The sequence below is a fragment of the Photobacterium sp. BZF1 genome, assembly GCF_014349205.1.
GTDB lineage: Bacteria > Pseudomonadota > Gammaproteobacteria > Enterobacterales > Vibrionaceae > Photobacterium.
In genome coordinates this window covers 1-57,671 of the sequence record NZ_JACSOF010000018.1, presented here as the reverse complement: position 1 = coordinate 57,671, position 57,671 = coordinate 1, and the positions used below count along the sequence as shown (strand labels likewise).

Annotated in this window: 61 protein-coding genes (1 of these 61 running past the window's edge); 34 read left to right on the top strand and 27 right to left on the bottom strand. The window is 44.4% G+C overall.

Annotated elements, in window-relative coordinates:
- The 9 genes from BIZ37_RS06030 to BIZ37_RS05990 form a co-directional block, all read left to right on the top strand.
- Positions 1-118: the end of a hypothetical protein gene (locus BIZ37_RS06030; protein ID WP_187460725.1), read on the top strand. Its footprint begins 971 nt before the window's first position; 118 of the gene's 1,089 nt are visible here — the last part of the coding sequence; its start codon lies beyond the left edge, outside the window; it ends in the stop codon at positions 116-118.
- A gap of 411 nt (positions 119-529) precedes the next feature.
- Positions 530-2,113, top strand: a complete 1,584-nt coding sequence (locus tag BIZ37_RS06025) for a cytochrome ubiquinol oxidase subunit I (RefSeq protein ID WP_187460724.1) — start codon at positions 530-532, stop codon at positions 2,111-2,113.
- Positions 2,114-2,126: 13 nt separating this feature from the next.
- Positions 2,127-3,263 (top strand): cytochrome d ubiquinol oxidase subunit II, encoded by a 1,137-nt coding sequence (gene cydB / locus BIZ37_RS06020; protein WP_187460723.1) that lies wholly within the window; start codon positions 2,127-2,129, stop codon positions 3,261-3,263.
- Between the two features lie 12 nt (positions 3,264-3,275).
- Positions 3,276-3,380, top strand: a complete 105-nt coding sequence (locus tag BIZ37_RS06015; protein ID WP_187460722.1) for a cytochrome bd oxidase small subunit, CydX/CbdX family — start codon at positions 3,276-3,278, stop codon at positions 3,378-3,380.
- A gap of 330 nt (positions 3,381-3,710) precedes the next feature.
- Complete coding sequence (locus BIZ37_RS06010; RefSeq protein WP_187460721.1) at positions 3,711-4,667, top strand: MBL fold metallo-hydrolase; 957 nt, start codon at positions 3,711-3,713, stop codon at positions 4,665-4,667.
- Positions 4,657-4,983, top strand: a complete 327-nt coding sequence (locus tag BIZ37_RS06005; RefSeq protein WP_187460720.1) for a hypothetical protein — start codon at positions 4,657-4,659, stop codon at positions 4,981-4,983. Before BIZ37_RS06010 ends, BIZ37_RS06005 begins: the two co-directional genes overlap by 11 nt.
- A complete protein-coding gene (locus BIZ37_RS06000; protein ID WP_187460719.1) occupies positions 4,971-5,870 on the top strand; it encodes a DUF692 domain-containing protein in 900 nt (299 codons plus the stop codon). Before BIZ37_RS06005 ends, BIZ37_RS06000 begins: the two co-directional genes overlap by 13 nt.
- Entirely contained in the window at positions 5,854-6,540 is a 687-nt protein-coding gene (locus BIZ37_RS05995) for a putative DNA-binding domain-containing protein (protein WP_187460718.1), read from the top strand. The genes BIZ37_RS06000 and BIZ37_RS05995 overlap by 17 nt, the downstream gene beginning before the upstream one ends.
- 47 nt (positions 6,541-6,587) lie before the next feature.
- Positions 6,588-7,175: a DoxX family protein gene (locus BIZ37_RS05990; RefSeq protein ID WP_107297887.1), complete on the top strand. Its 588-nt coding sequence runs from the start codon at positions 6,588-6,590 to the stop codon at positions 7,173-7,175.
- 81 nt (positions 7,176-7,256) lie between these two features.
- Here the strand turns inward: BIZ37_RS05990 and BIZ37_RS05985 are convergent, their stop codons facing one another.
- A complete protein-coding gene (locus BIZ37_RS05985) occupies positions 7,257-7,898 on the bottom strand; it encodes a TetR family transcriptional regulator C-terminal domain-containing protein (RefSeq protein WP_187460717.1) in 642 nt (213 codons plus the stop codon).
- 244 nt (positions 7,899-8,142) lie between these two features.
- Here BIZ37_RS05985 and BIZ37_RS05980 point away from each other — a divergent pair, with 244 nt between their 5' ends.
- From BIZ37_RS05980 to BIZ37_RS05955, 6 genes are all read left to right on the top strand, one after another.
- Positions 8,143-8,628 (top strand): 2-oxo-4-hydroxy-4-carboxy-5-ureidoimidazoline decarboxylase, encoded by a 486-nt coding sequence (locus BIZ37_RS05980; RefSeq protein ID WP_187460716.1) that lies wholly within the window; start codon positions 8,143-8,145, stop codon positions 8,626-8,628.
- Positions 8,625-8,948 carry a hydroxyisourate hydrolase gene (gene uraH / locus BIZ37_RS05975; RefSeq protein ID WP_187460715.1) on the top strand — a complete coding sequence of 108 codons (324 nt, stop codon included), beginning with the start codon at positions 8,625-8,627 and terminating at the stop codon, positions 8,946-8,948. Before BIZ37_RS05980 ends, uraH begins: the two co-directional genes overlap by 4 nt.
- Positions 8,949-9,012: 64 nt before the next feature.
- Positions 9,013-10,245 (top strand): urate hydroxylase PuuD, encoded by a 1,233-nt coding sequence (locus BIZ37_RS05970; protein ID WP_187460714.1) that lies wholly within the window; start codon positions 9,013-9,015, stop codon positions 10,243-10,245.
- A gap of 42 nt (positions 10,246-10,287) precedes the next feature.
- Complete coding sequence (locus BIZ37_RS05965; protein ID WP_187460713.1) at positions 10,288-11,697, top strand: uracil-xanthine permease family protein; 1,410 nt, start codon at positions 10,288-10,290, stop codon at positions 11,695-11,697.
- A gap of 223 nt (positions 11,698-11,920) precedes the next feature.
- The gene (locus BIZ37_RS05960) at positions 11,921-13,189 is read left to right on the top strand and encodes an NADH:flavin oxidoreductase/NADH oxidase family protein (protein ID WP_187460712.1); all 1,269 of its coding nucleotides are present in this window, start codon (positions 11,921-11,923) and stop codon (positions 13,187-13,189) included.
- 161 nt (positions 13,190-13,350) lie between these two features.
- Positions 13,351-14,238 carry a regulatory protein RecX gene (locus BIZ37_RS05955; protein WP_187460711.1) on the top strand — a complete coding sequence of 296 codons (888 nt, stop codon included), beginning with the start codon at positions 13,351-13,353 and terminating at the stop codon, positions 14,236-14,238.
- Between the two features lie 87 nt (positions 14,239-14,325).
- On the opposite strand, the gene BIZ37_RS05950 is transcribed toward BIZ37_RS05955, so the two are convergent.
- The 3 genes from BIZ37_RS05950 to BIZ37_RS05940 form a co-directional block, all read right to left on the bottom strand.
- Complete coding sequence (locus BIZ37_RS05950) at positions 14,326-14,631, bottom strand: nuclear transport factor 2 family protein (RefSeq protein WP_187460710.1); 306 nt, start codon at positions 14,629-14,631, stop codon at positions 14,326-14,328.
- Positions 14,632-14,747: 116 nt separating this feature from the next.
- A complete protein-coding gene (locus tag BIZ37_RS05945; protein ID WP_187460709.1) occupies positions 14,748-15,674 on the bottom strand; it encodes a sodium-dependent bicarbonate transport family permease in 927 nt (308 codons plus the stop codon).
- A gap of 3 nt (positions 15,675-15,677) precedes the next feature.
- The gene (locus BIZ37_RS05940) at positions 15,678-15,923 is read right to left on the bottom strand and encodes a hypothetical protein (RefSeq protein ID WP_187460708.1); all 246 of its coding nucleotides are present in this window, start codon (positions 15,921-15,923) and stop codon (positions 15,678-15,680) included.
- Between the two features lie 112 nt (positions 15,924-16,035).
- On the opposite strand from BIZ37_RS05940, the gene BIZ37_RS05935 reads away from it, so the two are divergent.
- The 5 genes from BIZ37_RS05935 (at position 16,036) to BIZ37_RS05915 (ending at position 20,834) form a co-directional block, all read left to right on the top strand.
- On the top strand, positions 16,036-16,968 hold the full coding sequence (locus BIZ37_RS05935) for a LysR family transcriptional regulator (protein ID WP_187460707.1): 933 nt from the start codon (positions 16,036-16,038) through the stop codon (positions 16,966-16,968).
- Positions 16,969-17,117: 149 nt separating this feature from the next.
- Positions 17,118-17,834, top strand: a complete 717-nt coding sequence (locus tag BIZ37_RS05930) for an SGNH/GDSL hydrolase family protein (protein WP_187460706.1) — start codon at positions 17,118-17,120, stop codon at positions 17,832-17,834.
- Between the two features lie 555 nt (positions 17,835-18,389).
- Entirely contained in the window at positions 18,390-19,223 is an 834-nt protein-coding gene (locus BIZ37_RS05925) for a DUF3100 domain-containing protein (RefSeq protein WP_187460705.1), read from the top strand.
- Positions 19,207-19,656, top strand: coding sequence for a hypothetical protein (locus tag BIZ37_RS05920; RefSeq protein WP_107297873.1), 450 nt, complete (start codon positions 19,207-19,209; stop codon positions 19,654-19,656). Before BIZ37_RS05925 ends, BIZ37_RS05920 begins: the two co-directional genes overlap by 17 nt.
- Positions 19,656-20,834 (top strand): M20 family metallopeptidase, encoded by a 1,179-nt coding sequence (locus BIZ37_RS05915; protein WP_187460704.1) that lies wholly within the window; start codon positions 19,656-19,658, stop codon positions 20,832-20,834. The genes BIZ37_RS05920 and BIZ37_RS05915 overlap by 1 nt, the downstream gene beginning before the upstream one ends.
- Before the next feature lie 76 nt (positions 20,835-20,910).
- On the opposite strand, the gene BIZ37_RS05910 is transcribed toward BIZ37_RS05915, so the two are convergent.
- From BIZ37_RS05910 to BIZ37_RS05900, 3 genes are all read right to left on the bottom strand, one after another.
- Positions 20,911-22,191, bottom strand: coding sequence for a TRAP transporter large permease (locus tag BIZ37_RS05910; RefSeq protein ID WP_222939597.1), 1,281 nt, complete (start codon positions 22,189-22,191; stop codon positions 20,911-20,913).
- A 49-nt stretch (positions 22,192-22,240) separates the two neighbouring features.
- Positions 22,241-22,714, bottom strand: coding sequence for a TRAP transporter small permease (locus tag BIZ37_RS05905; protein ID WP_187460702.1), 474 nt, complete (start codon positions 22,712-22,714; stop codon positions 22,241-22,243).
- Positions 22,715-22,853: 139 nt separating this feature from the next.
- Complete coding sequence (locus BIZ37_RS05900; RefSeq protein ID WP_187460701.1) at positions 22,854-23,825, bottom strand: DctP family TRAP transporter solute-binding subunit; 972 nt, start codon at positions 23,823-23,825, stop codon at positions 22,854-22,856.
- A 405-nt stretch (positions 23,826-24,230) separates the two neighbouring features.
- Here BIZ37_RS05900 and BIZ37_RS05895 point away from each other — a divergent pair, with 405 nt between their 5' ends.
- From BIZ37_RS05895 to BIZ37_RS05880, 4 genes are all read left to right on the top strand, one after another.
- Positions 24,231-25,256 (top strand): LacI family DNA-binding transcriptional regulator, encoded by a 1,026-nt coding sequence (locus tag BIZ37_RS05895; RefSeq protein WP_187460700.1) that lies wholly within the window; start codon positions 24,231-24,233, stop codon positions 25,254-25,256.
- A gap of 132 nt (positions 25,257-25,388) precedes the next feature.
- Entirely contained in the window at positions 25,389-26,858 is a 1,470-nt protein-coding gene (gene nhaC / locus BIZ37_RS05890; RefSeq protein WP_187460699.1) for a Na+/H+ antiporter NhaC, read from the top strand.
- A gap of 9 nt (positions 26,859-26,867) precedes the next feature.
- On the top strand, positions 26,868-28,040 hold the full coding sequence (locus BIZ37_RS05885) for a MalY/PatB family protein (protein ID WP_187460698.1): 1,173 nt from the start codon (positions 26,868-26,870) through the stop codon (positions 28,038-28,040).
- Between the two features lie 297 nt (positions 28,041-28,337).
- Complete coding sequence (locus BIZ37_RS05880) at positions 28,338-29,645, top strand: YjiH family protein (protein ID WP_187460697.1); 1,308 nt, start codon at positions 28,338-28,340, stop codon at positions 29,643-29,645.
- Between the two features lie 40 nt (positions 29,646-29,685).
- Here the strand turns inward: BIZ37_RS05880 and BIZ37_RS05875 are convergent, their stop codons facing one another.
- From BIZ37_RS05875 to BIZ37_RS05865, 3 genes are all read right to left on the bottom strand, one after another.
- Positions 29,686-30,390, bottom strand: coding sequence for an SDR family NAD(P)-dependent oxidoreductase (locus BIZ37_RS05875; RefSeq protein WP_187460696.1), 705 nt, complete (start codon positions 30,388-30,390; stop codon positions 29,686-29,688).
- A 95-nt stretch (positions 30,391-30,485) separates the two neighbouring features.
- Positions 30,486-30,668, bottom strand: a complete 183-nt coding sequence (locus BIZ37_RS05870; RefSeq protein WP_187460695.1) for a hypothetical protein — start codon at positions 30,666-30,668, stop codon at positions 30,486-30,488.
- A gap of 178 nt (positions 30,669-30,846) precedes the next feature.
- Positions 30,847-32,331, bottom strand: coding sequence for a phospholipase D family protein (locus BIZ37_RS05865; RefSeq protein ID WP_187460694.1), 1,485 nt, complete (start codon positions 32,329-32,331; stop codon positions 30,847-30,849).
- A gap of 183 nt (positions 32,332-32,514) precedes the next feature.
- On the opposite strand from BIZ37_RS05865, the gene BIZ37_RS05860 reads away from it, so the two are divergent.
- From BIZ37_RS05860 to BIZ37_RS05835, 6 genes are all read left to right on the top strand, one after another.
- Complete coding sequence (locus BIZ37_RS05860) at positions 32,515-32,727, top strand: DUF1656 domain-containing protein (RefSeq protein WP_187460693.1); 213 nt, start codon at positions 32,515-32,517, stop codon at positions 32,725-32,727.
- A 14-nt stretch (positions 32,728-32,741) separates the two neighbouring features.
- Positions 32,742-33,614, top strand: coding sequence for an HlyD family secretion protein (locus BIZ37_RS05855; RefSeq protein ID WP_187460692.1), 873 nt, complete (start codon positions 32,742-32,744; stop codon positions 33,612-33,614).
- Positions 33,614-35,059, top strand: coding sequence for an FUSC family protein (locus tag BIZ37_RS05850; RefSeq protein ID WP_187460691.1), 1,446 nt, complete (start codon positions 33,614-33,616; stop codon positions 35,057-35,059). Before BIZ37_RS05855 ends, BIZ37_RS05850 begins: the two co-directional genes overlap by 1 nt.
- Before the next feature lie 149 nt (positions 35,060-35,208).
- On the top strand, positions 35,209-36,420 hold the full coding sequence (gene gltS / locus BIZ37_RS05845) for a sodium/glutamate symporter (protein ID WP_187460690.1): 1,212 nt from the start codon (positions 35,209-35,211) through the stop codon (positions 36,418-36,420).
- 205 nt (positions 36,421-36,625) lie between these two features.
- Positions 36,626-36,757, top strand: a complete 132-nt coding sequence (locus tag BIZ37_RS30395) for a YrhK family protein (RefSeq protein ID WP_370577311.1) — start codon at positions 36,626-36,628, stop codon at positions 36,755-36,757.
- A 368-nt stretch (positions 36,758-37,125) separates the two neighbouring features.
- Positions 37,126-37,434, top strand: coding sequence for a hypothetical protein (locus BIZ37_RS05835; RefSeq protein ID WP_187460689.1), 309 nt, complete (start codon positions 37,126-37,128; stop codon positions 37,432-37,434).
- A gap of 77 nt (positions 37,435-37,511) precedes the next feature.
- Here BIZ37_RS05835 and BIZ37_RS05830 read toward each other — a convergent pair whose 3' ends face one another.
- Positions 37,512-39,176, bottom strand: coding sequence for a hypothetical protein (locus tag BIZ37_RS05830; RefSeq protein ID WP_255526683.1), 1,665 nt, complete (start codon positions 39,174-39,176; stop codon positions 37,512-37,514).
- A gap of 465 nt (positions 39,177-39,641) precedes the next feature.
- Between BIZ37_RS05830 and BIZ37_RS05825 the strand changes: the two genes are divergently transcribed.
- The gene (locus tag BIZ37_RS05825; protein WP_187460688.1) at positions 39,642-40,529 is read left to right on the top strand and encodes a LysR family transcriptional regulator; all 888 of its coding nucleotides are present in this window, start codon (positions 39,642-39,644) and stop codon (positions 40,527-40,529) included.
- Positions 40,530-40,750: 221 nt separating this feature from the next.
- On the opposite strand, the gene BIZ37_RS05820 is transcribed toward BIZ37_RS05825, so the two are convergent.
- Entirely contained in the window at positions 40,751-42,985 is a 2,235-nt protein-coding gene (locus BIZ37_RS05820) for a patatin-like phospholipase family protein (RefSeq protein WP_187460687.1), read from the bottom strand.
- Between the two features lie 279 nt (positions 42,986-43,264).
- On the opposite strand from BIZ37_RS05820, the gene BIZ37_RS05815 reads away from it, so the two are divergent.
- Entirely contained in the window at positions 43,265-43,573 is a 309-nt protein-coding gene (locus BIZ37_RS05815) for a hypothetical protein (protein ID WP_187460686.1), read from the top strand.
- A 49-nt stretch (positions 43,574-43,622) separates the two neighbouring features.
- Here BIZ37_RS05815 and BIZ37_RS05810 read toward each other — a convergent pair whose 3' ends face one another.
- A complete protein-coding gene (locus BIZ37_RS05810; RefSeq protein WP_187460685.1) occupies positions 43,623-44,156 on the bottom strand; it encodes an autotransporter outer membrane beta-barrel domain-containing protein in 534 nt (177 codons plus the stop codon).
- Between the two features lie 79 nt (positions 44,157-44,235).
- Entirely contained in the window at positions 44,236-44,619 is a 384-nt protein-coding gene (locus BIZ37_RS05805; protein WP_187460684.1) for a hypothetical protein, read from the bottom strand.
- 477 nt (positions 44,620-45,096) lie between these two features.
- On the opposite strand from BIZ37_RS05805, the gene BIZ37_RS05795 reads away from it, so the two are divergent.
- Positions 45,097-46,365, top strand: a complete 1,269-nt coding sequence (locus tag BIZ37_RS05795; RefSeq protein WP_187460682.1) for a sodium:proton antiporter — start codon at positions 45,097-45,099, stop codon at positions 46,363-46,365.
- A 47-nt stretch (positions 46,366-46,412) separates the two neighbouring features.
- Here the strand turns inward: BIZ37_RS05795 and BIZ37_RS05790 are convergent, their stop codons facing one another.
- Entirely contained in the window at positions 46,413-47,309 is an 897-nt protein-coding gene (locus BIZ37_RS05790) for a LysR family transcriptional regulator (protein ID WP_187460681.1), read from the bottom strand.
- Between the two features lie 267 nt (positions 47,310-47,576).
- Here BIZ37_RS05790 and BIZ37_RS05785 point away from each other — a divergent pair, with 267 nt between their 5' ends.
- Complete coding sequence (locus BIZ37_RS05785; protein ID WP_187460680.1) at positions 47,577-48,008, top strand: hypothetical protein; 432 nt, start codon at positions 47,577-47,579, stop codon at positions 48,006-48,008.
- Positions 48,009-48,075: 67 nt separating this feature from the next.
- Here the strand turns inward: BIZ37_RS05785 and BIZ37_RS05780 are convergent, their stop codons facing one another.
- The 12 genes from BIZ37_RS05780 to BIZ37_RS05725 form a co-directional block, all read right to left on the bottom strand.
- Positions 48,076-48,999 (bottom strand): LysR family transcriptional regulator, encoded by a 924-nt coding sequence (locus BIZ37_RS05780; protein WP_187460679.1) that lies wholly within the window; start codon positions 48,997-48,999, stop codon positions 48,076-48,078.
- A gap of 148 nt (positions 49,000-49,147) precedes the next feature.
- Entirely contained in the window at positions 49,148-49,921 is a 774-nt protein-coding gene (locus tag BIZ37_RS05775; RefSeq protein WP_187460678.1) for a hypothetical protein, read from the bottom strand.
- A gap of 17 nt (positions 49,922-49,938) precedes the next feature.
- Positions 49,939-50,346 (bottom strand): glycine zipper family protein, encoded by a 408-nt coding sequence (locus BIZ37_RS05770; protein ID WP_187460677.1) that lies wholly within the window; start codon positions 50,344-50,346, stop codon positions 49,939-49,941.
- A gap of 153 nt (positions 50,347-50,499) precedes the next feature.
- Positions 50,500-50,943, bottom strand: coding sequence for a F0F1 ATP synthase subunit epsilon (locus BIZ37_RS05765; RefSeq protein ID WP_187460676.1), 444 nt, complete (start codon positions 50,941-50,943; stop codon positions 50,500-50,502).
- Between the two features lie 17 nt (positions 50,944-50,960).
- Positions 50,961-52,346: a F0F1 ATP synthase subunit beta gene (atpD, locus tag BIZ37_RS05760; protein WP_187460675.1), complete on the bottom strand. Its 1,386-nt coding sequence runs from the start codon at positions 52,344-52,346 to the stop codon at positions 50,961-50,963.
- A gap of 21 nt (positions 52,347-52,367) precedes the next feature.
- Positions 52,368-53,243 (bottom strand): F0F1 ATP synthase subunit gamma, encoded by an 876-nt coding sequence (gene atpG / locus BIZ37_RS05755; RefSeq protein WP_187460674.1) that lies wholly within the window; start codon positions 53,241-53,243, stop codon positions 52,368-52,370.
- 15 nt (positions 53,244-53,258) lie between these two features.
- Positions 53,259-54,800 carry a F0F1 ATP synthase subunit alpha gene (atpA, locus tag BIZ37_RS05750; RefSeq protein ID WP_187460673.1) on the bottom strand — a complete coding sequence of 514 codons (1,542 nt, stop codon included), beginning with the start codon at positions 54,798-54,800 and terminating at the stop codon, positions 53,259-53,261.
- 12 nt (positions 54,801-54,812) lie between these two features.
- Entirely contained in the window at positions 54,813-55,346 is a 534-nt protein-coding gene (locus BIZ37_RS05745; RefSeq protein WP_187460672.1) for a F0F1 ATP synthase subunit delta, read from the bottom strand.
- A 12-nt stretch (positions 55,347-55,358) separates the two neighbouring features.
- Positions 55,359-55,829 (bottom strand): F0F1 ATP synthase subunit B, encoded by a 471-nt coding sequence (locus BIZ37_RS05740; protein WP_187460671.1) that lies wholly within the window; start codon positions 55,827-55,829, stop codon positions 55,359-55,361.
- A 37-nt stretch (positions 55,830-55,866) separates the two neighbouring features.
- Entirely contained in the window at positions 55,867-56,106 is a 240-nt protein-coding gene (atpE, locus tag BIZ37_RS05735) for a F0F1 ATP synthase subunit C (RefSeq protein ID WP_237156928.1), read from the bottom strand.
- Between the two features lie 40 nt (positions 56,107-56,146).
- Positions 56,147-56,914 carry a F0F1 ATP synthase subunit A gene (gene atpB, locus BIZ37_RS05730; protein ID WP_187460670.1) on the bottom strand — a complete coding sequence of 256 codons (768 nt, stop codon included), beginning with the start codon at positions 56,912-56,914 and terminating at the stop codon, positions 56,147-56,149.
- Positions 56,915-56,935: 21 nt separating this feature from the next.
- Complete coding sequence (locus tag BIZ37_RS05725) at positions 56,936-57,325, bottom strand: ATP synthase subunit I (RefSeq protein ID WP_187460669.1); 390 nt, start codon at positions 57,323-57,325, stop codon at positions 56,936-56,938.
- Between the last annotated feature and the right edge of the window lie 346 nt (positions 57,326-57,671).

Sequence of the window (57,671 nt, the reverse complement as noted above, 5' to 3'; positions counted from 1 at the left end):
ATATGGAAACCTAGGTGATGTACAAATTGAAGGCATCGCGTTTGAACATGGTATCAAAAACAACGGTGCACCAGAGTACCCATACCACCTATTACCAACAAAGCCGAGTTATCCGTAGCTCGCCTGCTGGGACTTTAAAACGTTGATTAATATGAAAGCGACCGTTATGGTCGCTTTCGACAACAAATTGTCTGCTATCAACATTCGATTAATCACTTGCCAACGACATACTCTGACTCAAAGCTAAAATGATCCAATAAGGAGTCAGATATGTCAGCTCATCCATTTCGCCCCCTAGGCAAAAAGACCTTACCAGCAATCAATAGCTTCTGTGAATATATCGAACCTAAACAATGATTCATTCAGTCATTGTTAAGAGGTACTTAACCCGTGATTATATATGTTTGACTACCCTTAACTCTGTACCAGCATTACCATTCTCCCCGCTCTATGTGTTGCTCGACCCGATAGAGAATATCCAAGAAATATAAAGAAATATTCCGTCAATCAGCCTGACGGGGAGGAAATCATGCTCAACGAAGTAGCCGAACTATCACGGATACAGTTCGCCACGACGGCGCTGTACCATTTTATTTTCGTGCCCTTAACCATAGGGCTAGTCGTATTGCTGGCAATCATGGAAACCATGTATGTCATTACAGGCCAGCAAATATATAAAGACATGACAAAGTTCTGGGGCAAGTTATTCGGGATTAACTTTGCGATTGGTGTTGCTACTGGCCTCACCATGGAATTCCAGTTCGGGACAAACTGGTCTTTCTACTCCCACTATGTTGGGGATATCTTTGGTGCGCCCCTGGCCATCGAAGCGCTTATTGCATTTTTCCTCGAATCAACTCTAGTCGGCCTGTTCTTTTTTGGTTGGGACCGACTTTCAAAACGCCAGCACCTTGCCATCACTTGGTTGACGGCACTGGGTTCGAACTTTTCCGGCCTGTGGATTTTGATGGCTAACGGCTGGATGCAGAATCCGGTCGGCGCACAGTTCAATTTTGAAACCATGCGCATGGAAATGACCGACTTTGTCGAAGTCGTTTTCAACCCAGTCACTCAGGTTAAATTCTTGCACACCGTCGCCGGCGGTTACACCACTGGCGCTATGTTTGTTATGGCCATCAGTGCCTTCTACCTGCTAAAACGCCGAGATATCACCTTTGCTCGCCGCTCATTTGCAGTGGCTGCAGCATTCGGACTTACCGCTATTCTGGGTACATTGCTACTAGGTGATGAGTCTGGTTACGAACTCGGTGACGTACAGCAAGTCAAACTGGCAGCGATTGAGGCCGAATGGCATACCGAAGAAGCGCCTGCATCCTTCACGCTATTTGGCTTCCCTAACCAAGAAACCAAGGAAACCGACTACGCCATTAAGATCCCTTACCTTATGGGCATCATTGCAACCCGCTCGTTGGATGAACAAGTCATGGGTATCGATGACTTGATGAAGCAAAACGAGGCTAGGATCCGCAATGGTATGGTTGCCTATGGCCTGCTGGAAAAACTGCGTAGCGGATTCCACACCGAAGACGATGTCCAAGCCTTCAACGAAGTGAAAAAAGATCTCGGTTATGGGTTACTGCTGAAGTCTTACACCAACTCTGTGGTCGATGCGACCGAAGCACAGATCAAGCAAGCAACCGAAGACACTATCCCGCAAGTTGCACCGCTATTCTGGAGCTTCAGGATTATGGTTGGTTGCGGCATGCTAATGGTTATGCTGTTTGCCTTGGCCACATGGTATAGCTGCCGTAAATCCCTACCGCAGAAACGATGGTTGCTCAAGTTGGCCCTTATCTCGATGCCACTGCCATGGATTGCGAGCCAAGCGGGGTGGATTGTCGCTGAATACGGCCGTCAACCTTGGGCTGTGGGTGAAGTACTACCGGTGAATATGGCAGCCTCCCAGCTTGAACCGGGTCAAATCATGCTATCTATCGCCATGGTCTACGTGCTGTACACCCTATTCCTGATCATTGAATCATTCCTAATGGTCCGCTACTCCAAACTTGGGCCAAGTGCTCTCAAAACAGGTCGTTACCACTTTGAGAACCAGCCCGAAGACCGAGCGCTGACTTCAGCAACTAGCCACTAAGGAATGTTATATTATGATTGATTACGAAACACTGCGATGCCTCGCCTGGGTAATAATTGGCCTGTTGCTTATTGGCTTCGCTGTCACAGATGGCTTTGATATGGGGGTCAGTATTCTGCTCCCTGTCCTAGGGAAAAATGAAACCGATCGCCGCATCATGATCAACTCCGTCGGCCCTCACTGGGACGGTAACCAAGTTTGGTTGGTTACCGCTGGCGGTGCTATCTTCGCCGTATGGCCTCTGGTCTACGCGGTCTCTTTCTCTGGGTTTTATTTCGCGATGCTTCTTGCCCTGGCATCGTTATGGCTACGCTCGCTAGGCTTCGATTACCGCTCAAAAATCGATAGTCCAGTCTGGCGAGATGTCTGCGACAAGGCCTTAGTTGCCGGTGGTTTGATTCCGACTATCATTTTTGGCGTCGCCTTCGGTAACCTGATGCAAGGTATTCCATTTGTATTGAATGACCTGCTGATGACCAGCTACAAAGGCAGCTTCTGGGGACTACTGAATCCATTTGCCCTGCTATGTGGTTTACTTAGCCTCAGCATGATTCTGACCCAAGGCACAACATGGCTGCAAATGAAAACCACCGGCTCGCTACATACTAGAGCCTGTGCATTGAGTGAGTTGTCGGCCATTGTCACAGCAGCACTCTATGTCATCGCAGGGATTTGGGCTTACAACCTAGACGGTTACCAAATTACCAGTGCGATAGCCACAGATGCAGCAGCTAACCCACTGAACAAAGAGGTTATCACTGTAGCGCACGGCTTGTTCCAGAACTTCAACCACTATCCGGTTCTTTGGATCATTCCGGCACTGGCAGTGATTGCACCGATCTTTACAGCGCTATCAGCGAAAAAACAAAAAGACGGTACCGCTTTTGCGATGTCGAGCATAACGGTGACCAGTATCATACTGACTGCGGGTATCGCACTATTCCCGTTCATCATTCCATCGAGTATCAACCCATCTCACAGCCTGACAATATGGGATGCAACCTCGAGTGAAAAGACGCTGGGAATTGTTGCATTGATATCAGTCATCATGGTGCCTGTCATTCTCGGCTACACCTTGTGGTGCTATCGCAAGATGTTCGGCCGTATTGACAAGAGTTATATCGAAGAGAATAAAACAACTTTGTATTAAGGAGCATCTATTATGTGGTATGCAGCCTGGGTTATTGGTTTGGCTTTCGCCAGCTACATCGGAATTAAAAATGGATTCCGCATGGAGCGCAATGAGCAAAACTGGAAAAAAGACTAATACTGTAAGAAGTATGAGTGCCAACATATTGTGAATTATCTCTCTATAAATAACACTCCGTAATATTTAATAGAGATAACATTCACACGAAATAAAAACTCGCTTTTGGCGAGTTTTTATTTTTCAGCCAACAGAAAATCATATCGGTATTAGCAAACTCAATGAATGTGAAACAGATTAAGCAGGTGTTAACCATCAATTAAACACAATCAAATATACATAACCTTCCCTATCTCTTATCTTAGTCACACACTTTGACCGACATCAATAAAACGATCTTTTTCGCAGTAATTAAGTCAAAGTTAATATTGAACGACAAAGGTAAGCGCTATGAAATTTACATTAAAAACACTACTTGTTGCGACTGGGTTAACACTTGCTTCAAGTTTCTCTTACGCAATTCCCCTCAAACCTGTTGATACTGATTATACCCTACAACTACTTGGCTCTGGCGGCCCGATTACCGATGATGTCCGTGCTTCTTCTGGTGAAGTCATTTGGTGGAAAGGTAAATCCAAAATCCTTATCGATGCCGGTGCAGGCGTTTACCTACGTTTCGGACAATCAGGTTCACGCATGGAAGAACTCGACTTCTTGGGTGTTACCCACTTCCATACTGACCATGTGACTGACCTACCAGCACTACTAAAAGGCGGTTACTTCTTCAATCGCTCTTCTACCCTTGCTATTGCTGGTCCTACTGGCGAAGGGGCTTTCCCTAGCTTGACCAAATACATGGACGCCCAGTTCAATCATGACTCTGGCGCATACGCTTACCTCAACGGTATTTATGACGGCAGCGATGGCTTGTTCCCTGTCTCAATCCAAGACGTGGATTTCCACAAGAAAACCGGGACAAAAGTTTACGAGGACGACGGCCTAACCATTTACGCCAAAGGGATCCCTCACGGTGACGTTCCAACTCTGGCTTACCGCATTGAATCTGATAAAGGCATCATGGTGGTGTCAGCAGACCAAAACGGTACAGATGAAAGCTTCCTCGATTTTGCCAAAGGCGCCGATCTGCTAGTCATGCCAATGGCCATCGACGAAAACGCAGATGCAATTTCATCCTTCATGCATGGTACTCCTTCGGCTATCGGCAAGATTGCCCAAACCATTAACCCTAAAGCACTGGTGCTCAACCACTGGATGGGTAAAGGCCTAGTCCTTAAAGATGAATCCATCGAAATCGTGAAAAAATACTACAAAGGGCCAATCTACGCTGGCCGCGACCTATCAAGCTACCCAATGAGCGCAATCATGGAGCAAAGCAATGAACAATAAAATCGTACTTTCTATCGCAATGACATCTGTTCTGGCGATGAATGCCGGCGTTGCACACGCTGAGTCACAGGACAGCGCACCAGCCGCACAAAAACCCGTGGTATCAGCTCCTAGCAGCAACAACGGTGGTAAATGTGCCAGCGGTAAATGTGGTACCGAGAAAATCTTCGCCAAGGTTGAGTTAAATTCAGATCCACAAGACAAGCTAGTTCGTGCCCGTGACGGTAAATGCGGTATTTCAGGACAAGGGCTTGAAACAGAAAAAGCCACTGTCGCCCAGCCAGGAAAATGTGCAGGTGGGTTATGCGGACAATAACACCTTTTAGCAAAGGGATAGGTCTTCGTAACGAACATATGGATATTCTCTGCCAGCAACCAGCCAATAGTGACATTGACTTTCTAGAATTGGCACCAGAGAACTGGATGAATATTGGCGGAGTTAAGCAAGACGCACTTGAGATTATTGCAGAAAAATATCCTCTCGTTGCGCACGGTTTGAGTTTATCTATTGGTGACGCCCAACCGCTTAATAAGGAATTTGTTAAACAAGTAGGCACCTTTTTGGATAAATTCAATATTGAAATCTACAGCGAACACCTAAGCTTCTCTCGTGACAGCAAAGGTTACCTGTATGACCTATTGCCAATACCAAGGCACAGGGAAAACCTGAACTATTTATCAGGTAGGATCAATGCGGTACAAGATATTTTGCAGCGGCCACTGGTTTTGGAAAACATCTCCTATTATTACAGCTACCCGGGAGATATCGAGGAAGCCGAGTTTTTCTCACAACTTATTGAGAAAACCCAATGTGAAATATTGCTAGATATAAATAACATTTTTGTTAATGCAACCAACCACGGTTATAACGCGTTAGAGATGATTAAAGGTTTACCCTCAAAAGCTATTCGGTATTTCCATATCGCAGGGCATTTGAAACAACAAGATAACTCGCTACTTGATACCCATGGCAAAGCGGTAACCGTTGAAGTGATCGAACTGGCTAGGCATGTCTTCGATTTTCATGGTCCAAGACCTTTGTTACTTGAACGGGATCACTTTGTGCCATCGATCGAAGAATTGACCCAGGAACTTTGCCAAATACATCAGTACGCGATGAACGGCAATCATGAACAGAATGAGATCGAAGCATATGCACTGTCCTCCAAGCAACATGCTCTCTCTGATGCAGGCATTTGCTGACGGAGTCCGTCAACATAATGAACACAGGGAAACAAGCATTGGGCAATACCATGACTTTATTTGGGGCAATGTTCATAGCGTCGTTAACCAAACTTTTCCGATGTTCAGCCAACAACTTCAGGAAAATGAGTTAAATAATTTGGTTACGGCGTTTGTTGAACACAGCCAAGCAATAGAACCTGAATTTCATCATATCGCCACAGAGTTTGTTCGCTTTATGCAGTCCGGACACCATGCTGTGAAACCAGAGCTTAAAACATTGCTGGAATATGAATGGGTGATATTCAACACTGAAATAAATACCGAAGGGGTGAAAGCTCATAGCGATATTTTTTCAGAAAAAATATTGCTAACTGAATATAGGGTTGAGTTAAATCCGACGGTCACCTTTATCCAGGTTCCATTTTCAATTAACGATAATGAAATCTCTTTCCATAAAGGTAATCAGGAACTTCAAGCCTATGCGATATACCGAAATATGAAACACCAGGTGCTTTCTCAACCACTGGGTTATAACGACCGATACATATTGGAAATTGTCAGTAATCAATACTCTATTTCCTTAGATGAATTACTCGCTCAAGTAACACCTCAACTATCGGAAAACTACATCCATGAGTGGATAAAGCACTATTACCAAACTGGCTTGGTGATCTTAAGTCAACACTAGCCATTGATAACCATATTAATATCAAATTAATCATCAGGAGATTAATGATGATCCAATCAATCACGTCATTTTTTGACGGCATTTTCGAAAAATGCAAACGCTTCGATTTTATAGCCCTACTAGGCTGCCGCCTGTTTCTATTGCCAGTGATTTATGAAGGTGCCCACTCGAAAGTCATGGGGTTTAGCGGTACAGTCGAGTTCTTCGCCTCACCAAAATCAGCTGGCGGTTTGAACTTACCGTTTCCTGAGTTACTGGCTTTCCTTGCGACCGCTACCGAAGTGACCGGCCTAATTTGTATCGCTCTGGGTCTATTCACCCGCTTGATCTCCATTCCTATGATGGTGGTAATGACAGTAGCTAGTGCCATGGTTCACATGAGTCACGGTTGGTTGGCGATTGCGTCGAACGATATGGAATCTGCGGTACGCTTCAACAACTTCATTGTGTGGTTGGCAGAAAACTTCCCTGGCCGATACAACTACATTACTGAACTTGGCGACCCGGTGATCCTAAATAACGGCATGGAATTCTCCATTACCTATTTTGTTATGCTCTTGGTACTGTTCTTCTTCGGTGGTGGCCGCTACGTGAGCGCAGACTACTGGCTACGCAAAGCTATCAACAAAAAATAAAATTAAAGAATTTCAGTCAGCATAATAAAGGAAGCCGTTGCCAAGCAACGGCTTTTGTTTATTTTACTGCTGCCTTATCAATCAATTGTTCTCGACGGCAATACCACGCAATACCATATCTACAATAAACTGACGTGCTTCATCAAACTCTTGCTCTGTTAATGACTTCCCCTGCAGCAAACCTATTTCGGTATCAAAATCTGCATAGAATTGTGTCGCCCCCCAAATGAGATAGAGCAAATACATTGGCTGGACCGGCCTTATCAATCCTTGCTCAACCCATGCTTGAATTACTGTGATTTTTTTCTGTGACCACTCAATCATCGGCAAGTGAATATCTTCTCCGATAACCGGGGCCCCTTGGATTATCTCCATCGCAAAAATTTTCGACGCCTGGGGATGCTCTCGGCTATAGCGCATTTTCTTGTTGATATAAGCGGCCAAAACGTCATTCGGTGGCTGGCTGGCAGCTTCTTCTGCAAAACCGTCGTTCCACATTGTCACAATGTCTTGCAGTAGTGCTTTATATAACCCCGTTTTCGATTTGAAGTAATAAAGGATATTGGCTTTTGGCAAGCTGACTTTGTCGGCTATGGACTGCAGTGAGGTACCTTTAAAGCCATACTTGGCAAACTCTTCAGCTGATGCCTGTAGAATTAATGCTTGGTTTCGGCGCCTAATTTCCCCACCGTTTTCCTCAACTGCAACACTCTTTGTATCCATTCAACAACCATCCCCAACGTCCTTGTTACTACCCAGTAGACCCCTTCAATAGCTGATATGTCAAGCCACCAGCGTTATTCAACCTGACGCACAAAAAGCGTGCAACTGCACCATGATTGCTCGAAAGCTCCCGCAAAAATTCAATAAATTCAGTCCGAAGCCCCGCCACCACTAAACCTGAACAATTGGTCAACTTTTTGCATTAAAGCAACAGAACCCTTTTGTATTACCAATGAGGAAAACAATGACAGCATACCCTTTAGCCCTAGATAGCCAACAGCTTGCAGGTATTTGTACCAGCCAGTTCTGGTGCGCCAAGATGCAAAGGATGGGGCCATATAAACACTATGCCGACTTCATAAAAGCCAGCGAGTATGCCTTCGAAGCTATGGTCGCTGCCGACTGGCTTGAAGCGTTCGAAGGCCACCCGATGATCGGTGATTTGGATTCGCTGAATAAAAAATACGCCCAAGGAAAAAACCTCAGCCAACAAGAGCAACAACAAGTCAGTGTAGCAGACCCTGAAGTGCTGCTCTCCCTCCATCAATTTAACCAAGCCTATTTCGATAAATTTGGATTTATTTTTATCGTGTTTGCCTCGGATAAAACTGCCGCCGAAATGCTCAGGCTCATTAAGGCACGGATCGATAGGAGCTTTGATCAAGAGCTTAAAACCGCATCTGAAGAGCAAATTAAAATCAGCAAACACCGCATGGAGGCCTTCCAATGAGAACGCTAAGCTGCCATATCCTTGATACCAGCAAGGGCACTCCTGCTGCTGGTATTGCCATATCGTTGTATCACGCCACGACACCTACCCCGCTAGATCAACAATTCACAGACAGTGATGGTCGCGTTCGCTTTGAAGAATTAGAACTCAGTCAGGGCCAATACACTTTAGTGTTCGATACCAATATCTATTGCAAGCAACAGTTCGGTGAAGTTTTTTTTCCTGAAGTCAGGGTGACATTTTGTGTTACCGATGACAGGCACTATCACATCCCCCTTTTGTTATCACCCTATTCATACAGCACATATAGGGGAAGCTAACACTCAGTAAAACATTAAAACGAACAAGTAAAGTCGACAAAAAATAATAAAAGGAAAGGAATCTATGTGGCCACAACTCTATGAATGGGTATCGCTCTTCATCAAATGGTTTCATGTCATTTGTGCATTTGCCTGGATCGGGGCGAGCTTTTATTTCACTTGGCTGGATAACAGTTTAAAAACGCCTCCAGAGCATAAGAAGAAACAAGGTATCAAGGGCGATCTATGGGCAGTCCACGGGGGTGGCTTTTATGAAGTTGCCAAGTACAAAGCTGCGCCACCAGCAATGCCCGAGCAATTGCACTGGTTCAAGTGGGAAGCATACAGCACATGGATCACCGGCACGCTGTTGCTGTTTTGGATGTACTATTTCAATGCCCAAGCCTACCTCATCGATCCAAGGGTTATGGTGCTCAGTACTCACGAAGCGATTGCAATGGGTGTAGGTGGAATAGTACTGGGTGTCATGGCCTATGAGCTAATTTTGCGCTCACCGATAAGCCGGAAGCAGAGCGTGTTTATTCCCGTAATGCTGCTAATGGGTGCGCTATTTTTCTACGGGTTCAGCCAGTTTTTCAGTGGTCGTGGCGCATTTATCCATATGGGTGCCCTCATCGGCTCAATTATGGCGAACAATGTCTTTCTCAAAATTATACCCGGACAGCGCAAAATGCTCCGGCAAGTTACCGCTGGTCAGCCTGTCGATCCCAAACCGGGCCTAGAGGGAAAAAGACGCTCCGTCCATAATAACTACTTCACTTTACCCGTAGTGTTTCTGATGATCAGCAACCACTATCCGATGGTATATCAGCACCCGTACAATTGGGCAGTCGGTATGGCCATTTTGCTGATCAGTGCCTATATCCGCCATTACTTCAATCTTAAACACAGTGGCAAGCACCAACCTTGGGTATTGGGTGCAGGTTCAGTCGCTATGCTCTCGCTTGCGGTTTTCATCAGCCTACCAGCAGCGACTCTTCTTGATAGCAAGAGCACTATCCAACCAGCCATGATTAATTCACAAGCGGACCCGCTTACACCCAGCCAGCACACGGTAATGGACATCATCGAACAACGCTGTAGCAGCTGCCATAGCTCCAGCCCGACTGATGATGTTTTCAAGGTCGCCCCGCTTGGTGCGGTTTTCGACAATTGGCAGGATGTTGAACGCTGGAGGGAGCGGATCCTTGTCAGAACTGTCGACACAGGCGATATGCCATTCCTCAATAAAACCACAATGACCGACGAAGAACGTAAAAAGCTCAATAACGTGCTGCGCTCAAATGCCGGAAGCTAAGTTGATACCCATTTTAACAATACAGCAGAAAAGGAAGTCATTATGAAAAAGGATCAAAAAAGTGAAAACGATACTGATCTTGTCTATCAACTCGAAGATAAACCCGCGACAGGAGAAGCTCTGTATGCCGGATTCCAGCACGTACTGGCCAGTTTTGTCGGTATTATCACTCCCACACTAATTATTGGTGGCGTATTAGGGCTTGGCGAACATATCCCCTACCTAATCAGCATGGCATTAATCGTTTCTGGTGTGGGTACTTTCATTCAGGCCCGCAGAATAGGCCCTGTCGGTGCGGGGATGATATGTGTCCAAGGTACCAGTTTTGCTTTTCTTGGCTCCATCTTAGCCGGTGGCCTTTTGATGAAAGCAAATGGATCCACGCCAGAGCAAATACTGGCTATGATTTTTGGGGTGTGTTTTGTCGGCGCATTTATTGAGATATTAATCTCACAATGCCTTACCAAGCTAAAACGCATTATCACTCCGATGGTTACCGGTATTGTTGTTACCACCATTGGCGTATCGTTAATCAAAGTCGGGATGACGGATCTTGCAGGAGGGGTCAACGCGCCTAACTTAGGCAGTTGGCAAAACCTATTGGTAGGCGGTGTCGTGCTTAGCATGGTTATTTTACTCAACCGCTCTTCACACCTCATTATCAGGCTGTCGGCAATATTAATAGGTATCACTACCGGATACCTATTAGCCTATAACATGGGGATGGTGAATCTTGGCCAAGCCTTTAACCAACCATTATTCAGTGTACCTGTCCCTTTCAAGTTCGGTTTTGATTTTGACTGGGCTATATTCCTACCGATCGCCATCATCTACACCATCACAGCGATTGAGTCTGCTGGAGATATTACTGCTAACTGCTTGGTTACCAAGCAACCTGTCGAAGGGCAAGGATACCTAAAGCGCCTGAAAGGCGGGATTTTAGGGGATGGTATCAACTCCATGTTGGCAGCAGTTTTCAATACTTTTCCAAACACAACCTTCAGCCAAAACAACAGTGTTATTCAACTAACAGGAATTGCCAGCCGCTTCGTGGGTTACTATATTGCCCTTATTCTTGTTGTACTAGGCTTGTTTCCCATTGTCGGTTCGATCTTGATGACAATACCCAAACCAGTCATAGGTGGAGCAACATTAGTCATGTTTGGAACCGTTACTGCGGCTGGGATCAAAATCATTGCCCGAGAAGATTTGGATCGCCGAAATCTAATGATCATGGCAGTCTCATTCGGTATGGGCCTAGGAGTGATGTTAGTTCCGGAGGTGGTTTCCGATATGCCGAAAATCATACAAAGCATCTTTATTTCCCCGGTCACCACCAGCGGCCTCGTTGCCATATTCATGACTTTGGCAATGCCCAAACACGACAGTGACGATATCAAAGATCAACAAAGTAGTGGAATCGACCACTCTCTAGCGCAGAAGAAGGCATAAGCTCCTGCCATCAACGATACCAGCGGGGGGACTATTCCCCCGCTTGCCACTTCCCAAATACCACCTGTTCCTTACAAAAATTCAACCGTAAAATCTCTCTCACACCAGAGCAAAAATGCTATTGATGCGATCTGAACAGTATCTATCCGTTCTATAGGATGATATAAAAAGCACGATCGTACTTATTTTATCGCTCCCAAACATATCCGATAAGGAAATCACTATGGCGCAAGCAGAATCACAACAAAGCACGGAAGAAAACAACACGCCATCTCTCAATAGCCCATTTCCGCTAGGTAAAGCTACAACCATAAAGAATCGCCTATTCAAGTCAGCGATGAGTGAACAACTCGGTGATGCCAACCATGACCCCAAGCAGGGGCTGGTCACCCTTTATCGTCGTTGGGCCGAAGGGGGGATCGGTTTGGCAATGACTGGCAACATCATGATTGACCGAAATGCACTCGGGGAGCCGAAAAATGTCGTGCTAGATGAAAAGAGCGATCTCACTATTTTCAGAAAGTGGGCAGAAGCCGGAAAGCACAATGGTTCCCATATTTGGCCGCAACTCAACCACCCTGGCAAACAGATCCCTAGCTTTTTGACCAAGGAGCCTGTTGCGCCTTCCGCTATCCCCCTGTCGCGTGGACTGGAGAAAGGGTTCAACACCCCAAGAGCCCTCACTGAACAAGAAATACTGGCTATCATCGCTAAGTTTGCCACCAGCGCCAAACTGGCCAAAGACGCAGGTTTTACCGGGGTACAAATACATGGTGCACACGGTTACCTGGTCAGCCAATTTCTTTCGCCAAGGCACAACCAACGGGATGACCAATGGGGCGGCAGCCTCGAGAACCGGATGCGTTTTGTCCTTTCGGTTTACCACGCGATCCGGGAGCAAGTTGGCGAGCACTTCCCGATTGGCATAAAACTCAACAGCGCTGATTTCATGAAAGGCGGCTTTACCGAAGAAGACTCCATGCAAGTTGTCCGTTCCTTGGCTGAGGCTGGGATAGATTTAATCGAAATATCCGGCGGCACCTATGAGAGTCCTTCGATGATGAGTGGCAAAACAGCCAAACAAAGCACCATACAACGAGAAGCCTATTTCCTTGATTATATGGAGAAGGTCCGGAAGATAGTGGGTGTGCCACTGGTTGTAACCGGTGGTTTTCGCAGTGCGCCGGCAATGAATGAGGCACTTGAGAGCGGCGCTACTGACTTTATTGGTCTGGCTCGCACCACGGCAATTGATGCTGAGTTTCCAAACAAACTGCTAGCCAATGCTAACTACAGCATGCCGTTAGCTAATCCCACTACGGGTAACAAAGCAATGGACCGTTTGGGGATGCTAAGCATCACTTGGTATGAGCAACAGATGTGGCGCATGGCTAAAGGGCTTGATCCCAAACCCAAGTTAAATGCTTGGGGAGTGGTATTTAAAACCCTTGCCAGCGCAGGAATTTACGCCTTCAGAAAACGTCGGGCTTAACCTGACAGTCAGCCAAAGTTGCGGCACGACGATGATTGCGTGCCGTGATTCTAGTTTTCTTCATTTATGCCCCATTGTAATGCCTTGCATTCTCAACTGACTGTTTGTTATAACGCCTTTTAATTCCTTGGCAGTAATAAACACAGCAAAGACTGGATAACATGACTCCTGATCAGCCTGATAATAACGATACCCGACCTAGCAATCGCCCTGCCTTTAAAAAGCAGCAAAGCAGTAACAAGCATCAATCTGGCATTAAAAAACAGGTAAGCGGCGATACATACAATCAAAAGAAGTCCGGCCCTAAGCCAGCCCAAAAAGTCGAGGATGTCTACGAGTATGCCATCTGGTGGTTGAACCAACGTGGCTATTCCGTCATGAAGCTAAAGGAAAAGCTGACCAATAAAACAACCAACACCGAATGGATCAACCAAGTGATTGACCGCTTACTGGAACTCGGTTACCTAAATGACCAACGCTATGCTGAAACCTACGTCAACTCGCGCTGCCGCTCTTATGGACCAGCTAAACTGACACAAAAGCTTAAGCTCCAAGGTGTAGGCCAAGACGATATCGATAATGCGCTACAGACTATCGAAGAATCCGAACTAGAAGTATTAATAACCCGGACCATCAGTAAATACGCCGGTAAAAAGAGTGCCAGGGATATCAGCTTACGCCTGCAACAAGAAGGGGTTAGCCCTGCCAAAATTCAAGCCATCATAGCGCAATCATTAGATTTGGAGCACGAACTGAAGTTGGCAGAAAGGTTAGTCAACAAACACAGCAAGAAAATGGGCCGAACAGGTCTGATTCAAAAGCTACGCAGTGAAGGGATCAGCCAGGAAGCCATTGAACAGACGCTAGCTAACGATGATAGCGAACAGCAAGAGAATGAAGACCAGCAAAAGGCGCTGGAACATCTCAATAAAAAGTATAAATCCCCTATCGTCGATTTTGCCGAGAAGAAAAAGGCCACCGCTTTCTTGGTCCGAAAAGGCTTTAGCTTTTCAGATGCCAACTACGCCCTTGAACATCACTTGGAATAAGCAGGACTCAAAGCAACTGCCAATTAGCATAAAATAGGGAGCAAGACGTTCGTTTGCTCCCTTATGTTCATTTATTGATGTTCTTCGCTAGAGGAAAAACAGTTGCTCTTGCGTGACACCCTCATCACCAAAGCTGATTAGGCCTGCTCCCACAACCTCGCCAACTTGCCACTTACACCACGCCTTACCGCCATCGACCATGACCTCTGTAATATCCATATTATCGCCATGTTCTCTCAGCCCAGTGATATAAGCTTGAAGGCCCTCTCTGCTGTGAACAATGCCATTTTGATCCAACAGCATGTAATCAGAGGTCACGTTATCTGCAATCTCATCGGCATCTAAATGGGTAAAACCACTCGCGTAACCACCCAACTTGTCTTGCGCTGACATGATCCTATCCTCTCTCGGTCTAGGAAAAGCTGATGATAACTAGCAGTATAGTACTTAGCCCCGCTTCAACCTTAACCCCAAAGGGTGAGTATAAATAGCAGATTATCAATATTGCTCTAAGCCTGTAGATATTGCCCAAGAGCTATGAAGAACGGTACCCCCAGCAATACATTGAATGGGAAAGTAATACCCAAAGCAGCCGTTATCGACATCCCCGCATTGGCTTCCGGTAAGCTTTCTTTCATTGCTGCAGGTACTGCGATATAAGAAGCACTCGCCCCCAGAATAGCCATTAATGCAATCCCGCCACCGCTAAAGCCAAGCATATACCCAAGGCCCGTCCCTGCGATGCCACCTATCATCGGCATCAGAATGGCAAAGCTCACCAAGAACAGGCTGTTCTTCTTGAGTGCCGATAGCTGCTCACCTGCCACAAGGCCCATTTTAAGCAGGAACAACGCCAATACGCCCGAGAACAATTCAATAAAAAACGGAGACAGTTTCTGCACGCTGTGTCCACCGAAATAGCCAATCCACAAGCTACCGACCATCAAAAGGATACTTTGGTTGGCCACCAACTCTTTTTTGATAAATTCGGCGTTGATGAGCTTCAAGCTTCCCTTGGCCAGTATCAAACCAACCAAAATTGCTGGCATTTCTAGTAAGACCACAAATAGCGGGAAATAAGCTTCATAGTTGATGTTGTTGGCCTCGAGCAAGGCCACGGCAACGGCATAGGTCGCGACACTGACCGAGCCGTAATGGGCAGCAACAGCACCGGCATTGATTCGGTCCAACTGACCAAAATAACGCAGTAATGGATAGGCTATCAGCGGCAACAACAAACCAAAGGCGATAACCGCAATAGACATAGTAAACAAGCTTGAGTCGATATGTTCCTGTAGCGCGATGCCCCCTTTAAGGCCGATCGCCACCATAAGAAACATACTCAAGGTTTTATATAGTCCTTCGGGAAAAGAAACCTTGGCACCAAGCAGTTGGCACACTACCCCAAGGACAAAAAAAGCGACAACGGCATCCATGTTCTATTGCTTCCCTGAACCTTGAACAGCCAAAACCTGGCCCGGTAACGCTTGACCAGCCATAGCATCGGCTGATTTTGCGCCTTTAGTTTGTTCGGATTTAACGGCAGAAAACACGGTAAAGCCAGCCAAGCCCGCCGCCAAAATAGCAAAACCCAACAATCCCTGGCTCAGTGCTGCACTCAAGCTGTAAAACAAAACCAGCATCGCACTGGTTAGCATTGGCAAAGCGACATTTCTTATCTTCATCTTGACCTCCATCGAAATTGAGGAAATCTTAACGTCAGCTTAAAATAGATAAAAATAGATAATAACTATATTATGATTAGATAAATATCTAATTAGTATTTTGGAGAACCTCATGTCTTCTCGGTTACACGCCCATATTGGCACCTTTCGCCAGTTGGAGATTTTATTGGCTGTCTACGAGGAAGGTAGCATCAAATCAGCCTCTGAAGCCCTGTTCCTGACCCAGCCAACTGTTTCTATGCAGCTGAAAAAGCTCGCAGAGGCGATCGGATTACCGCTGTACCAGCAAGTCGGCAGAAAACTCAAGTTCACCGATGCCGGGCTGGCAACAGTCACAACGGCAAAGAAAATTCTGCAAAACTGTGAAGAATTGGATATGCAGCTCTCCAGCCTGAGGGGGCTGAAATCGGGAACGCTGAGGCTAGCCTGTGTCACAACTGCTAAGTACTTTATCCCACATTTGCTTGGGCCTTTTTGCGAACACTACCCCGGTATTGATATCCAATTTACCATCGCTAACCGGCAACAGATCATCGACCGTCTAGAGCAAGGGTTGGATGACTTCTATGTATTTAGTCACTTGCCCGAAGGGTTGGACCTCGATGTGATTGAATTTATGTCCAATGATCTGGTCGCTATTGCCGAAGCCAACCACCCATTGGCAGGTAAGCCTTCTGTGACACTGGAAGAGTTCTGCCAACATGATTTCCTTATAAGGGAACAGGGCTCGGGTACCCGTTATGCCATCGAGGGCTTTTTCAATGCGCAGCAGCATAAGCCCAACATCAAAATGACTATTGCCAGTAATGAAGCCATCATTCATTCGGTACTGTCCCGGCTTGGCGTTTCAATCCTGTCAGCCCATACGCTTGCCTTTGGCGAGATATATGGCGTGAAAACCCTCAATGTCGAGGGGTTGCCCATTCAATCTAAATGGTCGTTTTCATGGAAAAAAGCCGAGAGCTTGTCCCCTATTGCCCAAGTGTTCCTTAGCTATGTGGAAACCGAAGGCCGGGAGGTAATGAAAAAAGCGGTGCAGTTTTAATCAAACACGGTCCTTAGCAAGCACTCTCTCCATCACCAAATACACAACGCAGATAGAAGACGACTCTCTTAATTCTGAGCCTGCAGCCTTGGTCAATTAGGGCTAGGCTTAACCCTAAAATGGTAGGAAGAAGCAACAGAGAGTTCCCTATGCTGCATCAACTTATCCTGGTTCTGATGGGCCCTATCTTTTGGCTACAAGGCAAGTATGTCCGCAAGTCTATTCCGTGCCTAAATGAAGCCCAAGGGCCACGTCAAGGCCAAAGTGGACAAGGTAAAAAGCCGCTCAGAGTGCTATTGCTCGGCGACTCAGCTGCCGCCGGTGTAGGGGCAGAATGTCAATCACAAGCCTTGTCAGGCCAGCTTATCTCCGCTCTGGAAAAACAGTTCCATGTCGAATGGCAGCTTATCGCCAAAACAGGCTTTACCACCAAACAGGTGCTCCAGTCAGCGTTGTTACACCCCAAGCAAATGTATGATGTCGTGGTCATTTCAGCAGGGGTAAATGACGTGACCAAACCAACCAGTGCAGCTAAGTGGCTCCAACACCAACAGACACTAACCAATACACTGCGAAACCATTTCTCTTGCCAACACATCATTCTCAATGAAATCCCCCCCATGGAGGTTTTCCCTTCCCTGCCCCATCCTTTGCGTTGGTATTTAGGCAGCAAGGCCAAGGCCTTCAATCGAAAACTGACAAAATGGGTAGACACTCAGCCAGACTGTGAACTGGTCAATATTGGCGGCCCACTGGATGTCGGCCACATGGCCGTTGATGGCTTCCACCCCGGCCCACGGATTTACCAACAATGGGGGCAAGCGGTAGCGAAACTCATTGAGGCGAGGTGGTCCACGCACCGATAAAAACTATTGCTGCTAGTTATTAATATTATTGTTTTTAGTAGGTTCTATTATTTCTTGGTATCTATAAGCCGAGAAACAATCAAAACCAAACAACGGTCATAGTCCGCCGAAAAATTAAATTGTTATTGAATTAATCAGTATCACTTTAATATTGGCAACATAATAGCGTTAACTTTCTCTGCTTCATGCAATCGCATATCATTCACCACTCTTTCGGCTAAAAAATTAAAATAACATTTATAACATTAATTGAAAGCAAGGCCCTGCACGTTTAAAAAAAGTAAACAACAACCACACCAAAGCGTTAACACTGCATTGCACAGTTGTCTCACACGCCAAAAACCATAAATTTCATGTTGTTTTTAGGTTAAGTAACAAGTCATTTAACATCATATGTTTAGCAATTACATAGGCTTTGTTGCCAGTTGGTTTAAGTGCAAAAAAACAAAATATCTAATAACTTTTGATTCTCAACAAAGTCGATTTGCTTCACATTTTATATTTTAGCCTTCTTTAATATCTCATCCCGAAAAATAACTAACCAGGTAGAAACCTATGAGTAATCGCTCGCCTATAAAAATAGTTGCAATATCAACTGTTATCGCAATGGCTGTTATATTCATTGCACAAGTTGTTATTGGAACAAAAAATATTTCGTTCGGGGAAATAAACATTGCGATCTTGCCAATGCTGTTTGCTGTAACGATCGGGATGATCATTTCTTTAAATCCAGTACGTAATAAAATTAGCGCATGGGGTAAGATCTTCACCGAAGAAGAAGAATCTTTCTCATCAAAAATGGTTGGCTTCTGCCTGCTTGTTCTGGGCACCCAGTATGCAGGTATGATCATTCCTAACATCGATATTATCTTAGATGCCGGTATCCCTCTTATTTTCCAAGAGCTTGGAAACCTGTTGCCGATTCTTGTCGCTATCCCGCTAGCTGTGAAGTTCGGAATGGGCCGTGAGTCCATCGGTGCATGTTCATCAATTAGCCGTGAACCTTCTATCGCTGTAATCCAGGGCAAATACGGTACGGGTACCAAAGAGTACATCGGTGTTCTAGCGATTTACCTGTGTGGTTCGGTGATCGGTACCCTGTGGTTCAGTGTACTGGGTAGTGTTGGTCCGCTAACAGGTATTCACCCGCTCGCACTGGCTGCCGGCACCGGTGTGGGCAGTGGCTCGATGCTAAGTGCAGCATCGGGGGCATTGGTCAGCAACCTTAACCCTGAGATGGCCCAACAAGCCCTGAGTATTGCTGCAGCATCTAACCTGCTTTCATCTGTGCTAGGTGCACTATCCCTAACATTCATCGGTATTCCACTTGCCGAATTCGTTTACAAAATTTGTCAGAAGAAAGAGGTGCAAGATGCAGTCGGTGCTTAATGATATGAAGTTTGTGTTCTTGGCACTATTACTTGCCATGTTCACACAAACCCTGACCACGGGTATCAACTTCTTCAATATGTGGGATAGCTTTATCGCGATGTCGATTGTGGTATTCCTATCTCTGGTGGCCAAAAACTACATCAAGTCACCGCTACCGACTTTTGCTTACGCGACCATTATCGGTATTTTGATTTGTTTGCCTGAAACAGCGATAAGAACTTTCTTCCTCGATTCAATCGGTAAAGTTCAGTTCCTGTCTTGTACTGTTCCTCTGTTGGCCTTTGCTGGCCTGTCAGTGGGTGGCAAGATGGAAGAGCTGAAAAAGCTATCTTGGAAAGTGATTGTATTGTTCCTGGTGGTTTCAACTAGCTGTTTCCTAGGCGCATCTTTGATTGCACAAATTGGCTTCTCAATGAAAGGGATTATCTAATGCTGTCTCGTTTTAATATTGATAACAAACTGCTTGAGCTAACCTCTTTCAGTATCACGGCTCGCCAAGATTTACACCAAATCCCTGAGCTTTCGGGCGAAGAATACAAGACATCGGCTTACTGTCAGAACATCATGAATGAGTGTGGCTACTCAATCACGACTTACGAAGGCTATACCGGCTTTATCGCTGATTTGATTGTTGATGACTCATTCAAGATGGTTGCCTTCCGTGCTGATATGGACGCACTGGAGATGGATGACCTTACTGACAACGAGCATAGCTCAAAGCATGCTGGCCGTGCCCACAACTGTGGCCATGATGTCCATATGGCTACACTGCTTACAGCGGCAAAGTACCTGTCATCTTACAAGGATGAACTAAAGCACAATGTGCGTTTCATCTTCCAGATGGCTGAAGAAGATATGCGTGTCGATGGCGCTAACAAGATGGTCGAACTTGGCTGTATGAATGGCGTGAACGAAGTCTATGCCCTTCACAATGACGCGGCGCTGGAATGTGGTTTCGTCAGCATCAACAACGGCATCATGTCTTCTTACGGCAGTGCCTGGACTCTGGACATCGAGGGCAAATCTGCCCATGGCTCGACGCCTCACAAAGGGCTAGATGCTATCCGCGAAGGTGCACGTATTATCGAAGACATGGACTACATTGTTGCCAAGCAGACCAACCCGTTCTCACCAGCGGTATTTGTCTGCGGCATGTTCAACGGTGGTACGGTGCCAAATGCAGTAGCGGCTAATGTACAGGCGCGCGGGACTATCCGCTCGATGGACAGTGAAACCGATGAAGTGCTGCGCGGCAGCTTTGAGTCCATCGTTGCCCAGAGCAAACTCCGTGGTTTCAACACCACCATGACATACTGCGGTTACCCTGCCATTATCAACCATCCAGAAGCTTATCAGCGCATAGTTGAAGCTGCTGGAGATGCCGTACCTGCTGATATGATGAACATCAATGGTTCGCCAATGACCGGCAGTGAAGACTTCAGCTACATGGTTAACGCGACTGAAGACAAACGCGGTGCGTTCTTCTTCCTGGGCTCGGGTAACAAAGAGAAAGGGATCTGTAACTACCTTCACTCCAATCCGTACTATGTTGACGAGCACGCCCCGCTGGTAGGCGCACAAATCTTCATTAATATCGCGACACGATAACCACTGCGATTTCAATGTGTGATTCAAAGGTCTGGTGCTATGTGTACCAGACCTTTTTTATACGGTAACTGAGAGGCTAAAGTAAGAATAGAGATATCTGTGGGAACCACACCAGCAAGCAGAGGCCGAATATAGAAATCAAGAGGAATGGCATCACCCCTCTGGCTATCGAACCTAATGAGCAGTGGGAAATGTTAGCAGCAACAAACAAATTGATACCGACCGGTGGCGTTATCAGACCAATCGATAGTGCCGTCATCAGCAAAACACCAAACCAAGTGAGATCTATCCCCAGGGAACGGACGACCGGTAAAAATATCGGCAAGGTGATATACATAATGGTTACCGCATCCATAAACATCCCAGCAACCAGCAATATCGCCAGAATGACAAACAAGATAACCTGCGGATGTTGGCTCATTGCAATCAAAACTTCGGAATAGTCACCGACCAAACCATCGATTTCAATCACCCAGCCAAACAGCCCTGCGAAAGCAACCACCAGCATCACCACGGCCGAAGAACAAGCAGAATCAACAAATGAGTTATAGAGTTGTTTCAAGCCAATAGAACGATAGATCAGGGTTCCCACCACAATCGCATATACCGAAGCCACTATTGCCGCTTCTGTTGGGGTGAATACCCCGCCGTAGATCCCACCTAAAATCAATACTGGCGTAAACAATCCCCAAAATGCGTGGCTGAAGGCGTTGTATAAGCGACTAAAATATGGCTCGTCAACTTCAAGGGCTTTAATAGATATAGGCCCTTCTAGGTGATAATTTTCTTGATAAAATCGAGATAAAGGCAGCATTAGGAGCATCAGTGACCCCAGTAAAATCCCAGGCACGATAGTGGCAAGGAACAAATTACTTATCGAGGTTTCAGCTATCACGCCGTAAATTACCAAACCTATAGAAGGTGGAATTATCAAAGAGAGTGCGGCCCCGGTACATACCAAACCGGCAGCAAATGGCTTGCTGTAACCATCCTCCACCATTCCTTTAATGATCAAAGGACCGATAGCGGCGACAGAAGCCGGGCCAGAGCCACTTACTGCTCCCCAGAACAAGCAGACTACAGTACCAACCAGCCCCATATTCCCAGGAAGTTTTTCAACCAGTACCCTGAAAAAATGGATCATGCGTTCTGCAATACCACTGACCCCCATTATATTGCCCGCTAAAATAAAAAACGGTATGGCCAGTAAGGTATATTTTGAACTGCCCGCAATCAGCAAGTCTGCAACCATGTCCAAGCCAAAATCCATCTGCCACATTGCAAACAATGCTGACAAAGCCAAACAAAAAGCGACAGGAATACCGCAGATGATCAATATAAAAAACAACATTATCATCTGGCTTCCAGTGGAGAAATCCATAATTACGTCCCTGATATTATGAGTATTATTTGCTTTTTAGCTGACTGATCAGCCATTCAATCTGCCGCACAATCATTATTGCGAAACCTAGAGGTAATAGTGCCGTGTAATACCACACCTTAACCTGCATGGCACTGGAAGTGATTCCGGACTGGTATTGATTACTAAGCAAGTCGAGCATGAAGTAAAACATTACAGATAATGTAAATACGACGGCCAAAGAGAGGATGACCTGCATCCCTTTTCGGACAGAGACACTTACATTGTCAATCAAAAAGCCAACCGCAAGCAATTGCCCACGCTTGATTGCGATAGCAGCCCCAAATAAAGTCAAGATAACCATACCATTGATAACAATCTCTTGCGTTGATGCAAGTGAGTAATTGGTAAGGCTCCGTACAACAACATTAGAAAATCCTAAAACAAGCATTACAACAAATGTTATAAAGCAAATTATCTCTTCGAGTTTTCCCCATAGGGATTTAACGTTATCAGCCATAATACATCTTTTCACTACATCAATTCTGGTACTTCAAGTAATTGATATACCCAGACCTATTTAAGGCCTGGGTATATCATATTTTATTATCTATCAAAGCAGGTTGATTACCTCAAACCACTTCTATAACACTAATACATTAATTTGCTGCAATAGCATCTTCAAAGACTTTGACAATATCGGCACCTACAACATCTTTCCATTTATTGAAGGATGGTTTAGTTTTTTGTCTAAATTGCTCTATTTGCTCAGCATTTAATTCAACAACATTCATGCCTTCATCTTTTAGTACCTGTACCCCATCGGCAGTCATTTTCCGTGATACATCAATTTGGTATTGCATCGCTTCCTTTGCTGCATTCGCGACCATGTTTTGGGTATCGGTATCAAATCCATCCCACACTTTGCGGCTGACCGCTAGGAAGATAGGATCATAGGAATAGTGCCAAAGGGTAATATTGCTTTGGATTTCATACAGGCGTTGCGGAACAATAATGGCACCTACTGGGTTTTCCTGCCCATCAACAACCCCTTGCTGGAGCGCTGAGAAGGTTTCAGCCCACTGAATCTGCTGAGGGTTTGCACCTAGGTCTTTAAATACATCAATATACATAGGGCCAGCTACACGTACCGACATTCCTTTCAAGTCATCAGGTGAAGTAACCGACTTGCTGCTATTAGTCAGTTCACGAAAGCCATTTTCGCCCCAGGCCAGAATAATAATGTTTTTCTCAAGGGCAATTTCTTCAATAAGCTTTCCACCTTTACCCTGAATAGCCTTGTCAACCGCTTGGTAACTATCAAATAAATAAGGCAAGGAGAAAACCGCCATTTCAGGAATTAGCGGCGTCACATTGATGGCAGATGTCAGGACAAAATCAATCTTGTTGGCACCCAACATCTCAGCCTGTTTTATTTGGTCTCCACCAGTAAGAACAGAGTTTGGAAAAACACGTACTTTCAATTTGTCATCACTGCCTTTTTGCAGTAGTTCGTTAAACTTATCAGCGCCCTGCTGCCAAGTTGTCGTGTTTGAGACATTGTGAGATAAACGGAAGGTTTTTGCCTGAGCCGCAAAGCTTACGCTCGCCGTCAAAAATGCAATAGTCATTAATTTGGCTAAACCCTTAGCCTTTATTAAATTTTTTTTCATAAAAGGATATCATCCATGTTTTTATATTTAACACACAAACCTCATTCTTTGTAATTAATTACTTCAATGTCAACAATAGATATCACATCTTGAGATAATTTTAATTTATCATTCATTAATTAGGAATTTTATTAAAAGCAAATTAATAATCATCAACTGCCCTTTTACGATATATATCAAATGTGATTTATCATATATCTAGTTTATTCACCTGCGAATAGTCAAGATACACCGACATTAAGTATCAGGTAATACCACTCATCAAGGATCACCAACCTTTGACCCACCTAACAGCTTTCTGCCATCAATCCCGCTACACTCCGCACAATTTATTCCTATAGCACATACCTAACGTGTAAAAACATGGCAACCATTAAAGATGTCGCTCTACTTGCTGGGGTTTCTACAGCTACTGTCTCACGGGTCATTAACCGCTCGGCATATGTCGAACCTGTTACCCTTGAGCGGGTTGAGAAAGCGATAAAAAGCCTCAATTACCAACGCGATGCCAGGGCCACAGCCCTTGCCAGTCGTTCCAATAACACACTTGGCCTGTTAACCGGTAACCTTGCTGATCCTTTCTTTGCCCTTATCGCCAAGCATGTTGAAGAAGTGGCACGACAGCATGGCTGCCAGTTAGTCGTGGTCAGCGGCGGCCACAACGCCCAGCGGGAGAAGGAAGGGTTGGATTTTTTGATCAGCCAAGGTTGCGAAGCCATGGTGGTCCACTCAAAGATGCTCGATGATACTACCTTGCTGAGATACAGCGCGCAGTTACCTGCGATGGTGCTCCTCAACCGGACCATTCCCCAGATAGCCAATCGCTCTGTGTGGGTCGATAACCGCAAGGGGGCGGCTGAGTCAGTCAAATACCTGATTGACCATGGCCACCGTAAAATAGCTTGTGTCACCAGCGATCTACCGATTGAAGACAGGACGGACCGACTCGAAGGCTATCGAGATGCCATGCAACAAGCGAACTTGGCAATAGAGCCTAAATGGATCATCAATCAAAACTTCAGCGAGCACGGTGGCGAGCTGGCTGGTGAGCAGTTGCTAACCCTATGCCCAGAGGTTACTGCGGTTGTCACGTTCAACGATGTCATGGCGGCAGGATTGATGGCAAGCCTGCATTCACAAGGCTTGAATGTACCCAATGACATCTCCATTATCGGCTTTGATGATGTCCTGCTGGCCCGCTACCTCTACCCTCGCCTGTCAACCATGCACAACCCCATCGATGAAATGTCGGCCTATGCCGCCAAACTGGCATTGAAGTTAAAAGCCACAGGTGTAAACCCGCCAAGTGAGCACCAATTCGAAGCAACGCTTGTCGAGCGGCAAACCGTCACAAGCCCCAGAAAGGCCATTTTAAGCAAAAAACTGTGATGTATCTCATATGTACACACACCATGTAAGCGCTTACATGAAACCAGCACCTAGCTCTCATTTTGCATTTGGGTGCCCCCTTAACATTGTGTCATTGAAACAAACCTGTACTGACTTATAGAGGACAACACAATGACAAATACAAAGCCTCTGCCATCACTCCCGCTGGCGATAGCCCCTATCGCGGTAATGTTTGGCTTATTGGCAATTGGTTACGGCATGCTTGGACTGCGTATCGAACCGCTACTATTAGTTTCAGCCGCGTTTACTGGCTTTATCGCTTATCGCATGGGCTACAACTGGGATGACATCATGGGGGCTATTGTTGAGAAGCTCGCCAAAGCCATGCCAGTTATTCTTATTCTGGTCTCGGTCGGTGGCTTAATTGCCAGTTGGATGATCAGCGGCACTATCCCTTACATGGTGTACTGGGGCCTGAAAGTGATCAGCCCTGAATATATCTTGATTGCCGCCTTCTTTGTCACCAGCGTCGTATCCGTATGTACCGGTACTTCATGGGGCTCGGCAGGTACCGTCGGTGTCGCACTCATGGGGGTTGCTGCTGGCTTGGATGTCTCCCTTGCCGCTGCTGCTGGTGCTGTGGTTTCCGGTGCTTACTTTGGTGATAAAATTTCTCCGCTGTCTGATTCCACCAACTTCGCGCCTGTTGTATCTGGTACTACCCTTTACGAGCACATCCAGCACATGCTCTACACCACACTGCCTGGCTTTGTGATCGCTTCTATTGTCTTTTTCTTTGCCGGCCAGCACGGCGATATCGCCGGCGTTGCTGAGCCACAGAAAGTGGTTGAGATCCTAGCGGGTCTGGAAAGCCTGTATAACCTAAACATCCTGCTTGTTATCCCACCAGCGATGATCCTTTGGGGCGCATTGACCAAAAAACCAGTGATCCCTCTAATGCTGACGGCTTCGGCAATTGCACTTGGCTTGGGTATGGTGTTCCAAGGCTTTAGCCTACAACAAGGTTTCCAAGCCTATGTTGATGGCTTCAACATCAACATGTTCAGCGCCAATGGTCACGCAATCGACACCATCATTCCAGATGTTTCAAAGCTGCTAAACCGCGGTGGTTTGTTCTCGATGATGAGCACAATCCTATTGGTATTCTGTGCCTTTGCGTTCGCCGGCATTCTTAGCCTGACAGGTGCACTAAACGTCGTACTTGGCCACTTCCTGCACCTTATCCGCACCACTGGCCAACTAATCTTCTCAACAGTAATCGCTACCATCACCGTCGTATTCACCACATCCGACGGTAAGCTGGCACTGCTAATTCCGGGTGAGCTGTTCCAAAACGCCTACCGCAAGATGGGGTTAGATACCAAGAACCTATCCCGTACTATTGAGGATGCCGGTACCATTATTGAACCGCTAGTACCCTGGACTGCCGCAGGTGTTTACATGGCCGGAACCTTGGGCGTATCAACCTTGGATTACCTTCCATGGGCAATCCAGTGCTATACCGGCGTGATCTTCGCCATCATCTACGGATTTACTGGGTTCGGAATTGCTAAAGCGCCAGTCACTCAGGAAACAGAACAACACGTAACAGATCACTCAGCGGTTGCTGAAGCGAAATAAGGTAACACCATGACAGTAACTTTCGACCAGGTTCATGACCGCCGATCAACCGGCTCGCTCAAGTGGGATTTCATGACCGAAAAGCTCGGGCTTGATTCTGAAGAGCGCCTCCCGATGTGGGTATCGGATTATGATTTCCAAGCACCACCGGCAGTATTGAATGCACTCAACCAACGTATCGGGCATGGCATCTTTGGTTATGCCGAACGTAACAGCGACTACTACCAAGCGATCATCAACTGGTACCAACAGCAACATGGGATCACAATTGATCAAAGCTGGATCACTACGGTTCACGGTGTTCTGCCTGGCCTATCGATGTTGATCCAGATGCTGACACAACCAGGTGACAAGGTGGTCATGCAGACTCCGGGGTACGGCTCGTTCCGTAAGATCACTGAGCTTAACGATCGTGAAATTGTCGCTAACCCGCTAGTGAACGATAACGGCGATTATCGGATAGACCTAAGCCACCTGGAGCAATGCTTTGAGCAAGGCTGTAAGGTGATGATCTTCTGTAACCCGCACAACCCTGTGGGCAAAACCTGGTCACAAGAAGAGATCATGGCACTGGCTGAGCTATGTGCTCGCTATGATGTATGGCTACTCAGCGACGAGATCTGGGGAGACTTGGCCATGCCGGGCCATCAGTATCATTCAGCCCTTGCGTTACCTGAGCGTTTACAACAGCGCCTTGTTGTTGCCACTGCCGCGAGTAAGACATTTGGCCTGTCATCGCTTCGGATATCTAATTTCATGATCCCAAATAGCGAGCTCAAAGCATCTTTTATCCGTAGGCTTGATGCACATGGTATGGATGTTTATAACAGTCTAGCAATGTGTGCAGCGACGACCGCTTATCAATCTTCTGGGGATTGGCTTAATGCCTTAAAACTCTACCTTCAGGGCAATATCGATACCTTAGCGACCTTTATTGAAAAAGAGCTACCTCAACTGCAATTCCTGCCACCACAAGCTGGCTATTTGGCCTGGGTGGATTGTCGTGAACTTGGACTTGATGATGCTGTTCTAGAGAAAAAGATGGTTGAAGCAGGTATCGTACCCAGCATGGGACTTGCTTTCGGCACGGAAGGCTCGGGCTATATCCGCTTGAACCTAGGTTGCCCGCGAGAGACCCTGCTTGAGGCATGCCAGCGGTTGAAAGCGGCTCTGGCGGGATAAGTCACTTCTGATCACTCATCTATCAGAACGTAGAGTGACTAAACCTCGAAAGGATCTGATTGTGTCAGATCCTTTTTTATTGGGCTCTCGGGCTTGCCTGCTTGTATAGGCAATGAGAAAACACAACGACTCAGCTCTTAATTGTATATATTTAACCTCACCCACCATGGTCAATAAATAAGCATAAGATCTCATTTTGGCAACATTGTTAACATCAAGATCACAAACAATTCAATTGTAAACTTACAGAGCACTCTTTTGTATATACATTATTATCAATTAAACAAGGAGAGTGATATGAGTCAAATGAGTGAATCTACCCCCTCCCATACCCATCATTGGTTTAGGCTATTGGGGTTAAGTGCTGTCGGGATCTTTATCTTTTTTATACCAGTCACCTTTAACGACAAACAAAGTATCCCCCTCGATCATATTGTTAGCTTTCTCAAAACCAGCCTTGGCAGTGGTGCTGCTTGGTATGCCATAGCAATGATTTTAGCTGGGGCTATCTATCCCTTGGTAACAGGAAAGTGGCGACAAAGTACGACTGAAAAAGTATTCCTTGTTCTAAAATGGCTAGGTGTGGTTGCAGCTATCTTAGCGGTTACTAAATCAGGTCCCGCCATCTTGCAACAGCCTGATATGCTGCCATTTCTGTTTAACAAGTTAGTCATATCCGTGGGATTAATCGTTCCCGTCGGTTCCGTTTTTCTGGCTTTCCTAGTCAGCTACGGCTTGCTGGAAACCATTGGGATTCTACTGCAGAAATTAATGCAACCAGTGTGGAGGACGCCGGGCAGAAGTGCCATTGATGCTGTTGCATCATTTGTAGGTAGCTACTCTATTGGTTTGTTGATTACAAATCGTGTGTATGTTGCGGGCCATTACAGTGCCCGGGAAGCAGCCATTATCGCGACTGGGTTTTCCACTGTTTCAGCCACATTCATGATCATTGTTGCCAAGACCTTAGACTTGATGCCGGTATGGAACCAGTATTTCTGGCTCACCTTACTCATTACCTTCATTGTCACAGCGATTACGGTGCGCCTTCCCCCGCTGTCACGTATCAACAATGATGCGCAGCATAGGGAACCGAGTACAGTAAAAGGAAGCCGATTCAAAGTGGCAATTGAAAACGGCCTAGCCGTGGCCGAGAAAGCCCCACCGATTGGCAAGAACATCTTGGACAATTTAAAAGATGGTTTAGTCATGACAATCAGCATCTTACCCTCAATTATGTCTGTGGGTGTTATTGGCTTACTCGTCGCAAAATACACCCCAGTATTTGATTGGATCGGCTATTTATTCTACCCAGTAACCTTGATCTGGGGCTTAGATGATGGAATGGCATTGGCCAGAGCAAGTGCTTCCGGGTTAGCAGAAATGTTCTTGCCTGCCTTACTCATGAAAGACGCTGATATTATTGCCCGCTTCTCGGCCGGTGTCGTTTGTGTATCCTCGATACTGTTTTTCTCGGCTTCGATTCCATGCATTCTGGCAACAAGGATCCCGCTAAATGTTTTCCAGCTTGTCATAGTCTGGTTCATCAGAACTTTCCTAAGCCTAATGCTCGCTATCCCTACTGCACTGTTTTTATTTGGCTAATATATTGAAAAAGGATCTGACTAAGTCAGATCCTTTATTTTTAAATCAACCCACTATTAATTGGAATCAATGCCCCGGAAAGCTGATGCCTCGTCGGCTGACTGATATCTATCATGATGCTTGCCATCTGTGCCGGATCGACAAAGTCAGCGGGGTTAATATCAGGTAAGGCATTTCTGTTTACTTCGGTATTAATGATGGTTGGCAAAACTGCATTGACGGTAATATTGGTACTAATCAGCTCTGCCGCCAAACTCTCAACTAAGCCGTTCAGCGCCATTTTGGAGGCCATATAAGGGCCAAAACCTGCACCAATAAAACGTGAAGTATCCCTTGCCGAAACAAACACCATACTACGTCGGTCTTCACCCAACATCATTGGTACAAGAGCTTTTGCCATAGTCCAAGCGGTCTTGAAGTTGGCATTGAATAGGCGTTCGACTTCTTCTGGTTCAACATGTTGCCAGTGATTCCAAGAAAATACCCCAGCACAATGATAGTGAGCATCTATCGTACCCAGGTGAGCTAGTGCTACTGTCGCCATGCTATGTGCTGATTCTATGTCGGCCATATCGCCATAGACAATTTTTATCGCACCTCTATGCCTGTCCTCTAGTTCGGCGCCTCTTTGCTCATCTCCTACCCGAGCGAAGCCAACTAACTTGGTGCCCTCTGATATGAGTTGTTCGATAATCTTGCTAGCCACTTCAGAAAATGGGGCTGCGACAGTTGCTGTTTTGATCATTAGATACCTCTCTTTTTTCAGGAGTATATCTGAATACCTTTTGCCATTGCCGCAAAGCAATTTTGCTTTATATGCATCCCATATGTATTTAACCCTTATCGAAGAAGTTGCAAGCTTGCCCTTTCGCACATGAACTGGGCAAACTCTGTACCTTGCCGAATTTCCACTTCCTTGACTAACTCGGTCAGTAAAACTTCCAGATCTTCGACACCTTTTGTACTCGCCGATTGCGCCATGTAATCGGCAATACTTTGCCTTGCTTCCTGCTTTTTACACATTGTTTAATCCTTTACGTTGAATCCCAGTCAACCTCATCTTAATTTTCAGTCCATATTCTTCAACTGATCGCGCTCACAAAACTTTTTTCAAAAACAAAATTAAACAATTTAAAATCAGTGATTTAAATTAAATTGTCGTGAAATGACTTTGACTTTTTGAATTGGCAATAACACTCCATTACAACTCATTTTGAATTTTAAGCATCCGGTAGAAGCCATTAGTCAAACGCTGGTTTGATTTCATTCGCGGCTCCATTAATTTTATCTCGTTTTGCTTAGACCAGACCAAATCATCTTGATGACGACCTACCTGCCAGAATTTATCGGGATTTCCTGCCTGTAGATACATCTTTAAATCACGGGCAAATTCATCACTTTCAACAAGCAGTCCCAACTCTAAGTTCGTCATATCAGATCGCGGATCAAAATTCGAAGAGCCAATAAAAGAGATCCTGTTATCGGCAATAAACGCTTTGTTGTGGTAGTAGCCATGGCTATTAAAATAATTGCTTGAATGTAACGAGTGGCTATCGTATTCAAACACTTTTATGCCCAAGTCCAGTAAAGCTAAACGATAGGTCTGGTAGTAAGCGGCTGCGAATGGCGAATCATTGGATGCTACTGAGTTTGTCAATACGGTAACATCGACATCACGTTCGACTAATGCAGAAAACATCGAATCATGCTCTTGAGACTGAATCATATAGGGTGTAGAAAGCACTAATTCTTTTTGGGGCCATTCATTAATATTGGCAAAATGCTCTATACGTTTGCGCAGGTATGACTGACTATCACTACGTTTACGCTTTGAGTCAAACATTGGGAAAAGATCAGCTTCAATATATTTGGGATCTGGCAACAGCTCCAATTTTCGCTCTATCGACTCTACAATCATCTGGTTGTTAGCAATGTTTTGCTGGTAGGCCGCGGCAAAAGAACCATCATGGCGCTTCGCGCTATAAGCGATCACAGCTCTGACGGGCACCACCAGTTCGCTGACCCATAACTGATCAAAGTTCTCTTCATAGGCGCTAATCACCTCACCTTTAACAAGTACATCGAGATCAAAAAAGTTAGCATCAGGGCTAAAACCAAAATAGTCATCACCTATATTTCTTCCACCAAGCACCATTAACTGACCATCAACATTGAAATACTTTTCATGCAGGCGGTGGTTTAGCCGTTCACGGTGCATTTCGAAGTCTGCTGCGCGGGTTAGCCATCCCATCTTTCTGGCGTTAAATGGGTTAAACAGCTTTATAGACAGGTTCGGGTGTCTATCAATATCAACCAGCCATTTTTCATCGAATATCAACAGATCGTCGACAATCACCGACACTTTCACACCCCGCTTTGCCGCAGCGAGCAGTTCATTCCACAATGTCATGCCTGAGGCGTCAGCGTTCCAGCTAAAGTATTCCACTTCTATATACCGCTCAGCGTTTCGTACAGCCTGGATACGGTATGCCAAAGCCTGAGGCGCCTCGGGGATCAAAAACACCTCTCCCTGATAGGCTGTGGGTAAAGACATTGACTCTTTGTTTAACCATTGCTCAGGTTTGGCTGAACAGCCAATCAACAGAGAGGGTACTAAAATGCATAGTATTCTAAATAGTAATTTAGTAGCTAACAGTTTATCGCTGAGCTTGTTTATTAACGTCATTATATTAAATTAGGTGGGTGATTTATTAGTATTAAACAATATAAGATTAAACAGAGGCTGAATAACTCAAAATGATTGAAGGGCTTGATCCTACAAACTGGATATAGGGATATTACGTCTACATGGTACATTATAAAAAGTCAATTCAACCTTATTAATCAACACTATAGAAGAATTAGGATTATGCTATCAATACCTCATGAAATATCTTTTGGTGAGATTTATTTACCTCCACTACTTGTTGTCATGACAATAGCATATTTACTAGCAATCAGTGTATCAAACATCTGTGGAAAGCTCGGTTGGCATAAATACATTTACTCGCCTGCCATTGCTGAGTTCTCCCTCATGGTTATTTTTGTAGAAGTATTTAGTCGATTCATTGCAATTGTATAAATTCAGGCCATACCATGTTTAAAAAACTCATTTTCACTATCCCGCTAGTTGCACTTGCAGGGCATATTCTGATCAATAAATATGAGCAGATGGATCATTACCCTTGGACACGTGATGCCCAAGTACGCGCTCATATTATTCAGATTACTCCCCGTGTAACAGGGCCAATCATACACCTTGCCGTTACGGATGATAGCGAAGTGAAAAAAGGCGATTTGCTGTTCGAGATCGATCCAAGTATCTATAAAGCGGATCTCGAGAAAGCAGAAGCCCAAGAACAGCAGGCGACAGAGCAACTGAAAAAAGCCAAGAACGAGGAAAGCCGCTCGTTGGCATTGTCACGTCGTCAGCCAGGTTCGGTGCCAATCCTGAACCTCAATAACTTGCACATTGCCGTTACCACGGCTCAGGCAAACCTCGCGGCAGCGAAAGCCGTTGTTCACGAAGCAAAGTTGAACCTAGCATTCACAAAAGTGATCGCACCGGCGGATGGCTATATTACCAACCTCAACCTACGTGAAGGTACTCAGGTTGTGGCCAATCAACCGACCGTCGCCCTGATAGACAAACACAGTTTCTGGGTAGAAGGTTTCTTCAAAGAAACAGACCTGCAAAATGTCAGTCAAGGTGACATGGGCGTGATTACCCTAATGATGCACCCTGACCAACCGTTTGAAGGCAAAATTTCGAGCATCGGTTACGGTATTTCACAGCAAGATGGCAGTACTGGCAATGCTTTGCTTCCTACGGTGAACCCAAACTTCGAGTGGATTCGCCTTGCCCAGCGTATCCCGGTTAAATTTCACTTTGAAATGCCACAGGATGATATTCAGCTTCGTGTAGGAACCACTGCATCTGTAAAAATCATTAAAGAAGAGAGCAACTAATGATGTTGAAGCTCAGCCCAGCAACCAAAGAAGCACTTAAAGTCGCGATTGCTTTTACGCTATCGATCGTGATCGCCATTGCTTTAGGATGGCAGAAGCCCTACTGGGCAGCGATCTCTGTCATTGTTGTTGCGGCGAACGACAACTACAACGTAGCAATCAAGCATGGACGCAACCGACTGTTTGGTACAATCGCAGGTGTGATTTTTGCCATCTTCAATGTCCACTACTTTGCTCAAGACAGAGAGATGTTCATTTTCAGCGTCCTGTGCTTTGCAACCATCTGCGTCTATATGTCCAATTGGCAGCGTTATGGCTATGCTTTCAAGATGGCATTCACCGTCGGTATTATCATTGCTGCCATGGGCCAGTTCGACAGTTTCTCAACCTTTGATTTTGCTGTACTGAGGGTGCAAGAGACAACACTGGGGATCTTGGTTTACTCCCTTGTTTTCCAATTTTTATGGCCAAGAAACACTGAGTCACTTTTTAAGCAATTCATTAGCCAACTTACTGATAGGCATATTGAGCAAGTTGAAAGGCAACTCACCGCTCTCTATCTATCAGGACGTTGCAGTGACATTTCTGATGACGAAAACAACCAGTCTAATGAAGAAAGTAACCAGTTAGCATTACTGTTAAAGGAAGCTATTTCCGATAGTTCTCGTATTTACTCAGAGCGCAAAATATGGATGAAGCTTGCCGCGTACTTACTAGACGCTAAGGATGAAAAGGCCGCATCAACCGATAGCAGTGACACGCTAAAAAAACATCTGCAGCAAAGGTATCTGACCCTGCAGCAAATAAAGCGACTGCTTTGTCGCCATGATATCGAGGCCATTGGTCGTATAACGTCAGTGTCGTCAATGAAACCGATAGAGATCAAGAATGATTTCTGGGGCGAAGTGAAAAATGCACTGATTGCCAACTATCAAAATCGCTTGATCTATGTTTTCCGTGCGTTGGCGGCACTGAGCACATGCTATGCATTGTGGATTTATTTACCTATGCCTGCTGGTATTCTATTTCCATTAATTGCATCAAGCTTTGTCAATGCGCTGTGTGATGCACCATCAGCTTATTATAAATATGCAGTATTGGGGATTTGCACTTTCAGTGTTTTATTCTTGTTAGAATATATTTTTATTCTGCCTGCTCTCACAGAGGTCTATGAACTTGCTGCGTTTTACTTTATCAACATCTTTTTGGTGTGGAAAATGTTTGCGGGGCCACAGTTATCTGTATTGAGAGTCCTAGGGGGGAATATGCTGGTCGTTCTGACAATGACAGCCCTATATTTAACCCCGGTATATTCAATCACCCAATCTCTTAATATGTTGCTGTTTATTTTCATCATATTAATAGTTGTTAGGTTCTACACCATGCTCACGGAGGAGATTGGTGAAGGGATGATGGGGAAAAACACTCTGGGTCCTAGGTCCTAGGTTCTGGGCCCTGGATTCAGAATTCTGCTGATTGAATAATTAGTTTATCCAATTAACACCCATTACCGTATCAACATATATAGGAAGTTATTCTATTCAAAGAGTAGCTTCTCTTTTTTTGCTCAACATTAATTTAGTGTACACATACCATGACTTATGAAATATCGACCTTGATGTCGTTTACTTTTGCGATCCTATTGTTATTTATAGGCAAAGGGTTAATTGAACGTTTTGAGGTTTTACAAAAATATTCATTTCCCGAACCGGTTATTGGCGGTTTTGTCTGCGCGGCAAGCGTTGCTGCACTCTATTACTTTGCCAATATTGAAGTCTCCTTTTCGTTAGAAATAAGAGACTTCCTTTTATTGTATTTCTTTGCTGGTATTGGGTTACAGGCAAAAATCAAAACCCTACTCAAAGGTGGCAAGCCGCTGCTTATCTTATTGGTACTTGCTGCCAGTTTTATCTTCCTACAAAACGTAGTCGGCATGAGCGTAGCCTCTTTGTTTGGACTCGATCCTAAGGCGGGTTTGCTGTCAGGATCAATCAGTTTGATTGGTGGTATCGGAACCACACTGGCCTGGGCACCAACCTTCGTCCAAGATCTGGGTATCAGCAATGCCATGGAATTAGGCGTTGCATCCAATACCGTCGGCCTAATTACAGCGTGTGTCATCGGCGGCCCGATTGCCAACTACTTATTGAAACGCCATAAGCTCTCAGCGTCTAAAGACCATGACCTAACGATTGGTTCACAGTTTGATGAAGCGCAAAAGGTTGAATTGAGCCATTATGCGGTATTGTGGGCATGGGCCTGGCTTAATGTAACCATTACCATTGGCTACAGCATCGATAAGTTGCTAAAAGCCAGTGGAGCCAACCTACCACTGTTTGTGAGTTGTCTACTTGCGGGCATTATTGTAGGTAACACTGGCCGTTTATTATTTACCAAAAACAAAACCCAAGAAAAAATTGTCCAAGGCCAGAAGGGCTTGGCAATGATCTCTGATATCTGTCTGGGTATGTTCCTTACAATGGCGCTGATGGGACTTAAACTATGGGACTTAGAAGGGCTATTTGGCTATATCTCTGTGATTATGTCGGCACAAATTCTATTGTCTATTGTGTTTACCCTCACAGCTGTGTACTACATGATGGGGCGCAACTATGACTCTGTTGTCATTTGTTCTGGCTTCGGTGGTATTACTCTGGGTTCGACGGCAACAGCCATCGTCAACATGACAGCAGTCACCAGCAAATATGGCTCTAGCCCACAAGCTTTCATCGTCGTACCTTTGGTTTGCGGCTTTTTCATCGACATAATCAATGCCTTGATGATAGGTTTTTTCGTCGGGCTATAAGACACATTAACTTCAAAGAGATCGATCAACATCGATCTCTTTTCATATTCTCATCTCTAACCATTCATAATTTCAATAAAGCATTCTCTTATGGCCCATATTTTACCCAATAGAAAGCGTATCCTAGATTTAACATCAGACAAAAAAACTGAGAAGACAATTCCGATGGGAAACCATTAATGCGATTTCATATAAGATTAGTGGCTTGTTGTTTGTCATTGGCAGCTACTTCTTCTTTCCAAGTCAAACACAAAATCAGATAATTGGGTCTTGGGTATTCCTTTCAGCTTCAATGATTTATTTACTGGTTAACCTACACGACCTACCTTCATGCTAGGCTCTGTTTTGTTTTTCGTCGCATCAATACCTGCCTTATGGAACTTTGAGTACGTAAACGACAAAGTGGTTGTTCAAGAAGCGATAACACTTACGAAAAAGCAGTAAAAATAAGCTAATTAAAGTAGATAACATTAAATTATTTTGTATTCACTACGATAAATTAGAAGTTTAAGTCCGTAACACATTATCAGTAGTGGATGTAGCAATAACTCGAATTCGAAATTGACGGATGTAACCCTCCAAAACCGATTGTCCCTTTTTTAACCACCAGCTTACTATACCCCTCAAGAAAGCACTTTAACGCCACCAACTGATTCCATAATTTACTGAATTTGATGAACAATTTATCCATATAGTGAGAAGATTATGAAAAACATCTCTAAGGCTATCATCCCCATCCTACTATCTTTTAGTACATCTACGTTTGCTACATTCGATATGGATATCTATAACGATGAAGAAGCAACATGGGTGAGGGTAACAAAAAATGGAGTGCCTGTACCCAATGCTAAAGTGACTAGTGACCATACTGGAGGCAACACTTTTATTACTGATGAACGAGGAGAAACTTTTCTCTTTACTCATTCCATCCGAACAGGAAGTGTAAATTTTGTAGCCGTAAACGATAGCGGGGAAACTATCTCTAAAATGTATATTATCGATAACAATGGCTAATCATTAACAATGACGAACTCAAAAATAAAAAAGCCGACAATATTAACTATTGTCGGCTGTCTATTTAACTCATTGCTTTAGAAGCGATAGCCCAGATTCAACGTCACTGAATCTCGGTCTTCACCCGTACTGTACATACCCGTAATGTTGTAGTTTTTACCCAACTCTTTGTTGAAGCCAACGGTATACGTCCAACGGTCGACATCAATTCCTACCCGGTATGGCATGGTAATGGGAATACCACCAGCCTTGAAATTAACGTTACCTTCGAGGTAATCATCATAATCCTGATACTCTGCACCGACAAAGACCTGTGCTCGATAGTCCGGCATCTGATAACCAATTAATGGCTGGTAAGTGGCAATGCCATCCCCCCAGTCATCGGCACCATCTAGCTTGGTCTTAGTATAGGTCGCCGTTGCTGAAGCAAAAAAGTTTTTATAGCCAACGGCCAAAGTAGTACCCACCCCTACAGAGCTATAGCGAAGGTGGATCGGTATATTTAGATCTACAGCATTCATTTCAGGGATTTCAAGCAAATTACAATCTACAACACAGATTGGCTCGTCATTGCCCTTGAACTGAGTTTTTACCTTGGCATTGATATCAATTTGACCAATGTAACCGAACACATTCCAGAATGGTAAGATGTTGACGTCACCTCGTAAGGTAACACTTTTGGCATTGATTTTAGCAGTTGTTTTTTCTGGATCGAAAAATTTTGCAATAAGGTTAGGGTCCAGACCAAACACACTAAAACTGGTTAAATCCATGTTCAAATCTTGGTCACGGTAAGCTAGCGACACGCCGTATGGCATTGGTAAATCAATCCCCTTACGGCGGATCATATCTCCCATTAATGGAAACGTTCGATCTAACTCTACCCGCTCTTCACGATAACGAGGATCAGAGACTTCACTCATCAGATCTTGGTTGAGAACAACAACTCCCATATCACTATCATCATAATGGGCTACTGGAGTGGTGACGTATTCAAGCTTAATTGGTTTTTTCTTTTTTTTACCCGTTGCAGTAATGGTTTTCTTTTTCATAACAACATCACTGCCAGGTTGGGCGTCAAAAAGTACAACCTGAAGGTAGTCATCAATTTTATAGTCAGCAAAAGTAAATGGTTGTGAATTCCTCACTTCCATTTTAGTTACTTTCCCCTGCTCGACATACAATTTCACTCGCATAAACCTGAAATAAGCAACATCTTGTGGCAAGCCAAATTTTGAAAAGTTAAAGCTGATAACCGCTGAGTTATCACCTGTTTTAATATGGCTAACAGAGCTTTTATCATAACTGTCAGCATAATTTCTTAGGCGATATTCGTTTCGGGTAATTTTGGAAATTTGGTCCAAAACATCTTCATTCTTGCTTAGCTTTTTTTCGTCATACTTCACTCGAAGATCGATATTGCCCTTATGGTCAATACTTTGTACAAGATATGCTTCTGATGAATCGACCTTACCATCATAAGTGACCGTCTTTTTGACATGCTCAACAAGATCACTCGCCTGAACCAAAGAGCTCAAGGCATACTTAGGGATATCTTTCGAAATCTTATACTGTTCAAAGACATCCATTTTCTGTTCTTGTTGCAATTCTTGCTGCATTGAAGCTAAGACTCTGCGCTCCTCTGCCAGAGAAACGTCGGGAAAGGCCGCAAGCAATGCAATCGCACCCATGCTCAATGCCCTATTAGACGGTTTAGAAAACAATTTATTTGCTTGAATCATAATTAAACTGCTAGACACAAATAATCAGGACATCAAGCACATTGCTTGATGGAACCTTGAGTAAAGAAAATAGAATTATGTGGCGAAGCACATATATACTACGGTTAATGTGCCGTGAACTTTATGCTATTATTTAATATTATGATAATCACTTTTGTAGGATCTCTCCCTACATACATTATTTTCTTGGCTATTTGAATTATTTAACCCTCACTTTTGATGGACGGAACCATCGTTATTTAAATTTTAATTTTATATCCTCGCTTATGTAGGATTCCTTCCTACACTGCCATAAATAAACCTTTCAAAACATTTCAAACTATTATATTTTAATAAGTTGCTAATCGATGTAATTCAAACAATTACCCTCAATTAATAGGGTTAACAATCATATCCATTTATTTCAGCCAATGGATACTCACATCATTGCACACACAACTTATTTACTTTTCAGGTATTAGCTCAATGAATTTTAGTTTTGAACAGCTTCTCGCATTTGTCTCTGTTTGTGAGCGTCAGTCATTCAGTAAAGCCGCGATGAGCCTAAACAAACACCGGACTACTATCGGCCAAGTCATCACCAACCTAGAAGATCAGCTTGCCATCGAACTGTTCGAACGTGCAGGTCGCAGCGTTATCCCAACCGAAGACGGTAAGTTACTGTACTTATATGCAAAGCAAGCCGTAGAACAAGCTAAAACCTTTGATAAAGTCGCGCTCAGCCTCTCCTACGGTGGATTGGAAAGTATCACTATTGGCTATACCAGTTTTATTCCCCACCCTGCCCTAGCCAAATTGAGAACCCAACTGCTTAAAGACTTCCCTTCGATGAAGGTCAATTTTATGGTGATGACCAAAGATGAGGTCGTCAAAGCTCTTCATGCCGGCACCGTACATATTGGGTTGACGATTGGCCGAGATTCCAAAGCCATCGATAGCTTAGATCGCACTTTCCTCAGCTATGCCAAATTCAAGGCCTTTGTCCATAAAGACAGCCCACTGACACGCCTATCTGATGATGAAGTACTGAGTGGATTGAAGTCGAGCCGCCAGTTTGTTTTGCGTTCACTACTCGATGAAGGGTTTGGTGAAAGCTCGATCTTTTCACCTGATTACGAAGTCATTGAGCAATTGTCATTGGTTATCAAGTTTATCCGTGAGGGACTTGGTTGGTCATTCCTACCGCAATCTGTCATGAAGTCTTCCTACGCCACAGAAAGCTTTGCAGAAGTGAAGTTAAAGGAGTTTGGGTTTGCACCACAAGTACCGGTTATCATGCTGTGCCCCCACTCCAAGCAAATTGGCAATATCAAACAATCCATTATCAAGAGCATCGAATCATTCATTGACTAAGCATTATTATTGCAAACAACCTAATCACATCCTTTAGCCCCCTACTTGGGGGCTTTTCACTTCACAAAGCTCAAAAACATTGGCAGACCCGGTTTATTATTTAGATTCAGAGCCTTAACATAATCTGCATCTATCCATTCCATATAACACTGCTGGACTTCAAATCAAAAAAAGGTGCCAATGGTTATCCATTGGCACCTTTTCCTTTAATCAAATTGCCTTTAAAACGGCTTGCCAAAGAACAGGTAGACACTACTTTCCCCAGTGTCAGCATGGCCAAAGGAAACCGCTGCTGCTCCCATCGGCGTTTCCGAACTCAAGAAGACACTCCCGGCTTTAATCCATTCATCGAAATTTGTGTTCGGGTTCTCGGTCCACACGTTACCTATCTCGGCAGAAGCGCCAATGAATACCGGCCATTCGGTACCAACCAATGATTTATCGAGCTTGTAAGCATACACCCCCGTCGCCAATGCCTTGTGATTACCCAACAAGCTATCGCGGGCATAACCTGAAAGGTTCAAAAAGCCACCTAAGGAGACCAAATTCGCCAGGCTTTCCTTGTCTTGCTCAACCGATTCAACGTTGACCCGGCCGATAAAGTTATGCGAGCCAATATGGGTCGCCCCTTTCCAGTCCAGTTGATATTGCCAAAAGTCCCCAGCACCACCACCTTCGGTAACAAAAGAGTCTGCATCACTGGTTTTGTAGCCAACTTTGGCCTTCAGTTGCTGACCTGAAGTCGGGAATAAGGTGCCATTGAGGGTATCATAGCCAAACACCAATTCAGGACCATGCAACCAGTAGTCTCCCAGCTTACCAATGAGGTTAGTATTTAGGGCTTCGAAGCGACCTTTTTCATACCGATAGGTCAATTCTAGATTGGCGTTATTGGAGAAATTTGCACCTAGCCCGCCATAGACCTGCCCCGACTTTTGATTCAAACGGGTAAACGGCGCTCCTTCAGTATTCACAAAAGCATTCCAGCGCTTCCTGCCATACTCTCCCCCCACAATAGTATAAAGGCGTTGCGAGCTATCAAGCGGTTGGTACCAATCAGTGGCCAGCAGATAATCTGTCCCCAGGCTTACGGCCGTACGCCATTGGCCACCGGTGCCAAGCACGTTATTGACGGTCAAAGCGCCATCAACCGATAGTTTCAAATCATCGTTGAAACTGTCTTCAAAGTGAATCCCGACATCAAATACATTTGGGCCCCAGCTTTTTTCTTCCGTCTTAACTACCAAGGTTGACTCACCGTTGTGATTACTCTCAACAGAGGCACCAACACGTTCAAACTGATCCATTGCATAGACTTCAGCAACAGCATCTTCAACACGCTCCGCATTGATATCCTCGGTCGGCAGGTGTTTCAGCTTACTGAGTATGTGGCCATCAGATACCTGACTGTTATTACGCAGTTCGATTCGAGATACCGGCTTACTGCTGTGGATAAGAGCCTGTCTTTTGCGTTGCTTGTCCTGCTGGTATGCGGCGTAGTCTGACTGACTCAGCGATAGTTCTGATAAACTCGTCAGCTGCCTCTTGGCTGCAATCTCTCCCTGGGGAACAATACGTTTCATTGCGCTGAAATCAGTCATCTTGACGCCATCAACGCGCGGCATTATCAAAATGTCATCACTTTCCAGTAGTGCAACTTGCTGATTTCTGTTTTCATTGGTCAGGAAACCGCTTAATTGACCGACTACGGCAAAAATTGAATCAATACCGTCTTCGCTGCGTAGCGGAGCACCAATATCGACCGCAATGACAATATCAGCACCACTTTCTTTAGCTACAGAGACCGGCAAGTTATTCACCATACCGCCATCCGCTAGCAATTTACCGTCCCGTTTGATCGGTGCAAGGAACCCAGGTACCGTCATGCTCGCCTGAAGGGCTTCAACAAAATCACCATCATGGAGGACAACCTCACTGCGATCTGGCATATTCGTTGCCACTGCCCTAAACGGTACAGGCAGTGAGTCGAACGAATCGACAGTTGGCACAAGGCCTACTGATCGGCGGATAAGCGACGACATGGTTTGTCCCTGCAAGGCACCTTTTGCCACCTTGAATTTACCATCACCCATTCCCATATGAGGATCGATGGGAAAAGCATCCCTGAACTGCTTGTCACGATAACTGAGTTGCTCCCTTGGGATCTCATCTGAAAAGCCAGAGTTGAAATCCAATGACATCATAATGGTCTCAATTTGCTCTGCATTATAACCCAGGGCATACAACCCACCGATATAAGCACCGATAGACGTACCAGAAACAAAATCAACGGGGATACGATTTTCCTCTAGTACTTTCAGAACACCGATATGAGCGGCACCTTTGGCGCCACCGCCACCCAGTACCAGGCCTATTTTCGGCCTTTCATCAGCAACAGACACTGTGCTTATTACGAATAATATTGACGCCAGCAAACGACGGGGTTGAAGTTTCATTGAGCCCTCAGTAATTTTATTAAATGAGTCAGTTTGCTCCATGACAAATGGAATAGTAAAAATGCAGTGTGCCTGCGGAGCAATGAAGGTTGATATACTAAATTAAAATGATAAACATGTTTCCTTGCTGGCAGCTTAATATATTTTTCCGCTTGAATGATGACATCCTACATAAAGGATTATTTCAATACCGATATTAAATATAAAATTATCTCAGCGCTAGCGGTAGTCATTACCATTAGCGCAATAACTTTTTAAACACAATTTATGAGATTAACAATGAAAAAGATGACCAAAGTACTTATCCCTGCATTTCTTTTAGCCAGCACCTCAGCATTTGCCGCTTTGGACCTACATTTCACCACAGAGCATAACGCCGCATGGGTAAAAGTTACTGATAATGGTGCGCCAGTAGAAAATGCAGCTGTAACCACAGATCATACTGGTGAGAAAACCTTTACTACGGATGCTGAAGGTCGTACTTACATCTTTATCCCTGAAATTCACTCGGGTGCTGTGAATTTCACCGCCGTGGACGATAAAGGCCAATCTGTTTCGAAAAAGCAATATATTAAAAACGAAAAGTAATAAAATCAAAAAATAAAAGGTGCTATCTAAACTAGCACCTTTTTTATTATCATAGATGATAATTTACTCCTATCATCACCCCAGTATTATTACTTGCCGCTTCACCACGATCTGACTTATAGTTCATCTCAATATAGGCATACTTGAATACCATTCTAACCCCTGCACCATAATATTGAGCCGTCTCTTTGACTTTTTCCACTTCGCACTTTTCCTCAAAACATGTCTGCTGGTGATACGAATAATAAACTGAGCCTGTTTCGAGAAAGGGTTTTATCGCGAAATACTCATGTGCTTGATAGTTGTAGCCGAGTTCCACACCAAACCTTGCTACGCTCTGTGCTTGACCGTCAGTTTTGGGGTTGCCGTTATCTTGATACTGTAATTTGAAGCCAAAAAAATCAGTAAAATCAGCACCAATTTCAAAGGCGTAAGCGCTTCCCGCACCTGAACTCTGGTATACCCCTCCTCCGACTCTGACATCTACGTCCGAGACGGTCTGGCTGGCCCAACTCTCCGCTGATTTAGCCGGAAAGGCCAATAGTGTCATCAATGAGATGCTAGTAATAAGTAAAGGTTTCATGGCATGTATCATTAGGAGGGGATAATATTGAATGAAGAAAACTATTTTAAAGTCTTACAGCATATGCTTCATAACCAGCTTAATAGGTTGTAAAGAATAAGGAGTGACTATTCGCCTGATTGTTATTTAATACAACAGAAAATAACCCGTAGGGGTAAAGGTGTATTGAATGCGTTTGCTCCCCCTTGAGTTCTGCTGACATCAAAGGACTAAGCTCCTCACTATCAACCAGTTCTAATACCGCATTGTCTTTCATTTTACCAACGCAGCAAGTACGCATTCCTGCCCCATATCGTTCAGATATTTTCTCTACCAGTTCATCGTGAATAAGATGTACATCGGTTTTTGTAACGGTTTTAGGTAGAAAACCACAGAAGTCAACAATCTCTTTATGTGTAAGGTAGTTGTATGTTTGATTAGGGTCTAATTGCCACTTAACACCCTGACTTAATAATATTTTCACTGAATCATCCGTCTTCTTTTTTACAGTGGAACATTCCTGTCTCTTTATCGAATTGACAATGCTCTTTCTTATGGTGTTTATCGTGTGCATATATAGGCTGAGATACAAAAAGAGCTAACAGAAAAATAGCAAACCATTTTTTATTCATGTGACACCTCAAAAAAATCCCCTTTCCTCATCGGTAAGGATTGAGAAAAGGGGTAAGCATAGCTTCAATTTACAATGAACAGGAATTAGTGAACGTCACCCAACAAGCAACTTCTTACTATTATGACCACTCTCATTATCACAATAGTGTTGTGGGCTAATTCGGTTATATTTATACCCGATTTATTTATTCGATTCACATCGGTTTGTGATTTGCTTTTATAATTATTTTATGCTTGATGAGGTAGGAAGAAATCCTTCATAAGCGATTATGTTTGCTGCCATCACGAGCCCTATCATAGATAAATCTCTATCCACCATTTACTCACCATGTCTGAATATCATACTTTTTGTTTACTGTTCTTCATTACTCTGCTGGTAGTCATGATTAACAATAAAACGATCCGCTTACAAACGACGATAGCTATCACCGCTGGTACATTGTTAGTTTCTGCATTTCTGAAACTGATCAATGCTACTCAATGGGCAACTATATCTAGTCATATTATTGAATTAATTCAACATATTAATTTTGAGCACTTCCTGCTCCACGGTATTTTGGGTTTACTGCTGTTTGCCGGTGCTATCAATATCGACATCAAACGGTTATCAAGACAGAAATGGGAGGTAATGATACTCGCCTTATTAGGCACATCAATATCGACCGTGTTTATCGGTGGCATCCTTTTCAGTTTGTGTCAGGTGATTAACTTCCCATTATCGCTGATTCATTGCCTATTGTTTGGTGCTTTAATCTCACCGACAGATCCTATTGCTGTCCTGGCGATAGTGAAGAAACTCGGCGCACCAGAAAGTATCACCTCCCAGATAGAAGGCGAATCCCTGTTTAACGATGGTATAGGCCTAGTCATCTTCAGCTCCCTTTACACCCTCGCGTTTAGCTCTGAGCCTATTTCAATTGCGACAGTGGGTAATGTGTTTTTAACAGAAGCGGTAGGAGGCATCATAGTTGGAGCTATCTTTGGCATCTGCTGCCACACTGCTATCAAACTCTGCAGCAACTTAAACCTCAAAGTCATTCTGACCGTGTTCCTAGCCACCGGAGGTTATGCTTTTGCTGATATTATCGGAGTTTCTGCTCCATTAGCCATTGTTGTTGCAGGGATTTTCGTTGGAAATTTCACTGTACAAACGGCGTTTAGTACCAAACAAGGAAAAATACTCGAGAAAATTTGGGAAGTGATCGATGAGTGCTTCAACGGAATCTTATTTGCCCTAGTCGGGTTTAGTGTCTTGGTGATCAATATTCTTCAACAGGACTTGATTGTGGTCATTCTGGCGATTCCTGTCTCTTTAGTTGCCCGATATTTGAGTGTCTCTTTTGCTTACCAGTTTTTCTCAAAGTTCCGGCAATACAACCCTTTGTCAGTCAGCGTTATCGCTTGGGGCGGGCTTCGTGGTGGTCTCGCTATCGCCATGGCCCTGTCGATACCGGCCGATATCTGGCTCGATAGCAACCAGGTGTTAAACCTAAAAGAAATCATTTTGGCAATGACATACGCCGTAGTGATTTTTTCAATACTGGTACAAGGTACAACTATTCCGAGCTTGATCAACAAAGCTAATCGCTATCAATAGAAACGTTGGTGACTATCCTCGTAGTCACCTTACTTCTTGATTGCTTATTACTTGTTAGTCATTTCTACAAACTCTGTAATTGCCGTTTGGATCGTTTGCTTAATCTCTGTAATCTCATCAGAGTAAGTACACCACATAGCAACAGGTACAACGATATCATCCTTGAACTCATCAAATTTCAATTCCACGAGGCCATCGACCAAACTCTCATTTACAGAGACCCGAGGTAGGATACCCCAGCCAAGATCTTCTTTGATAAACTTGATCATCAAAGCCAAGCTATCAACCTGATCATAGTTTGCAGAAAGAATTATTTTCTGTGACATATCGTCCTTAATCAAGGATTTGAGAACAAACTGCCGTGTAGTTTTCAACTTACCGAATAATAAATCAGGAGGCGTTTTCGCTAATTCACCATACTTCGAGCCATAAATAGAAAAACGAATATTTCTTAAAAATGTCGCATCCATATTAGTAATGACTCGACGTACGTCGACGTTAACAAACCCAATATGAAATTCACCATTTTCAATCCCTTCTCTGATCTCCTCTCTCGCTCGAATTAAAAAATTCACTTTGAGTAAAGGAAATTGCTCTGATAGGGCATCTCTTACAGCAACCAGAACATTATTTGGAATGAAGCTAGTATATGCAATCGTCAGTTCCTGTAACTGACCAACCGATAAGCTCATCGCCACTTTATTCAATGCCGATGCTTGCTCAACAACTAACTTCGCATAGTGATATAGCATCTTACCGGCATCAGTAGACTCCACACTGCGACCCACACGCTCAAACAGTGGTACGGCTAAATCATCTTCCAGGTTACCGATCACCTGACTGGTCGTGGTTCTGTGTTTGCCCAATAACGTGGCTGCTTTGCTAAACGATTTTGTTTCGAAAACTGCCACGAAGGTTGTTAGCTGTTCGATACTAAAGGTCACTACTATACTTCCGTCTCTCTTATCATCCATTAACAGTAGACTATTTTGTCTGAAACTCAGAGTTATCTCTTCAGTGGATGCACTTTTTTGTGCGCAATAACAATTAGTTATTGATTGCTTTATGACTTAATATCAGGACAACTGCGAGGGCTTTATCCTGCATAAGCGAGTTAGTTGTTACCCAAATATCCCATAAAATTCCCTTACTGGTTTCAATGCCAGCTTTCATATTTAGCTCAATTGCATCAATTCATTAGGACTCCATAAATGAAAAAAATTCTTTTAGCTTCCGTTCTCGCCCTTTCCTTTAACGCCGTTGCACAACCGGTTGAAAGACCACAGACTAACCGTGAACAACTCGACATGAACCTATCGCAACTGGTACACGTGGAAGGCAACGCAATGGTTTTGGTCACTCCTGATGAGCATGGCGGCTTTGAAGAAGCGCAATATCAAATGGTTGTCAGAGAAGAATACAAAGATGTCCTGGTTACTAAGAAACAAGCAAAAATGATGGGGTTAGAGAAAACACGCCATTACTTCATGACATCAACGCACAGTTTCGAACAGCTAGAAGAAGAACTCTTCAAGCGAGTAATTAAAGATAACCCTGACTATTTCTCTGTACAGTACTACCAGCACATCGTGGGAGATGCTGATATTACCGAGTACTCAGCCCGTATTGTTGAGTATAAGTAATCCTTAAAAAAACAAGTAAACAAAAAGCCCAGAACAGCTGTTTGTTCTGGGCTTTTTGGAGTAGTACTCATTTGCTCATTTCAACAAACTCTTTTATTGTTTTCTCGACAACCTGTTTGATTTCAGTCATTTCATCATTAAAAGTACACCACATTGCGACTGGAATAATAAAGTCATCTTTGAACTGATCAAACTTTAGCTCTTTGAGACCATCTATCATGGTTTCAGTGACAGACACTCTTGGTAGAATGCCCCACCCTAGATCTTCTTTAATCAATTTAACCATTAAAGCCAAGCTGTCTACATGATCATAATTGGCAGAAAGCAGAATTTTCTTCTCCATCTCATCTTCAATCAAGGAGCGGAGAACAAACTGACGAGTGGTTTTTAATTTAGCAAACAACAAATCGGAAGGGGTATTGGCTAATTCGCCGTATTTTGAGCCAAAGATGGTAAATTTAAAATTAACCAGGAACGTTGTGTCCATATCAGAAATCACATTGCGGGTATAAACATTGACCAAGCCAATATGGAATAGACCCTTTTCAATACCTTCCCGAATCTCTTCCCTTTCACGGATAAAGAAATTGACTTTAAGTAATGGGAAATGCTCAGCTAGGGTATCGCGTACTACAACCAGTACATTGTTAGGTATAAAGCTTGTATAGGCAATACTGATTTCCTGTAACTGGCCTCCTGATAAATTCATCGCGACCTTGTTCAATACCGATGCTTGCTGTACCACCAATTTTGCATAGTGATATAGCATTTTTCCAGCATCTGTCGGCTCGACACTCCGTCCAACTCGTTCAAAGAGTGGAACGGCCAGATCATCTTCCAAATTGGCAATAACCTGACTGGTGGTTGTCCTATGTTTGCCCAAAGCCGCTGCAGCTTTACTAAATGATTTAGACTCGAAAACTGCAGCAAAGGTCATAAGTTGTTCAATGCTAAATGTCACTAAGGCACTTCCTTCCTTTTCTACTTCCATTAACACTAGCACTTTTCTATTTGCTGAACTGAAATCCTACCCTTTACTGTCTGAAGTGTGGGATATGAAGACTGCTATGACTATTAATCAATACAAATAACAAAAAAGCCCAGAGCAACGGTTGTTCTGGGCTTTGCTGTTACTGTTATTAGCCGTTAACTGGGTCTTCTTCCATCTCAAGCTTTCTAATCAGTGACTTCAGCATTGGTAAATTGTGGCATTGATATTCACAGTTTGCGTTGAAGTATTTCAAGTTATCCAGTTCAATCTCGTGTTCATGAATGAGCTGGTAACTAAATTGATATTCTTTACTCATCTTCTGCACAACGGCATTGATCTCGTCGGCTATCTCTATGATATCTTTGTGGTAAATCACACTGACCATCGCGTGCTTGTCGATTATCACAGTATCGTCCACCAGCTTCACATCGCTGTTATGCTCGGTTTGAATCGCAACATCCGCATTGACGTGGCTGATCAATAATTCTGATAAGCGCGATTCAATTTCAGACAGAATATCGCCAGAATCAAATGGAGTATCAATATAGTCAATTTTGATAACGGAGCTAGTCACCCTTAGCTCTAACAACGCCTCTTCGAACATACTGTGCAAGTCACAGTAGGTAGATGTATTTTTTATTCCATGGAAATTGACATTGTAATCTTTAATCATTGAATATTGATGATTAAAGATAGGATCATTCAGCATTTCAAAATCATTTGTATAAGTTAACTCATCGCCATCAAAACGTCTTTGAAGTTCATTGAGGCTGAGATCAGAAATGAAATAACTTAACAAATCATCCGTATACGCTTTCTCAAAGTTAAAACCGTTAGTAGAAACCAACTGATGAAATATTGTCGATAGCTTTTTGTAATCCGTTGCTTTTAATTTATATTCAAAAGGGTAAATTGAGTTCATGATTCCCCCAAGATGTCTTAATTCAAAACGGTATAGCCACGACTAGCCATACAATGTTTCATTACTTGTTCAACTTCTGCACCATATGCAGCTTCGCTTTGTTCTTTCGCTCTATGGTGGGAGGTCAAGCCACTGACTAGGCCAATGCCGGCTCCGACCTTTGCCCCATCGCTACCGCTCCCTCCTGCGATAGCGACTCCGGCCGCCCCCAAAGCCGCTCCGCGTGCGGTTGAACCAAGTGCTGATTTCCCAGTCGATTCTACTTGCTGCTGTTGGACCTGCTGTGAATACTGTTGGCATTCAAACATATCAGCATGATACTTTTCTTGGTCAACATCTTTGGTATCAATAATCATATTGGCATAGCTATTTGATGAGATCAGTATCGCTATTAACGATATTTGACATAGCTTCTTATTAATCATCTACACAACCTGTAATCTTTAAATCTAGTAATAATATTTATGGCAAAAACAACAATGGAATATTGTTAATTTTTGTCATCGATACTATGTGAGAAAAATAAAGCTCTGAGCTCGGTACTTCTCAGAGCTTTTTCGTATTATCGGAGATAGTATTTAGCGGCGCAGTTGTTTTTGGGTCAATTCAACCGCCCTTAATTGGGCAATTGCTTTTGCCAATTCCATCTGTGCCACTTGGAAACCTTGGCCTTCTGCTTGGGCTTGGATATTTGCTTCAGCAGCTCGGCGAGCTTCATTTGCGCGGGCTTGATCGATGTCCTTCCCGTGCATCGCCGTATCGGCCAGCACGGTTACTACAGAAGGTTGCACCTCTACAATTCCACCTGAAATATAAAGGATTTCTTCAGGTTCCTTCATATTAGGCACAAAGCTCGCCACACCTGGCTTCAATTTACTCAGTAAAGGCGAGTGACCCGGCCTTATACCTAGTTCACCGTCTTGCCCCGATACAGCGAGTGCGTGGGCAGGCCCGGAATATAGTGTTTTTTCAGCACTGACGATATCAAGCTGAAATGTTTTCTGAGTGACCCCCATAGCCATGATGATCCCTCCTTTATTTAAAGTTGTTTGGCTTTCTCGACGACATCTTCAATCGCACCACAGTACAAGAATGCCTGTTCGGGAATATCGTCATAATCGCCATTCAAAAGGCCCTTGAAGCCAGCAATGGTATCTTGCAGATAGACAAATTTACCCGGTTGCCCCGTGAAGACTTCAGCGACATGGTACGGTTGAGTGAGAAAGCGTTCGATTTTTCTCGCACGAGCGACCGTTTGCTTATCATCCTCTGACAACTCATCCATTCCCAGGATTGCAATAATATCCTTCAGCTCTTTGTAGCGCTGAAGTACTGTTTGTACGCCACGAGCGACAGAATAATGCTCCTGCCCCACAACCTGAGGGTCCAGCTGGCGCGATGTCGAATCCAGTGGATCAATTGCCGGATACAGGCCAAGGGCGGCAATGTTCCGTGATAACACAACGGTGGCATCCAAGTGGGCAAACGTCGTTGCCGGTGATGGGTCAGTCAGATCATCAGCAGGGACATACACAGCTTGTATAGAGGTGATAGAACCTTGCTTGGTCGACGTAATACGCTCCTGCAACACCCCCATCTCTTCAGCCAAGGTTGGCTGATAGCCCACCGCGGATGGCATACGACCGAGCAATGCCGACACTTCCGTACCGGCTAGGGTATAGCGGTAGATATTATCGATGAACAGCAGTACGTCACGGCCTTCATCACGGAAGCGCTCTGCGATAGTCAGCCCAGTCAATGCGACACGTAAGCGGTTACCCGGTGGCTCGTTCATCTGACCGTATACCATGGCCACTTTATCCAGTACGCCTGATTCCTGCATTTCGAAGTAGAAGTCATTACCTTCACGAGTTCGCTCACCGACACCGGTAAAGACCGATAGGCCAGAGTGGGCTTTGGCGATATTGTTGATAAGCTCCATCATGTTGACAGTTTTACCTACCCCAGCACCGCCGAACAGGCCAATTTTGCCCCCTTTGGCAAACGGGCAAATCAGATCAATGACCTTAACACCGGTTTCCAATAGCTCTGTGCTGTTCGCCTGCTCTTCGTAAGAAGGTGCGGCACGGTGAATAGGGTATGATTGCTCTTGACCAATCTCACCACACTCATCGATAGGTTGACCAAGCACATTCATGATACGGCCTAGGGTCTTCTCGCCAACCGGTACAGTGATTGGGTTATGGGTGTTTTCAACCACCAAACCACGGCGTAAGCCATCTGATGAACCCATCGCAATACAGCGGACGATACCACTGCCAATTTGCTGTTGGACTTCTAGCACAAGCGATTGTGCACTTGCACCGACAACGTTTAATGCATCATAAACACGAGGCACTGAATCATGTTCAAACTCGACATCGACCACTGCGCCAATGACTTTAACAATTTTACCTGTACTCATTTTTTCCTCAGCCATTCTTTTCTATACCGCTTGCGCTCCGGCAACAATTTCGCTCAACTCTTGGGTAATTGCTGCCTGCCGTGCCTTGTTATGTACCAGTTGCAGATCATTAATCAGATCATCAGCATTATCGGTCGCTGCTTTCATCGCCATTTGTCGGGCCGCCATTTCACATGCGGTACTCTCTACCGCCGCTTGGAAAACCTGTGACTCGACGTAGCGCACCATCAACTCGTTGAGCATCTCTTTCGGTGGCGACTCATAGATATAATCCCAGCGTGTTGATGTTGATGGCTCATGCTGTTCGTTACCCTCGGCTAATTCCGGATGGGGCAAAAGCTGAGAAATCGTCGGCTTTTGTACCATGGAGTTAACAAAAACATTGTTCACCAGCAGTAACTTATCGATTTTGCCTTGCTCATATTGCTCCAGCATCACATTCACCGGCCCCATCAAGGCTTCAAGCTTTGGCTTATCCCCTAAACCGGATACCTGTGCCACCACATTCCCTGTTTGGTGGAAAAAGCTGATCGCCTTAGCGCCAATCAAGCCAAATTCCACCTCAACCCCCTGCTCCTGCCAACGCTGGACGCCTTGCAAAGTCTGCCTGAACAAATTGCTATTGAGACCACCACATAACCCTCTGTCAGAGGCAATGATGATGTAGCCTACCCGCTTAGTTTCACGCTGTTCCAAATAAGGGTGGTGATACTCCAATTGGCCTGAAGCAACATGATTGATTACCCTACGAATCGTTTGGGCATAAGGGCGCGTAGCCCCCATGTTGTCCTGCGCCTTTTTGATTTTGCTAGCAGCAACCATTTCCATCGCACTGGTGATCTTCTGCGTGCTTTGAACACTGGCTATTTTGGTGCGGATTTCTTTCGCATTCGCCATCACGCCCTCCCGCTATCAAAATGCCTGTGTTGCGAAAAATTCCCGCAGCACCTGATGCAACTGAGCTTCGACTTGATCGTCATAATCACCGCTAACATTTATCTTGGTGAGTAGATCGCTATATTGGCTCTTGGCAAAATCAATCAAAGCGGTTTCGAACTCCACCACGCGGTTCAACTCAACATCGGTGAGGTAACCTTTTTCAGCAGCAAAGATACTTAGGGCCTGATCAGCAACCGTCATCGGGGCGTACTGTTTCTGTTTCATCAATTCTGTGACTTTTTCACCGTGATCCAGTTGCTTACGGGTAGCATCATCAAGATCAGAAGAGAACTGAGCAAATGCCGCCAACTCACGATACTGTGCCAATGCGGTACGGATACCCCCTGACAGTTTTTTCATGATTTTCGATTGCGCAGCACCACCAACACGGGAGACGGAAATACCAGGATCAACCGCTGGACGTAGGCCCGCATTAAATAAATGCGTCTGCAGGAAAATCTGACCATCGGTAATCGAAATGACGTTGGTTGGTACGAACGCAGACACATCACCCGCCTGGGTTTCAATAATTGGCAGCGCCGTTAATGAGCCAGTCTTACCTGTTACTTCACCATTGGTGAATCGTTCGACATACTCGGCATTAACTCGCGCGGCTCTTTCCAACAGGCGGGAGTGTAAGTAAAACACATCACCTGGGAAGGCCTCTCGGCCTGGTGGTCGCTTCAGTAGCAGCGAAATCTGTCGGTATGCCACGGCCTGCTTGGATAGATCGTCATAGACAATCAAGGCGTCTTCACCACGGTCACGGAAGTACTCACCCATGGTGCAACCCGCATAGGGAGCGAGATATTGCAGCGCAGCCGCTTCGGACGCTGAGGCCACCACAACAATGGTATTTTCCAGTGCACCATGTTCTTCAAGCTTGCGCACAACATTGGCAATAGTGGAAGCCTTCTGACCAATAGCCACATACACAGAATACACACCAGAATCTTTCTGGTTGATGATGGCGTCGATAGCCATCGCCGTTTTACCGGTTTGGCGGTCGCCGATAATCAGCTCACGCTGGCCTCGGCCAATTGGCACCATGGCATCAACCGCTTTATAACCAGTTTGAATCGGTTGGTCGACCGATTTTCGGTCAATAACGCCAGGTGCAATGATCTCTACCGGCGCATAACCGTCATGGGCAATTTCACCCTTTCCATCAATCGGTTGGCCTAGGGTATTCACCACTCGTCCAAGTAGACCTTTACCTACCGGCACCTCTAGAATGCGGCCCGTACCTTGTACCTTCATTCCTTCACACAAGTCAGCATAAGGCCCCATCACTACCGCCCCTACTGAATCCCTTTCAAGGTTCAGTGCCAAGGCAAAGCGGTTATCCGGCAGAGCAATCATCTCACCTTGCATTACATCGGCAAGGCCATTGATTTTAATAATGCCGTCGCTCACCGAAATAATGGTGCCCTCATTGTGGGCCTGAGTTGGCAAATCAAATTGCTCTATACGCTGTCTAATTAGCTCGCTGATTTCATTCGAGTTTAATTGCATATCTATTTCCTATTAACCTTGTAAGCGGCTTGAAAGCGTGTCCACAGCATGCTTGATACTGCCATCCAGTACGGTTTCGCCATCCTTGAGTACCATGCCCCCCAAGAGTAAGGGATCAACATGGATATCAAGCTCGATTGAGCAATGGTATTTAGATGCCAGTACCTGGTGCAGGCTTTCCTGCTGAGACATTTCCAAAGGCTCGGCGACGATGACAGTAACGACTTTCGTTTGCTGGTAAGCCGCTAACAACGCTTCAAAACCTTGGCTGATAAATGGCAATAGCACTAGGCGATTATTTTCGGCAACCACATGGAGATAGTTGGTAAAATACTGATCAATATGATCACCGCATACATCCAACAACACCTGAAGTCTTACCGTGTCATCTGCCAAGGTGTTTAACGATTGGTGCACTTCCAGTTCGCAAATGACCTGGCTAGCCAAAGCAAGCATTGATGTCCATGAAGATAACGAGTCGTTATCTTTGGCAAACTCAAAGGCTGCTTTGGCGTAGGGGCGAGCGATGCTCTGGTTATCTGACATTCTTCCCTACCCTCAGATTTCACGGATTAACTTATTGACGAACTCACGGTTAGTCGACGTATCCAGGTTTTTATCAATCAGCTTTTGGGCACATTCAATAACCAGTGATGCCATCTCTTCTTTGAGTTCGTTCCTGATCCGGTTTCGCTCAGATTCAATGTCACTTAATCCTTGCGCCACAATCCGCTCTTTCTCTTGCTCGGCAGCAGCTTGTGCCTCGGCAATAATTTGCGCTTTGCGTTTGTTGCCTTGCTCGACAATGGATGAGGCATTGGTTTTGGCTTCATCAATCAATTGCTTGCCGTTTGCTTTGGCAATGTCCAGCTCTTTTTCCGCGTTGGCAGAAAGCGATAGAGATTTAGCAATTTCATCACGCCTTTCATCTAACAGTGCCAATAATGGCGGCCAGACGTATTTCATGCAGAGCCATACAAAAATCACAAAAGAAATTGCCTGACCAAGCAGGGTTGCGTTTAAATTCATAACATCCCCAGTTTTAGCTATTCAGTTGTTTTTTTTGTTACGCCACAGCAAAGATAATGTAGAGACCAATACCAACACCGATCATAGGGACAGCATCAACAAGACCCATCATGATGAAAAACTGAGTACGAAGCATAGGGGTCATATCAGGTTGTCGCGCTACACCTTCAAGGTATTTACCCGCCAGGTTACCAATACCACTTGCTGCACCTGCAGCACCCAAACCAATCAACAAAGCACCGGCGACATAAAGAATTGCACTTGCAAGATCCATAATAATTCCTAGATATAATTTAATTCAGTGTAGTAATTCGAAGTTAATCTTCTTCAACCGCCATCGCTAAATACACGACGGTAAGAACCATGAAAATAAACGCTTGTAAAAAGACGATTAAGATGTGGAATAACGCCCATGGCACACTCAGTGCCCACTGCATCCACCATGGCATTAATGCAATCAGGATAAAAATCATTTCCCCTGCATACATATTGCCAAATAAACGTAAACCTAATGAAATTGGTTTAGAAATCAGTGTAATCATTTCTAAAACAAAGTTTACTGGATATAACAAAGGGTGATTGAACGGTTGTGTTGTCAACTCTTTGATAAATCCCTTAATCCCTTTATGCTTAAGTGTGTAACCAATAATTAGAATAAACACACCCAATGCCATTGACATAGTGACATTCACATCTGCCGATGGTAAGTCCCTGAAATGTTCAAATCCGAGTATTCGGGTAAACATCGGGAAATAGTCAATTGGCAGCAAGTCAATTGCATTCATTAGGAAAACCCACACAAAGATAGTTAATGCCAATGGGCCAATTAACTTGTCTTGGGTTTTGAATATCTCCTTAACCAAATCATTTACAAATTCAAAGGTGATCTCTATAAAGCACTGAAAACGACCAGGGACACCACTTGTCCCTTTTGTTGCGACATATCGAAAAACACCTATGAAAATAAGACCAAATAACCAAGCCATCAACATGGAATCCAGGTTCAGACTCCAAAAACCTTCACCGATAGTGAGGAAGGTCAGATGGTGCTCAATATAATCATGAGCTGTTGTTAGTATTTCCACCTCATTTTATCCCAAAGCAGGTTAACTAAATGCAGGAGTCACTAAATTTGCCAGCGTGGTAACAACATAAGCAAGAAACAATTCAGTAAAATTTACTGTCGAAAAATGTATTACCGTGACCAATAGTAATGCGGTGTATGCCCACTTGGTTGTAATGTTTGTTATTGCCAGAGACTTAGGATTAAATACCCCGAGCACCTTCACCTTAAAGTTGGCCATTTGCATCCCTAATTGGGTTGGCAGGATAGACAAAATCACACCTAACAACACCGATTTAGTATCTACAAAACCACTAAAAACCAGACAAATACAAACAAGGGTTAACCCAACAATACTCTGAGATAAAAACATGGTCTTCGCAGCTTGCTGTATATCTTCACTCGCTAAACCATTCAATACTGCTCCTCCCAATGATTGTCCTCTCCTTTTACAACACTCCCTTCATACTTATCTTTTGAAGTTGAGTTTATTATATTTATAAGATTAACGGCATGCACATCACATATGACGGATATAATCCGTCATAAATAAAAATTAAAAATAAACATAAAAATACACTTGTTTAAACGTGAAAAAGAATTTATATTAAATATCAACTTCACGGCAAACGTTACCCCGCTGTGATTTATGCTGTACACTGCTATGTGTTTTTATTTTTTCATGTTCCTCATTGGACGAGGAGGCCTGGCATTATATTGATGCAAGAGGCTCTTTGCCCTAATTATATGTTAATAACATTTACTATTAACATGTGATT

Bases quoted from the DNA above. Each gene is read 5' to 3' on its own strand.
- BIZ37_RS06025 (WP_187460724.1), top strand. From the start codon at position 530: ATGCTCAACGAAGTAGCCGAACTATCACGGATACAGTTCGCCACGACG.
- cydB (WP_187460723.1), top strand. From the start codon at position 2,127: ATGATTGATTACGAAACACTGCGATGCCTCGCCTGGGTAATAATTGGC.
- BIZ37_RS06015 (WP_187460722.1), top strand. From the start codon at position 3,276: ATGTGGTATGCAGCCTGGGTTATTGGTTTGGCTTTCGCCAGCTACATC.
- BIZ37_RS06010 (WP_187460721.1), top strand. From the start codon at position 3,711: ATGAAATTTACATTAAAAACACTACTTGTTGCGACTGGGTTAACACTT.
- BIZ37_RS06005 (WP_187460720.1), top strand. From the start codon at position 4,657: ATGAACAATAAAATCGTACTTTCTATCGCAATGACATCTGTTCTGGCG.
- BIZ37_RS06000 (WP_187460719.1), top strand. From the start codon at position 4,971: ATGCGGACAATAACACCTTTTAGCAAAGGGATAGGTCTTCGTAACGAA.
- BIZ37_RS05995 (WP_187460718.1), top strand. From the start codon at position 5,854: ATGCAGGCATTTGCTGACGGAGTCCGTCAACATAATGAACACAGGGAA.
- BIZ37_RS05990 (WP_107297887.1), top strand. From the start codon at position 6,588: ATGATCCAATCAATCACGTCATTTTTTGACGGCATTTTCGAAAAATGC.
- BIZ37_RS05985 (WP_187460717.1), bottom strand. From the start codon at position 7,898: ATGGATACAAAGAGTGTTGCAGTTGAGGAAAACGGTGGGGAAATTAGG.
- BIZ37_RS05980 (WP_187460716.1), top strand. From the start codon at position 8,143: ATGACAGCATACCCTTTAGCCCTAGATAGCCAACAGCTTGCAGGTATT.
- uraH (WP_187460715.1), top strand. From the start codon at position 8,625: ATGAGAACGCTAAGCTGCCATATCCTTGATACCAGCAAGGGCACTCCT.
- BIZ37_RS05970 (WP_187460714.1), top strand. From the start codon at position 9,013: ATGTGGCCACAACTCTATGAATGGGTATCGCTCTTCATCAAATGGTTT.
- BIZ37_RS05965 (WP_187460713.1), top strand. From the start codon at position 10,288: ATGAAAAAGGATCAAAAAAGTGAAAACGATACTGATCTTGTCTATCAA.
- BIZ37_RS05960 (WP_187460712.1), top strand. From the start codon at position 11,921: ATGGCGCAAGCAGAATCACAACAAAGCACGGAAGAAAACAACACGCCA.
- BIZ37_RS05955 (WP_187460711.1), top strand. From the start codon at position 13,351: ATGACTCCTGATCAGCCTGATAATAACGATACCCGACCTAGCAATCGC.
- BIZ37_RS05950 (WP_187460710.1), bottom strand. From the start codon at position 14,631: ATGTCAGCGCAAGACAAGTTGGGTGGTTACGCGAGTGGTTTTACCCAT.
- BIZ37_RS05945 (WP_187460709.1), bottom strand. From the start codon at position 15,674: ATGGATGCCGTTGTCGCTTTTTTTGTCCTTGGGGTAGTGTGCCAACTG.
- BIZ37_RS05940 (WP_187460708.1), bottom strand. From the start codon at position 15,923: ATGAAGATAAGAAATGTCGCTTTGCCAATGCTAACCAGTGCGATGCTG.
- BIZ37_RS05935 (WP_187460707.1), top strand. From the start codon at position 16,036: ATGTCTTCTCGGTTACACGCCCATATTGGCACCTTTCGCCAGTTGGAG.
- BIZ37_RS05930 (WP_187460706.1), top strand. From the start codon at position 17,118: ATGCTGCATCAACTTATCCTGGTTCTGATGGGCCCTATCTTTTGGCTA.
- BIZ37_RS05925 (WP_187460705.1), top strand. From the start codon at position 18,390: ATGAGTAATCGCTCGCCTATAAAAATAGTTGCAATATCAACTGTTATC.
- BIZ37_RS05920 (WP_107297873.1), top strand. From the start codon at position 19,207: ATGCAGTCGGTGCTTAATGATATGAAGTTTGTGTTCTTGGCACTATTA.
- BIZ37_RS05915 (WP_187460704.1), top strand. From the start codon at position 19,656: ATGCTGTCTCGTTTTAATATTGATAACAAACTGCTTGAGCTAACCTCT.
- BIZ37_RS05910 (WP_222939597.1), bottom strand. From the start codon at position 22,191: ATGATAATGTTGTTTTTTATATTGATCATCTGCGGTATTCCTGTCGCT.
- BIZ37_RS05905 (WP_187460702.1), bottom strand. From the start codon at position 22,714: ATGGCTGATAACGTTAAATCCCTATGGGGAAAACTCGAAGAGATAATT.
- BIZ37_RS05900 (WP_187460701.1), bottom strand. From the start codon at position 23,825: ATGACTATTGCATTTTTGACGGCGAGCGTAAGCTTTGCGGCTCAGGCA.
- BIZ37_RS05895 (WP_187460700.1), top strand. From the start codon at position 24,231: ATGGCAACCATTAAAGATGTCGCTCTACTTGCTGGGGTTTCTACAGCT.
- nhaC (WP_187460699.1), top strand. From the start codon at position 25,389: ATGACAAATACAAAGCCTCTGCCATCACTCCCGCTGGCGATAGCCCCT.
- BIZ37_RS05885 (WP_187460698.1), top strand. From the start codon at position 26,868: ATGACAGTAACTTTCGACCAGGTTCATGACCGCCGATCAACCGGCTCG.
- BIZ37_RS05880 (WP_187460697.1), top strand. From the start codon at position 28,338: ATGAGTCAAATGAGTGAATCTACCCCCTCCCATACCCATCATTGGTTT.
- BIZ37_RS05875 (WP_187460696.1), bottom strand. From the start codon at position 30,390: ATGATCAAAACAGCAACTGTCGCAGCCCCATTTTCTGAAGTGGCTAGC.
- BIZ37_RS05870 (WP_187460695.1), bottom strand. From the start codon at position 30,668: ATGTGTAAAAAGCAGGAAGCAAGGCAAAGTATTGCCGATTACATGGCG.
- BIZ37_RS05865 (WP_187460694.1), bottom strand. From the start codon at position 32,331: ATGACGTTAATAAACAAGCTCAGCGATAAACTGTTAGCTACTAAATTA.
- BIZ37_RS05860 (WP_187460693.1), top strand. From the start codon at position 32,515: ATGCTATCAATACCTCATGAAATATCTTTTGGTGAGATTTATTTACCT.
- BIZ37_RS05855 (WP_187460692.1), top strand. From the start codon at position 32,742: ATGTTTAAAAAACTCATTTTCACTATCCCGCTAGTTGCACTTGCAGGG.
- BIZ37_RS05850 (WP_187460691.1), top strand. From the start codon at position 33,614: ATGATGTTGAAGCTCAGCCCAGCAACCAAAGAAGCACTTAAAGTCGCG.
- gltS (WP_187460690.1), top strand. From the start codon at position 35,209: ATGACTTATGAAATATCGACCTTGATGTCGTTTACTTTTGCGATCCTA.
- BIZ37_RS05835 (WP_187460689.1), top strand. From the start codon at position 37,126: ATGAAAAACATCTCTAAGGCTATCATCCCCATCCTACTATCTTTTAGT.
- BIZ37_RS05830 (WP_255526683.1), bottom strand. From the start codon at position 39,176: ATGATTCAAGCAAATAAATTGTTTTCTAAACCGTCTAATAGGGCATTG.
- BIZ37_RS05825 (WP_187460688.1), top strand. From the start codon at position 39,642: ATGAATTTTAGTTTTGAACAGCTTCTCGCATTTGTCTCTGTTTGTGAG.
- BIZ37_RS05820 (WP_187460687.1), bottom strand. From the start codon at position 42,985: ATGAAACTTCAACCCCGTCGTTTGCTGGCGTCAATATTATTCGTAATA.
- BIZ37_RS05815 (WP_187460686.1), top strand. From the start codon at position 43,265: ATGAAAAAGATGACCAAAGTACTTATCCCTGCATTTCTTTTAGCCAGC.
- BIZ37_RS05810 (WP_187460685.1), bottom strand. From the start codon at position 44,156: ATGAAACCTTTACTTATTACTAGCATCTCATTGATGACACTATTGGCC.
- BIZ37_RS05795 (WP_187460682.1), top strand. From the start codon at position 45,097: ATGTCTGAATATCATACTTTTTGTTTACTGTTCTTCATTACTCTGCTG.
- BIZ37_RS05785 (WP_187460680.1), top strand. From the start codon at position 47,577: ATGAAAAAAATTCTTTTAGCTTCCGTTCTCGCCCTTTCCTTTAACGCC.
- BIZ37_RS05780 (WP_187460679.1), bottom strand. From the start codon at position 48,999: ATGGAAGTAGAAAAGGAAGGAAGTGCCTTAGTGACATTTAGCATTGAA.
- BIZ37_RS05775 (WP_187460678.1), bottom strand. From the start codon at position 49,921: ATGAACTCAATTTACCCTTTTGAATATAAATTAAAAGCAACGGATTAC.
- BIZ37_RS05770 (WP_187460677.1), bottom strand. From the start codon at position 50,346: ATGATTAATAAGAAGCTATGTCAAATATCGTTAATAGCGATACTGATC.
- BIZ37_RS05765 (WP_187460676.1), bottom strand. From the start codon at position 50,943: ATGGCTATGGGGGTCACTCAGAAAACATTTCAGCTTGATATCGTCAGT.
- atpD (WP_187460675.1), bottom strand. From the start codon at position 52,346: ATGAGTACAGGTAAAATTGTTAAAGTCATTGGCGCAGTGGTCGATGTC.
- atpG (WP_187460674.1), bottom strand. From the start codon at position 53,243: ATGGCGAATGCGAAAGAAATCCGCACCAAAATAGCCAGTGTTCAAAGC.
- atpA (WP_187460673.1), bottom strand. From the start codon at position 54,800: ATGCAATTAAACTCGAATGAAATCAGCGAGCTAATTAGACAGCGTATA.
- BIZ37_RS05745 (WP_187460672.1), bottom strand. From the start codon at position 55,346: ATGTCAGATAACCAGAGCATCGCTCGCCCCTACGCCAAAGCAGCCTTT.
- BIZ37_RS05740 (WP_187460671.1), bottom strand. From the start codon at position 55,829: ATGAATTTAAACGCAACCCTGCTTGGTCAGGCAATTTCTTTTGTGATT.